This window comes from Kitasatospora sp. NA04385 (assembly GCF_013364235.1).
Taxonomy (GTDB): Bacteria; Actinomycetota; Actinomycetes; order Streptomycetales; family Streptomycetaceae; genus Kitasatospora.
Genome location: NZ_CP054919.1, coordinates 3,503,954 through 3,561,624, shown reverse-complemented (window position 1 = coordinate 3,561,624; position 57,671 = coordinate 3,503,954). Strand labels below are relative to the sequence as shown.

General features: G+C 72.4%; 35 protein-coding genes, 1 tRNA gene and 3 pseudogenes (1 of these 39 cut by a window edge). 29 read left to right on the top strand and 10 right to left on the bottom strand.

The window, feature by feature from the left end; all coding sequences use genetic code 11:
• A protein-coding gene (gene acs, locus HUT16_RS15680; RefSeq protein ID WP_176188791.1) for an acetate--CoA ligase crosses the window boundary here: on the bottom strand, nucleotides 1–1,259 show its 5' portion. The gene continues 697 nt to the left of window position 1, outside the view; 1,259 of the gene's 1,956 nt are visible here — the first part of the coding sequence; its start codon is at nucleotides 1,257–1,259; its stop codon lies off the left edge, out of view.
• 310 nt (nucleotides 1,260–1,569) lie between these two features.
• Here acs and HUT16_RS15675 point away from each other — a divergent pair, with 310 nt between their 5' ends.
• Entirely contained in the window at nucleotides 1,570–2,112 is a 543-nt protein-coding gene (locus HUT16_RS15675; protein ID WP_176188790.1) for a hypothetical protein, read from the top strand.
• A gap of 13 nt (nucleotides 2,113–2,125) precedes the next feature.
• Here the strand turns inward: HUT16_RS15675 and HUT16_RS15670 are convergent, their stop codons facing one another.
• Together HUT16_RS15670 and HUT16_RS15665 are read right to left on the bottom strand one after the other, a co-directional pair.
• Nucleotides 2,126–4,462, bottom strand: a complete 2,337-nt coding sequence (locus HUT16_RS15670) for a SulP family inorganic anion transporter (RefSeq protein WP_176188789.1) — start codon at nucleotides 4,460–4,462, stop codon at nucleotides 2,126–2,128.
• A gap of 329 nt (nucleotides 4,463–4,791) precedes the next feature.
• The gene (locus tag HUT16_RS15665; protein WP_176188788.1) at nucleotides 4,792–5,778 is read right to left on the bottom strand and encodes an ATP-binding protein; all 987 of its coding nucleotides are present in this window, start codon (nucleotides 5,776–5,778) and stop codon (nucleotides 4,792–4,794) included.
• Between the two features lie 202 nt (nucleotides 5,779–5,980).
• On the opposite strand from HUT16_RS15665, the pseudogene HUT16_RS15660 reads away from it, so the two are divergent.
• Nucleotides 5,981–6,861, top strand: a pseudogene (locus tag HUT16_RS15660) (oxidoreductase).
• 492 nt (nucleotides 6,862–7,353) lie between these two features.
• On the opposite strand, the gene HUT16_RS15655 reads toward HUT16_RS15660, so the two are convergent.
• On the bottom strand, nucleotides 7,354–8,157 hold the full coding sequence (locus HUT16_RS15655; protein ID WP_176192693.1) for an HAD family phosphatase: 804 nt from the start codon (nucleotides 8,155–8,157) through the stop codon (nucleotides 7,354–7,356).
• Nucleotides 8,158–8,796: 639 nt separating this feature from the next.
• Between HUT16_RS15655 and ssd the strand changes: the two genes are divergently transcribed.
• The 7 genes and pseudogenes from ssd to HUT16_RS15620 all read left to right on the top strand — a co-directional run.
• Nucleotides 8,797–9,894 (top strand): septum site-determining protein Ssd, encoded by a 1,098-nt coding sequence (gene ssd / locus HUT16_RS15650; protein WP_176188787.1) that lies wholly within the window; start codon nucleotides 8,797–8,799, stop codon nucleotides 9,892–9,894.
• 309 nt (nucleotides 9,895–10,203) lie between these two features.
• Nucleotides 10,204–11,549 (top strand): annotated as a pseudogene (locus HUT16_RS15645) (TadA family conjugal transfer-associated ATPase).
• A 94-nt stretch (nucleotides 11,550–11,643) separates the two neighbouring features.
• Nucleotides 11,644–12,729: a type II secretion system F family protein gene (locus HUT16_RS15640; RefSeq protein ID WP_176188786.1), complete on the top strand. Its 1,086-nt coding sequence runs from the start codon at nucleotides 11,644–11,646 to the stop codon at nucleotides 12,727–12,729.
• A gap of 219 nt (nucleotides 12,730–12,948) precedes the next feature.
• A complete protein-coding gene (locus HUT16_RS15635; protein ID WP_217712068.1) occupies nucleotides 12,949–13,746 on the top strand; it encodes a type II secretion system F family protein in 798 nt (265 codons plus the stop codon).
• A gap of 103 nt (nucleotides 13,747–13,849) precedes the next feature.
• Entirely contained in the window at nucleotides 13,850–14,137 is a 288-nt protein-coding gene (locus HUT16_RS39755; RefSeq protein WP_176188784.1) for a DUF4244 domain-containing protein, read from the top strand.
• Nucleotides 14,138–14,159: 22 nt separating this feature from the next.
• Complete coding sequence (locus HUT16_RS15625; protein WP_254897826.1) at nucleotides 14,160–14,498, top strand: TadE family type IV pilus minor pilin; 339 nt, start codon at nucleotides 14,160–14,162, stop codon at nucleotides 14,496–14,498.
• Nucleotides 14,495–14,890, top strand: a pseudogene (locus HUT16_RS15620) (Rv3654c family TadE-like protein); the annotation flags it as partial. The gene HUT16_RS15625 and the pseudogene HUT16_RS15620, both read left to right, overlap by 4 nt.
• A gap of 129 nt (nucleotides 14,891–15,019) precedes the next feature.
• Here the strand turns inward: HUT16_RS15620 and HUT16_RS15615 are convergent.
• The gene (locus HUT16_RS15615; protein ID WP_254897825.1) at nucleotides 15,020–17,425 is read right to left on the bottom strand and encodes a DEAD/DEAH box helicase; all 2,406 of its coding nucleotides are present in this window, start codon (nucleotides 17,423–17,425) and stop codon (nucleotides 15,020–15,022) included.
• 221 nt (nucleotides 17,426–17,646) lie between these two features.
• Here HUT16_RS15615 and bldG point away from each other — a divergent pair, with 221 nt between their 5' ends.
• The 14 genes from bldG (at nucleotide 17,647) to HUT16_RS15550 (ending at nucleotide 37,277) form a co-directional block, all read left to right on the top strand.
• Nucleotides 17,647–17,988 (top strand): anti-sigma factor antagonist BldG, encoded by a 342-nt coding sequence (gene bldG, locus HUT16_RS15610; protein ID WP_014136695.1) that lies wholly within the window; start codon nucleotides 17,647–17,649, stop codon nucleotides 17,986–17,988.
• A gap of 158 nt (nucleotides 17,989–18,146) precedes the next feature.
• Nucleotides 18,147–18,560: an ATP-binding protein gene (locus tag HUT16_RS15605; RefSeq protein WP_176188782.1), complete on the top strand. Its 414-nt coding sequence runs from the start codon at nucleotides 18,147–18,149 to the stop codon at nucleotides 18,558–18,560.
• Between the two features lie 271 nt (nucleotides 18,561–18,831).
• Entirely contained in the window at nucleotides 18,832–19,560 is a 729-nt protein-coding gene (locus HUT16_RS15600; protein WP_217712067.1) for a small secreted protein, read from the top strand.
• 195 nt (nucleotides 19,561–19,755) lie between these two features.
• Nucleotides 19,756–21,261: a methyltransferase gene (locus HUT16_RS15595; protein ID WP_176188780.1), complete on the top strand. Its 1,506-nt coding sequence runs from the start codon at nucleotides 19,756–19,758 to the stop codon at nucleotides 21,259–21,261.
• A gap of 533 nt (nucleotides 21,262–21,794) precedes the next feature.
• Complete coding sequence (locus tag HUT16_RS15590; protein WP_176188779.1) at nucleotides 21,795–22,310, top strand: DUF3592 domain-containing protein; 516 nt, start codon at nucleotides 21,795–21,797, stop codon at nucleotides 22,308–22,310.
• A gap of 338 nt (nucleotides 22,311–22,648) precedes the next feature.
• Nucleotides 22,649–25,546, top strand: a complete 2,898-nt coding sequence (gene topA / locus HUT16_RS15585) for a type I DNA topoisomerase (protein WP_176188778.1) — start codon at nucleotides 22,649–22,651, stop codon at nucleotides 25,544–25,546.
• Between the two features lie 78 nt (nucleotides 25,547–25,624).
• Complete coding sequence (gene tmk, locus HUT16_RS15580) at nucleotides 25,625–28,666, top strand: dTMP kinase (RefSeq protein ID WP_368662684.1); 3,042 nt, start codon at nucleotides 25,625–25,627, stop codon at nucleotides 28,664–28,666.
• Nucleotides 28,558–28,797, top strand: coding sequence for a hypothetical protein (locus HUT16_RS39750; protein ID WP_368662683.1), 240 nt, complete (start codon nucleotides 28,558–28,560; stop codon nucleotides 28,795–28,797). Before tmk ends, HUT16_RS39750 begins: the two co-directional genes overlap by 109 nt.
• Before the next feature lie 262 nt (nucleotides 28,798–29,059).
• A complete protein-coding gene (locus HUT16_RS15575; RefSeq protein ID WP_176188777.1) occupies nucleotides 29,060–30,265 on the top strand; it encodes a DNA polymerase III subunit delta' in 1,206 nt (401 codons plus the stop codon).
• 1,115 nt (nucleotides 30,266–31,380) lie between these two features.
• A complete protein-coding gene (locus tag HUT16_RS15570; protein ID WP_176188776.1) occupies nucleotides 31,381–31,587 on the top strand; it encodes a hypothetical protein in 207 nt (68 codons plus the stop codon).
• Between the two features lie 318 nt (nucleotides 31,588–31,905).
• Nucleotides 31,906–33,513 (top strand): alpha/beta hydrolase, encoded by a 1,608-nt coding sequence (locus HUT16_RS15565; RefSeq protein WP_176188775.1) that lies wholly within the window; start codon nucleotides 31,906–31,908, stop codon nucleotides 33,511–33,513.
• A 118-nt stretch (nucleotides 33,514–33,631) separates the two neighbouring features.
• The gene (leuE, locus tag HUT16_RS15560; protein ID WP_176188774.1) at nucleotides 33,632–34,282 is read left to right on the top strand and encodes a leucine efflux protein LeuE; all 651 of its coding nucleotides are present in this window, start codon (nucleotides 33,632–33,634) and stop codon (nucleotides 34,280–34,282) included.
• A gap of 108 nt (nucleotides 34,283–34,390) precedes the next feature.
• Nucleotides 34,391–34,467: transfer RNA gene (locus HUT16_RS15555), tRNA-Thr, on the top strand.
• Between the two features lie 794 nt (nucleotides 34,468–35,261).
• Complete coding sequence (locus HUT16_RS15550) at nucleotides 35,262–37,277, top strand: N-6 DNA methylase (RefSeq protein WP_176188773.1); 2,016 nt, start codon at nucleotides 35,262–35,264, stop codon at nucleotides 37,275–37,277.
• A 24-nt stretch (nucleotides 37,278–37,301) separates the two neighbouring features.
• Here HUT16_RS15550 and HUT16_RS15545 read toward each other — a convergent pair whose 3' ends face one another.
• The gene (locus HUT16_RS15545) at nucleotides 37,302–38,726 is read right to left on the bottom strand and encodes a serine/threonine-protein kinase (RefSeq protein WP_303392140.1); all 1,425 of its coding nucleotides are present in this window, start codon (nucleotides 38,724–38,726) and stop codon (nucleotides 37,302–37,304) included.
• Nucleotides 38,727–39,174: 448 nt separating this feature from the next.
• Here HUT16_RS15545 and HUT16_RS15540 point away from each other — a divergent pair, with 448 nt between their 5' ends.
• The 5 genes from HUT16_RS15540 (at nucleotide 39,175) to HUT16_RS15520 (ending at nucleotide 50,051) form a co-directional block, all read left to right on the top strand.
• Nucleotides 39,175–40,698, top strand: coding sequence for a PD-(D/E)XK nuclease family protein (locus HUT16_RS15540; protein ID WP_176188771.1), 1,524 nt, complete (start codon nucleotides 39,175–39,177; stop codon nucleotides 40,696–40,698).
• On the top strand, nucleotides 40,698–41,861 hold the full coding sequence (locus tag HUT16_RS15535; RefSeq protein WP_176188770.1) for a hypothetical protein: 1,164 nt from the start codon (nucleotides 40,698–40,700) through the stop codon (nucleotides 41,859–41,861). Before HUT16_RS15540 ends, HUT16_RS15535 begins: the two co-directional genes overlap by 1 nt.
• A complete protein-coding gene (locus HUT16_RS15530) occupies nucleotides 41,854–45,492 on the top strand; it encodes a hypothetical protein (RefSeq protein ID WP_176188769.1) in 3,639 nt (1,212 codons plus the stop codon). The genes HUT16_RS15535 and HUT16_RS15530 overlap by 8 nt, the downstream gene beginning before the upstream one ends.
• Before the next feature lie 47 nt (nucleotides 45,493–45,539).
• Nucleotides 45,540–48,554, top strand: coding sequence for a DUF3962 domain-containing protein (locus HUT16_RS15525; protein ID WP_176188768.1), 3,015 nt, complete (start codon nucleotides 45,540–45,542; stop codon nucleotides 48,552–48,554).
• 120 nt (nucleotides 48,555–48,674) lie between these two features.
• Nucleotides 48,675–50,051, top strand: a complete 1,377-nt coding sequence (locus HUT16_RS15520) for an IS1380 family transposase (protein WP_176188767.1) — start codon at nucleotides 48,675–48,677, stop codon at nucleotides 50,049–50,051.
• Between the two features lie 363 nt (nucleotides 50,052–50,414).
• On the opposite strand, the gene HUT16_RS15515 is transcribed toward HUT16_RS15520, so the two are convergent.
• Genes HUT16_RS15515 through HUT16_RS15500 form a run of 4 tightly spaced genes read right to left on the bottom strand, consistent with a single transcriptional unit; the run spans nucleotide 50,415 to nucleotide 57,042 of the window.
• The gene (locus tag HUT16_RS15515) at nucleotides 50,415–53,189 is read right to left on the bottom strand and encodes a class I SAM-dependent DNA methyltransferase (protein ID WP_176188766.1); all 2,775 of its coding nucleotides are present in this window, start codon (nucleotides 53,187–53,189) and stop codon (nucleotides 50,415–50,417) included.
• Nucleotides 53,186–56,494 (bottom strand): helicase-related protein, encoded by a 3,309-nt coding sequence (locus tag HUT16_RS15510; RefSeq protein WP_176188765.1) that lies wholly within the window; start codon nucleotides 56,492–56,494, stop codon nucleotides 53,186–53,188. Before HUT16_RS15510 ends, HUT16_RS15515 begins: the two co-directional genes overlap by 4 nt.
• A 51-nt stretch (nucleotides 56,495–56,545) precedes the next feature.
• A complete protein-coding gene (locus HUT16_RS15505) occupies nucleotides 56,546–56,722 on the bottom strand; it encodes a hypothetical protein (RefSeq protein ID WP_176188764.1) in 177 nt (58 codons plus the stop codon).
• The gene (locus HUT16_RS15500) at nucleotides 56,722–57,042 is read right to left on the bottom strand and encodes a hypothetical protein (protein ID WP_176188763.1); all 321 of its coding nucleotides are present in this window, start codon (nucleotides 57,040–57,042) and stop codon (nucleotides 56,722–56,724) included. The genes HUT16_RS15505 and HUT16_RS15500 overlap by 1 nt, the downstream gene beginning before the upstream one ends.
• Nucleotides 57,043–57,297: 255 nt before the next feature.
• Here HUT16_RS15500 and HUT16_RS15495 point away from each other — a divergent pair, with 255 nt between their 5' ends.
• Nucleotides 57,298–57,663 (top strand): hypothetical protein, encoded by a 366-nt coding sequence (locus HUT16_RS15495; protein WP_176188762.1) that lies wholly within the window; start codon nucleotides 57,298–57,300, stop codon nucleotides 57,661–57,663.
• The last annotated feature ends 8 nt before the right edge of the window (nucleotides 57,664–57,671 follow it).

The following is a 57,671-nucleotide window of genomic DNA, read 5'->3' as shown; positions in this document are numbered from 1 at the left end:
CCGGTCTCGGTCTGCCACCAGGTGTCGACGATCGGGGTCTTCCCCGCGCCGATGTGCTCCCGGTACCAGACCCACGCCTCGGGGTTGATCGGCTCGCCGACCGAGCCCAGCACCCGCAGGCTCGACAGGTCGAACTGCGCGGGGATGCCGTCGCCCCACTTCATCCAGGTGCGGATCAGGGTGGGCGCGGTGTAGAGGATGGTCACGCCGTACTTCTGCACGATCTCGAACATCCGGCCCTGGTGCGGGGTGTCCGGGGTGCCCTCGTAGATCACCTGGGTGGCGCCGTTGGAGAGCGGGCCGTAGACGATGTACGAGTGGCCGGTGACCCAGCCGATGTCGGCGGTGCACCAGTAGACGTCGGTCTCCGGCTTGAGGTCGAAGACCGCGTTGTGGGTGAAGCTGGCCTGGGTGAGGTAGCCGCCCGAGGTGTGCAGGATGCCCTTGGGCTTCCCGGTGGTGCCCGAGGTGTACAGGATGAACAGCGGCTGCTCGGCGTCGTGCGCCTCGGGGGTGTGCTCGGCGGACTGGCCGTCGACCAGCTCGTGCCACCAGACGTCGCGGCCCTCGGTCCAGGCCACCTCCTCGCCGGTGCGGCGCACGACCAGGACGTTCTCCACGCCGTCGACCTTGGTCAGCGCCTCGTCGATGGCCGGCTTGAGCGCGGACGGCTTGCCGCGGCGGTAGCCGCCGTCGGCGGTGATGACGAGCTTGGCGTCGGCGTCCTTGATCCGGGAGGCCACCGCGTCGGCCGAGAAGCCGCCGAAGACCACCGAGTGCGCCGCGCCGATCCGGGCGCAGGCCAGCATGGCGACGACCGCCTCGGGGATCATCGGCAGGTAGACGGCGACCCGGTCGCCCTTGGCCACGCCGAGCTCCTGCAGGGCGTTGGCGGCCTTGGAGACCTCGTCCTTGAGCTGCGCGTAGGTGATGGCACGGCTGTCGCCGGGCTCGCCCTCGAAGTGGATGGCCACCCGGTCGCCGTTGCCGGCCTCGACGTGGCGGTCCACGCAGTTGTACGCCACGTTCAGCTTGCCGTCGGCGAACCACTTGGCGAACGGCGGGTTCGACCAGTCCAGGGTCTCGGTGGGCTCGACCGCCCAGCTCAGCCGACGGGCCTGCTCGGCCCAGAAGGCCAGCCGGTCCTCGGAGGCCTGCGCGTAGGCGTCGGCGGTGACGTTGGCGGAGGCGGCGAGCTCCGCGGGCGGGGCGAAACGCCGCTCCTCCTTGAGCAGATTGGCCAGGCTCTCGTTGCTCAACGCGCACTCCTCATCGAGTCTCAAATACCGGGGAACCCCGTGCGGAGGGATTGTCCCGTGTGTCCCAGCGCACAGCTCACCAGGCCAACGGCTCCGTTGACAAGAGCTGCCGGGAAATTGGTGTAGACCTTTGATCGGTTGGGGGCTGCTGCCCAGGTGGGCGCCGCCCCGGCTCCGCCGCCGGCCCTCCCGACGTCTTCCCGTCCCCCGGGCCGGTCAATCCCGCGCGACACCTTGACGACCCCGTCGACCGGTACTCCACTGAGGGTGCACGACCCGTTACGCAAGGTGATTGAAACGGGGTACCGCCATGACCGTCACCCCTCCCCGCACCGACTCCCTCCCCGCGCTCCTTCCCGCCCCCCTCCCCGGCGACTTCGCGGTGGTCCGGATGGGCGGCCGCATCGGCCGGCTGATCCGGATCGGCCAGTTCCTCAACGGCGACGGGTTCGCCGACTACGAGCACGCCTTCGTGTGCGTCGGCGACGGCGAACTCGTCGAAGCCCAGCCCGGCGGCGCGCGGCTCCGCCCGCTCTCCGACTACGCGGACGGCCCCGCCCTGTGGTCCACCGGCCGCGTCCCGCTCACCGGCGAACAGCGCGCCGCGATCACCGCGGCCGCCCGCTCCTACGTCGGCACCCCCTACAGCTTCGCCGACTACCTCGCCCTCGCCGCCGCCCGCCTGCACCTGCCGGCGGGGCCCCCGCTGCGGCGCTTCGTCGCCAGCACCGCGCACATGATCTGCTCCCAACTCGTCGACCAGTGCTACCAGGACGCCGGGGTCCACCTCTTCACCGACCACCGCTGGCCCGGCTACGTGACCCCGGCCGACCTGGCCCGGCTCCTGCTGTGACGACGGCCCCGCGCTAGGCCGCCAGGCCCTGCTCCGGCTCGACGCGGGCGTGCACGGGGGCGAAGCGGCCGGTCCGCGCGTCCATCACGTACGCCTGCGCGGTCGCGAAGTCGAAGTACATCCCGACCAGCCGCAGCGAGCCCTCCGCGACCCGGCGTTCCACCGCCGGGTTGGCCAGCAGCTGGTCGAGCTGCTGCACCACGTTGGTGATGCACAGCTGCTCCACCACGTCCGCCGCGGGGCGGCCCTCGAACTCGGCGGGGGCGCGCCGCAGCCGGTCGAGCGAACTGCGCCCGTTGCGTAGCCAGCGGGCCAGTGCGCTGGGCGGGCCGGGCGCCTCGGTGACGCCGTCCAGCAGGGCCTTCATCGCGCCGCAGCCGGAGTGCCCGCAGACCGTGATCGAGGCGACCTCCAGCACCTCCACCGCGTACTGGACGGCGGCGGCCACCGAGTCGTCCGCGGCGCCCGGCTCGTACGGCGCGGGCACCAGGTTGCCGACGTTGCGGACGGTGAAGAGGTCTCCCGGGCCGGAACTGGTGATCATGCTGGTGACCATCCGGGAGTCCGCGCAGGCCAGGAAGAGCTGCGAGGGCGTCTGGCCGTCCCGGGCGAGGCGGGCGAGCTCCTGGCGGACCAGCGGGGCGGTGTGCTGCTGGAAGCCGCGGACGCCGTCGAGCAGCCGCACGTGCGGGTCGTCCTCGCGCTGCTCGATGCAGTGGTGGCCGACCCAGGGCGTCCAGGCGCGGCAGCGGTGCGGCCCGGGGGAGCTGCCCGCCCGGACGGTGCCGTCCGGGTCCAGCACGTCCTGCGGGCGGCGCTCGGTCAGCATCGCGACCTGGGCGCCCGTCCCCTGGTGCCCGGTCCGCCAGGCGTGCAGCGCCTCGTAGGCGGCGTGGTCCAGGAACGAGCCGTCGTGGCAGATCGACACCCGCGCCCCGGCCGGGATCCGGCCCAGCGCCCGGCTCAGCTTGGGCACCGCGGCGAACGTCAGCGGGCCGTGGGTGCGGACGGTGTACGAGCCGTCGTCCTCGGCCAGCACGTCGACGTGGGCGCGGGTCAGCCGGTAGAGGGCGAGCAGCACGGCGACCGAGCCGCCGAGCACCACCCCGAGCGGGACGCCGAGCAGCACCACCCCGAGCACGGTGGCCAGGTACACCGGGAACTCGCGGTGCCGGTGCACCCGGCGGATGTGCGCGAAACTCACCATCTGCACGCCGACCACCAGCACCAGCGCGGCCAGCGCGGCCAGCGGGATCCGCCGCAGCCCGGCGGTCAGCACCAGCGCCGCCACCAGCACCCAGCAGCCGTGCAGCACCGCGGACGCCCGGGTGGCCGCGCCCGCCTGCACGTTGGCGGTGGAGCGGACGGCGCCGCCGGCCACCGGGAGGCCGCCGAGCAGCCCCGAGACCAGGTTGGACGCGCCCTGGGCGCGCAGCTCGCGGTCCAGGTCGCCGTTGCGGCGGGTCATCCGGTCGATCGCGACGGAGGACAGCAGCGACTCCACGCCGGCCACCGCGGTGACGGTCAGCACCAGGCCGAGCAGCGCCGCCCAGTGGCCGGACAGCAGGCCGGACGGGGGCACCGAGAAGAACTGGTGGTGCTCCCAGACCGGCAGCTCGACCCGGGCCAGCCGCAGTTCGGCGACCAGCGACAGCGTGGTGGCGGCGGCCACCGCGACCAGCGCGGCGGGCAGCCGGGCCAGCCGGGCCCCGGCTCGGCCGGCCGCGCCCGGCAGCCGGCCGAGCCGGGGCCAGCCGTACAGCACCGCCAGCGCCAGCAGGCCGACCACCAGCGCGGGCAGGTGCGGACCGGCCAGCTCGCCGGGCAGCGAAACCAGGTCGGCCAGGGCCGAACTGTGCGGCGTGCCACCGAGGATGACGTGCAGCTGGGCGATGGCGATGGTCACGCCGACGCCGGCCAGCATGCCGTGCACCACGGCCGGCGAGACGGCCAGTGCGGCGCGGGCCACCCGCAGCGAGCCGAGCAGCAGTTGCAGCAGGCCGGCGGCGACGGTGATCAGACAGGCGGTCTGCCAGCCGTACTGGGCGATCACTCCGGCGGTGACCACCGTCAGCGCCGCGGAGGGGCCGCTGACCTGGAGGTGGGTGCCGCCGAGCAGGCCGGCCACCAGGCCGCCCGCGGCGGCGGCGACCAGACCGGCCGTCAGCGGGGCGCCGGTGGCGAGGGCGATGCCGAGCGAGAACGGCACCGCGATGAGGAACACCGCCAGGGAGGCGGGCAGGTCGTGCGCCAGCAGGGCGCGGCCCCGGCCGGGGGGCGGCCCGGCCGGCGGCGGGGCGTGGTCGGTGGTGTCGGAGGCGATGGGTGCGCTGGAGACGTCGAGTGTCATGGGGGTCTTCCCGTCTTCTTCCGGGGGAACGAACGCAGTCAGGTCCGGCGGGTGCGCCTGGTCGGATCGGCTGTCGTGGGTCACAGCGGGTGTGGCGGGGTGGCGCGCGGCGACGACGGCCTGCGGCGACCTGTGGTTCAAGAGCTGGTAAACCGAGAGTAATGGAACCTTTGCACAGCGTGTGCTTCGAGTGCCAGTGCGCATAGGGGCGTTCACCACATCGTGTGGCACCCCGTCCGGGCGGGAATTTCCTGGTGGGAACGGTCGAGGGGCCGGTCCGGCCGTGGCGGTCGGACCGGCCCCTCGGGGGTCGGCGGGGCGGTGCGGGCTCAGACCCCGGCGGTCCGGGGCTGCGCGGCCCCCAGCACGTAGTCCGGGTCGACCTGGCCGGCCAGGTCGGTGCCGACCTTGGCGTTCCCCCAGCTCTCCGCGTTGCGCAGGTGGAAGCGGACGGCCTGGGCGCTGTACCGGTGCGGGTCGCGCAGCCCGTGGGCGGTGTCGGCGGCGGTCTGCAGCCGGGCCAGCACCTCCCGGTTCGGGGGCTCCAGCTCGCGCAGCGGCGGCTCGTCCCCGCGCTCCAGCCGGCGCACCCAGCCGGACTGCCCGAAGCAGGCGTACAGGTCCTCGCCGACCTCGCGGCGCAGGAAGTCCAGGTCGTCCGGCCCCTGCACCTTGTTGCCGACCACCCGCAGGTGGACGTCGAAGTCCTGGGCGTACTCCTTGTACTGGCGGTACACCGAGACGCCCTTGCGGGTCGGCTCGGCGACCAGGAAGGTCAGGTCGAAGCGGGTGAACAGGCCGGAGGCGAAGGAGTCGGAACCGGCCGTCATGTCGGTGACCAGGTACTCGTCCGGGCCGTCCAGCAGGTGGTTCAGCAGCAGCTCCACCGCGCCGACCTTGGAGTGGTAGCAGGCCACCCCGAGGTCCTCCTCGGTGAACGCGCCGGTCGCCATCAGCCGGACCGAGCCCTCGTCCAGGGCGACCGGGCGGGCGCAGGCCGCGTACACCGGGTTCTCCTCGACGATCCGCAGCAGCCGGGACCCGGGGCCGGGCGGGGTGGTTTTGATCATCTCCTCGGCGGAGCGGATCAGCGGGTTGTCGCCGCGCAGGTACTCCTTGATGCCCGGCAGGTGCGCGCCGAGCGAGGGGAGCGCGGCGGCCTGGCCGTCCGTCAGGCCGAGCGCCGGGCCGAGGTGTTGGTTGATGTCGGCGTCGACGGCGAGCACCGGCAGGCCGGCCGCGGCCAGGTGGCGGATGAACAGCGCGGACAGGGTGGTCTTGCCGCTGCCGCCCTTGCCGACGAAGGCGATCTTCATCTCTGAGTCTCCGGCTCTCTGGCTCTGGCGCCCGCCGGTCCCTGCCGGGCCGGACGCTTGTTGGAAACCGTTATCGTCACCGATTAGTGGCCATGCTAGCGGTGGTTTGGGGTCCCGCACGCGAGGGAACGGCGGATTGCCACGAAAGGGTGACCCGGGGGTTGCCTCCCGGTCGCCCCGCGGATTCATTACTCTCGGGTAGGTGACCACAGGAACTGACCCGCTCGCCCCGCTGGCCCGGCTCGACGGGGTCCCCGAGGCCGTCGCCGAGGTGCGTAGGAACGTCGACCGCCTCTACGGGCACCGCGTGATGCGGCGCCGGGCGGGCGAGGTGACCTCCGAATCGGCCCTGCGCGGCGCCCGCGCCTCCGCCGCCCTGGACGGCGCCGACTGGCCGCTGGAGGAGGTCCGCCGCCGCACCGACTTCGGCGCCGACCCGGAGGCCCGCACGGTCGGCGCCGCGCTGCGCCTCTCGGCCGAGGCCGGCCAGCTGCTCAGCGTCTGGCGCACCTCCCCGCTCCAGGTGCTGGCCCGGCTGCACCTGCTCGCCGCCGGCGACGCCGACCCCGCGGCCGGCCGCCCGCGCCGGGACGGGGAACCGGCCGCGCCGCTGTTCCCGCTGGAGCTCGCCGCCACCGAGGGCGCCGCTCCGGACGGCCCGGTCGGCGAACTCCCGCCGCCGCCCCGCCCGCCGAGGCGGCCGCCCGACTCGACCAGCTCGCCGGACTGCTCGCCGCCCGCGCCGAACGCCCCACCGGCGGCGCGCCCGCCCTGGTGGTGGCCGCCGTGGTGCACGGCGAACTGCTCGCGCTGCGCCCGTTCGGCACCCACAACGGCCTGGTCGCCCGCGCCGCCCAGCGGATCGTGCTGACCGCAGAGGGCCTCGACCCGAAGGCGATCTGCCCCGCCGAGGTCGGTCTCGCCGAACTCGGCACCGCCGCCTACCGCCGGGCCCTGCTCGGCTACCTGGAGGGCACCCCCGAGGGCGTCTCCCGCTGGCTGGTGCACTGCGCCGCCGGGCTCGGGCTGGGCGTGCGCGAGAGCACCGCGGTGTGCGAGGCGATGCAGCGCGGCATGGTCTGAGGCGTCGGCCCCGGCCGGGGCCGGTGTCGGATCCGGTGGCGGCCCCGGTGTCGGATCCGGTGGCGGGGAACGCAGTTGCGGCGACGCCCGAGACTTCCGGGCGTCGCCGCTGGCACGGATGCCGGGTTACCAGTGCATGCACCGTTTTCATGCCCATCAGGCGGGGTCCTGTGCCCGTTCACCTGGTGCGGCGGCCCGTCAGCGGGTCGGCTGCATGTGGGTGCCCGACTGTCCGTACATCGGTCCGTGGGGCCTTAACTGCGTTGTCGGTTCGACCTCTTGGGGTCCTTACCGGGTCTCGCGGGCCGTAACCCATTTCTACCGCAGATCGCCCGAAAGAGGAACCCGAAAACGGCGCTTTTGATGGTTCGCGTCGAGGTTTGTCCGATTTGGCGAACCCGCCGGGTGCCCGCGGGGCCGCCGGAATGGCTCGGGAAGGCCGGCGGGGCGGGGGCTGCGGGAGGGGCTGCGGGGTGCCTGGTCGGACGCCGTTCAGGCCGCCGCCGGGCGCCGCCGCCGCGCGCTGTACCAGAGCACCCCGGCCGTCAGCACCGCCGCGCCGATCGCCACCGCGGCCACCACCGAGCGGCTCGGCGCGTGGAACTCGGGCAGCCTGCGGGTCAGTTCGACCGGCCGGCTGAACACCAGCACCGGCCACTCGCGGGCCGTCGCCTCCTTGCGCAGCGCCCGGTCCGGGTTCACCGCGGCCGGGTGGCCGACCGCCTCCAGCATCGGCAGGTCGGTCGACGAGTCGCTGTACGCGTAGCAGTTGGCCAGGTCGTAGCCCTCCCGCTCGGCCAGCTCGCGGATCGCCGCGGCCTTGTTCTCGGCGTACGCGTAGTACTCGATCTCGCCGGTGTAGCGGCCCTCCTCGACGTGCAGCCGGGTGGCGATCACGTGGTCCGCGCCCAGCAGTTGGCCGATCGGCTCGACCACCTCGGAGCCCGAGCTGCTGACGATCACCACGTCGCGGCCGGCCGCGTGGTGCTGCTCGATCAGCGACGCCGCCTCGTCGTAGATGATCGGGTCGATCATGCCGTGCAGGGTCTCCGCGACGATCTCCCGGACCTGCTGGACGTTCCAGCCGCGGGTCAGTGCGGACAGGTAGGCCCGCATCTTCTCCATCTGGTCGTGGTCCGCGCCGCCGACCAGGAAGACGAACTGGGCGTACGCGCTCTTCACCACCGAGCGGCGGTTGATCAGACCGCCCTGGTAGAACGGCCGGCTGAACGCGAGCGCGCTGGACTTGGCGATGATCGTCTTGTCGAGGTCGAAGAAGGCGGCGGTGCGGGGCACGCCGTAGCCGGTCCGGTCCGGGCGGTCTTCGGTGAAGTCGGCGTTCTCGTCGGCGTTCTCGGTGGTGTCCACGGGAACCGAGGATAGAGGGGCGGGCAAAAGGGAGGGCCATTCGGTGGACCTGTGGGCGTGCGGGTTTGTGTTTCTGGCCGGTCGGGTACACCATGGAAGTCACGGATCGTTCGCGCGACCGTGCTAACCCGGTCCGGCTCCTCCCCCCCGAGCCGGGCCGTGGATAGACGACCCCCGCTCTCCCCCCCGGCGGGGGTCGTCGCATGTCCGGGCCCATTTCCCTTGGCAGTTGAGCCTCCAGGGAGTGGTGGTGCCAGTGGTTGCGGGGGGTGCTCCAGCGGTTCGAGAGCCGTTGTCGAGGTTCCTTCGCACCCCAAGTTTCTGTCACTCTGCGTAGTTGTGCGAGTGTCATATCGGTATACCCGATGCGTCAATTCCGAGGCGCTTTAGCCCCCGTCCGAGTGACCCCGGTTATCCACAGGGGCGGGTTATCCACAGGCAATCGGAAGTCGGCTGACGCATTCCGCTCCGTCCTTCACCGTGGTGTTCGCGCCGCCCCGCCGGGCCCTTCCGGGCCACCGCGGCCGACGCGCCGTCAGACCGTCCCCGCACCACGGGAGGACCGCCTTGTCCGCCTCCGTCACCGACCCGCACGCCACCGCCCCCGAACCTCCGCCCGGGCCGCTGGTCCTCACCGCCGACGACGCGCTCGCCGAACAGCTCACCCGCCTGTGCGCCGCCGCCGGGGCCGAACCACGGCTGCTCGCCGGCGTCCCGCCCGCCCGGCTGTGGGAGGACGCCCCGCTGGTGCTGGTCGGCGACGACCTCGCCGAGCGGTGCGCGGGGCTGGCCCGAAGGCCCGGCGTCCTGCTGCTCGGCCTCGACCTCGACGACGGCGAGATCTGGGTCCGCGCCGTCCGGCTCGGCGCCGAGCACGTGCTCTTCCTGCCCGACGCGCAGCCCTGGCTGCTCGACCGGATCGCCGACGCCACCGAGGGCGTCGGGCCACCGGCGCTCACCGTCGCCGTGCTCGGCGGGCGCGGCGGTGCCGGCGCCTCCACGCTGGCCTGCGCCCTGGCGGTCCGCGCCGCCCGGGCCGGGCACCGCACCATGCTGATCGACGGAGACCCGCTCGGCGGCGGGCTGGACGTGCTGCTCGGCGCCGAACAGGACGACGGGCTGCGCTGGCCGGACCTGGCGGCCTCCCGCGGCCGGATCAGCGGCGCCGAGCTGGCCCGGGCGCTGCCCGAGCCGCACCGGCTCAGCGCCCTGTCCTGGGACAGGTCCGACACCCTGACCATCCCCGCCGAGGCGATGCGCAGCGTCCTGGCGGCCGCCCGCAGACGCGGTGGGCTGGTCGTCCTCGACCTGCCCAGACAGCTCGACGCGGCCGCCGCCCAGGCCCTCGAACAGGCCGACACCGGGCTGCTCGTGGTGCCCGCCGAACTGCGCGCCCTGGCGGCCGCCGACCGGGTCGCCGCGGCCGTCCGGATGCGGCTCACCGACCTGCGGGCCGTCGTCCGCACCCCCGGCCCGTCCGGGCTCACCGCGGCCGACGTCGCCCGCGGCCTGCGCCTGCGGCTCGCCGGGGAGCTCGCCCCCGAGCCGGGCCTCGCCCTGGACGTCGAACGCGGCACCCCGCCCGGCCTACGGGAGCACGGGCCGCTGGCCCGGTTCTGCGGGCGGTTCCTGACCGAAGCGATGCCGCCCGTCGTGGCGGCCTGAGGAGCGACCATGACCAACCACCTGCACGCCGTTGACGCCGCCGCCGACGCCCCGGTCGCCGGGGCCCGCCCCGCCGACGCCACGGACGGTCACCGGGGCGACCGGCGGGCCGCCCGGAGGCCGATCGTCCGCACCCACCGCCGGATCGCGGTGCCGCGCCCCCGGAGCCTCTCCAGTGCCCCCTCAGGGCCCGCGGAGGCCGCCCTCCCGGTCGGGGACGGCCCGCCCGCCCCCGACCGCCGCCAGGCCCCGCCGGTGCGCTACCTGGTGCGCCGACAGCCGCCCGCCGTCCCGCCGGACGACGGACCGGTGGCCGCCCCGGCCGCCCGGCCGGTCCCGGACGGCGCCGCCGAACTGGTGGACGCCGTCCGGATCCGGCTCGCCGAGGCCGGTGCGCAGCCCACCGCCGGGTCGGTCGCCGCCGCCCTGCGGGCCGCCGGGCCCCGCTCGGCGGGGCCGACGTGCTGACCGCGGTGCGCACCCTGCGCGCCGAGATCGTCGGCGCCGGCCCGCTCGACCCGCTGCTGGCCGAGGACGGCGTCACCGACGTCCTGGTCAACGGCCCCGACCAGGTCTGGGTCGACCGCGGCCACGGGCTGGAACGCGCCTCCCGGGTGCGCTTCCCGAACGCCGACGCCGTCCGTCGGCTCGCCCACCGGCTGGCCACCGCCGCCGGTCGCCGCCTCGACGACGCCCGCCCCTGGGTGGACGCCCGGCTGCCCGACGGCACCAGGCTGCACGCCGTCCTGCCGCCGATCGCCGCCGACTGCACCCACATCTCGCTGCGCACCAGCCGCAACCGGCCCTTCACCCTCCCCGAACTGGTCGCCGCCGGGGCCCTGCCCCCGTCCGGGGCCGACCTGCTCGCCGCCGTCCTGCGGGCCCGGCTCTCGCTGCTGGTCTCCGGCGGTACCGGCACCGGCAAGACCACCCTGCTGGCCGCCCTGCTCGGCCTCGTCCCCGGCGACGAGCGCATCGTGCTCGCCGAGGACTCCGCCGAACTGCGTCCGGACCACCCGCACGTGGTCCGGCTCCAGTCCCGCCCGCCCAACCAGGAGTCGCTGGGCGAACTGACCCTGCGCGACCTGGTCCGGCAGGCGCTGCGGATGCGGCCCGACCGGCTGGTGGTCGGCGAGGTCCGGGGCGCCGAGGTGGTCGACCTGCTGGCGGCCCTGAACACCGGCCACGAGGGCGGCTGCGGCACCGTCCACGCCAACACCGCGGCCGACGTGCCCGCCCGGCTGGAGGCCCTCGGCTCGCTCGCCGGCCTCGACCGGCACTCCCTGCACAGCCAGCTCCGGGCCGGCCTCGACGCGGTCGTCCACCTCGGCCGGGACCGCACCGACGGCCGCCGCCGGGTCACCGGGCTCCACCTGCTGACCGGAGGGCCCGACGGCCTGACCGCCACCACCGCCGCCGTCCACTTCGACCGCGACGGCCGGGCCCGCCCCGGCCCCGGCTGGGCCAGGCTGCGGGAGCTGTGCGCCGAACGCGGCGTCGACCTGCCGCCACGACCGGACGCTTCCGGGGCGGCCGGGACGACGGCCGGGGATACAGCCGGGACAGCGACCGGGACAGCGACCAGGGAGGCGGTCGGAGAGGCCGGTCAGGCCGGGGGAGCGGACGCCACGCGGACCGCCGGGGAGGCGACATGACGGTGGGTCGGCTGGAGCTGGCCTGGGTGCTCGGGCTGTGCGTGATCGGGGCGGTGGCGTGGCACCTGTTGCGCTCCGCGGTCAGGAGGCTCTGATGACGGTGACGGCGGCGGTGTCGGCGGCGGCGGTGTCGGTGGCGGCCGGGGCGTTCCCGGTGGCCAGGACGTACGGCGCGGCCTGCGCGGCGACGCTGCTCGGCGCGGCCGCCGGGCTGGTCGGCGGACTGCTCGGGACGGCCTGGCTGATCGAGGCGCGCCGCCGGGCGCGGCGGCGGCCGGGCGCACCGGGTCCTGCACGGGCGGCGGGGCCGGGGCGGGGCGGCCGGTTCGGCCGGTTCGGCCGGGCACGGGCGCTGTGGCGGCGTCGGCGGCCGCGCTGGCTGGTGCCCGAACTGCTGCTGCTCCCGCTCGGCGCGGCGGTCGGGCACGGCACCTCCTCGGTGCTCCCGCTGGTCGGGGCGGCCTGCGGAGTGGTCCCGCTCCGGCGCTGGCGGGCGGAGCGGAACACGGCCCGGGCGGCGCGGCGGCGGGCCGCGGCGGTGATCGACCTGTGCACCGGCCTGGCCGCCGAACTGCGCAGCGGTGCCACCCCCGAACAGGCCATGCACGCCGTCCTCACCCGCGCCGCCCCCGACTGGAGCCGCCGCCTCGGCGCCGAGCCCGCCGCCCGGCTGGCGGCGGGCCGCTACGGGGCGGACCTGCCGGCGGCGCTCCGCCTGGTCGCCGAACTGCCGGGCGGGGAGGGTGCGGCAGCCATGGCGGCCTGCTGGCGGGTCAGCACCGAGAGCGGCACCGGCCTGGCGACCGGACTGGAACAGGTCGCGGACGCGCTACGGGCCGAACGGGCCCTCACCGAGGAGATCTCGGGCGAACTCGCGGGCCCGCGCACCACCATGGCGCTCCTCGCGGCCCTCCCCGCCGTCGGCCTGGGCCTGGGCACCGCGCTCGGGGCGCACCCCGTCCACGTCCTGCTGCACACACCGGTCGGCCTGCTCGGCCTGCTGGCCGGAGCCGCCCTGGAGACGGCCGGCATCCTCTGGACGGCCCGGATCGTCCGGGCCGCCGAAGACGCCCCGGCCGGGCCCGCTACCGGGGGCTGCGGGATCTCCCGGACTCGCGGCGAGCTCCGGGCCGGAGCCCCGCCCCGGCTGACGGAGGGCCGGGCGGGCGGATGGGGGTGAACACGCCCGCGGGCCGGATTCGACGGCGCCGACGGCGCCGCCGACGCCGGACGCTGCGGGTGCGCGGCGACCCGGAGGCTCGGCCCGGATCTACCCGTGCGGGCGGCGCGTTCCGGGCTGGTGTCCCGCCTGTGGGCGGGCGGCGGGGTGGCTGTCGTGGGGTGCGGGGGCGGTGGTTCGGGCGGGTCGGTGTCGGTTGAGCGCGGGAGGTGGGACGGGGTGAAGGCGGTGGTGGTCCTGGTGCTGGTGGCGGTCGTCGGGCTGGCGGGGGAGGCACTGTCGGCGGCGCGGTGGCGGGTGCTTCGGCGGCGGGTGGAACGGTGCGTCCCCCGGGTGTCGGCTGCCACGGCGGGCGGCGGGCGCCGTGACTCGGCGGCGGCGACCGTACGGCGGTGGCTCGGGCGGTCGACGGGAGACCGGCCGCTGGCGGTGCTGCTGGGCCTGGCGGTCTGGGCGCTGGTCGGCGGCTGGGCGGGGCCGCCGGTCGGCCTGCTGGCCGGCGGGGCGGCCTGGCGGCTGCTGCCCCGGGTACGCGCACCGGACCAGCGTCGGCGGGCGGCGGAGCACGAGTGGCTGGTCCGCCAGCTCCCGTTGGCTGCCGAGCTGTTGGCGGCCTGCTTCGGATCGAACGGCTCTCCGGCCGAGGCGGTGGCCGCCGTCGCGGACAGCGTGCCGCCACCGATGCGGGACCGCCTCTCCCAAGTCGCCGCCAGACTCGCCCTCGGTGCGGGGCCGGAGCGCTGCTGGGGGCAACTGGCCGACGAGTGCCAGCCGTTGGCCCCGCTCGCCCGCTGCCTGGCCCGCACCAGCCTCAGCGGCGCCCCGCCGGCCGCCGCGCTGACCGGCCTGGCCCAGTCCCAACGGGCCGCCGCCGCCCGGGCGGCGCACGCCCGGGTGCGGCGGGCGGGCGTGTTGGCCACGGCACCGCTCGGGCTCTGCTTCCTGCCCGCGTTCGTGCTGATCGGAGTGGTGCCGGTGGTCACGGGGCTGACCGCGGCCTTCTCCCAGCGGCTGTGAGGCGGTGCCGCCCAGGTGCCCGATGGCCGCCTGACTCCGTTCATTTCCGACCCGGTTCATTTCCGACCCGGTTCATTTCCGTCATCGACGAAGGGATCCCACCATGACGAAGTCCGTCCGGACGGCTCGGCCGACCGTCGTGCTGCTCGCGCTGTTGCTCGCCGTGCTGCTCGCGGTGCCTCGGGTCGGGCGCAGGCTCGGCGGCTGGTTCCGGCACCGTTGCCGAAGGCTGGCGGCCGGTCCGCCGGATGCCGGGATGAGCACGGCCGAGTACGCGATCGGCACCGTCGCGGCCTGCGCCTTCGCCGCCGTGCTCTACAAGGTGGTGACCAGCGGCACGGTCTCCGGGGCGCTGGCGGAGATCCTCGAGCGGGCCCTGCATGCGGTCTGACCGGAGACCGGCGGACCGCGGGATGGTCACGGCCGAGACCGCGGTCGGGCTGCCCGCCCTGGTGCTGCTGGCGGCGATGCTGACCTGGGGCGTGGTGGCGGCGGGTGCCCAGATCCGGTGCGTGGACGCGGCCCGGGTCGGGGCCCGGGCCGCCGCCCGGGGCGATGCCGACGCGCTGGCCCTGGCCACCGCCGCGGCCCCGCGCGGGGCGAAGGTCGCCATCGAGTTGGACGCCACCACCGCCCGGGCCACCGTCGAAGCCCCCTGCCCGGGCCCGGGCCGCCTGGCCACCCTGATGTCGGTCCGGCTCACGGCCACGGCGGTGGGCGCCCGGGAGGACGTGCTGGCCGGTGACGAATGAGGACGGACGCGAACGGGCTGAGGACCGACCGGAGGAGCGGAGGTGATGCCGTGCGGATGCGGCGGTTGCGGTGGATACGGGTTGGTGAGGTGGCGCCCGGTGCGGTGGACGACCGGGGCTCGGTGACGGTGTGGCTGGTGGCCCTGGGGTCGCTCGGGGTGGTGGTGTTCTCGGCCTGCCTGACGCTGGGTTCGGCGGTGGCCGCCCGTCACCGCGCCGAGTCGGCGGCCGACCTCGCGGCCCTGGCCGCCGCCGGCCGGCTGCTGCTCGACGAGGACGGCGGTTGCGGGCGGGCCGCGGAGCTGACGCGGGCCCAGGAGGGAGTCGAACTGGTCTCCTGTCAGGTGCTGCCGGGGCAGGACGCGGTGGAGGTGGTGGTCCGCGCTCCGATCCGCGGCGCCGCACTGCCGCTGCCACTGGCCCCGGCCCGAGCCCGGGCCCGGGCGGGCCCGCTCCGGGCCTGGAGCGACGGGGACGGCGAGGCCGCGCCCGCGAGCGCGGGCGGCGGGTGGGGCGTCGGCTCAGCCGGGCCCGCCCGGGCCCTCCTCGGAGGCCGGCCCCTCCTCGGGAACCAGGTCCGGGCCCGGGTCCGAATCCGGGTTCGTGGCGGTGGCCGGAGCTCCGGCGAGGAGGGTGGTGAGGAGGCGGATCGCGGCGGCCTTGTCGAGCGGTTCGTTGCCGTTGCCGCACTTCGGGGACTGGACGCAGGACGGGCAGCCCCGTTCGCACTCGCAGGCGGCGATGGCGTCCCGGGTGGCGGTCAGCCACTCGACGGCGCGCCGGAAGCCGCGTTCGGCGAAGCCCGCGCCGCCGGAGTGGCCGTCGTACACGAAGACGGTGGGCAGCCCGGTGTCGGGATGCAGCGGGACGGAGACGCCGCCGATGTCCCAGCGGTCGCAGGTGGCGAACAGCGGGAGGAGGCCGATGGAGGCGTGCTCGGCGGCGTGGGCCGCGCCCGGGAGCTGGTCGAACGGGACGAGCGCGTCGAGGAGCTGGTCCTCGGTGACGGACCACCAGACGGCCCGGGTGCGCAGCGTGCGCGGCGGCAGGTCGAGCTTGCTCTCGCCGAGGATCTCGCCGGTGGAGATCCGTTTGCGGAGGTACCCGACCACCTGGTTGGTGACCTCCACCGAGCCGAAGCTGAGCCGGGCCTCGCCCCACTCCTCGGTGGTGTCGGTGGACAGGACCGCGATGGAGGTGACGTCCCGGGCGGAGGTGGTGTACGGCGGGTTCGCGGGGGAGACCAGGGCGACCGAGGACTCCAGGTCGAACTCCCGGACCAGGTAGGTGCGTCCCTGGTGCAGGTGGACGGCGCCGGTGTGCACGGTGGTGTGCGCGGCCTCGGCGTCCACGGTGCCGAGCAGCCGCCCGGTGTCGGCCTCGACGATCTGCACGGGGCTGCCGCCGCTGCCGCGCAGGTCGACGCCGTCGGCGGCGCGTTCGCGGCGGGTCCAGTACCAGGAGCCGTCCGAGCGCCGCCGCAGCAGGCCGCGCCGCTCCAGCACCGGCAGCAGCGGCGCGGCGGACGGACCGAACAGTTCCAGGTCGGCGTCGGTGAGCGGGAGTTCGGCGGCGGCGGCGCACAGGTGCGGGGCGAGCACGTGCGGGTTGTCCGGGTCGAGGACGGTGGCCTCCACCGGGGTGGCGAACAGCGCCTCGGGGTGGTGGACGAGGTAGGTGTCCAGCGGGTCGTCCCGGGCGATCAGCACCGCCAGCGCGCCCTGGCCCTCCCGCCCGGCGCGCCCGGCCTGCTGCCACAGCGAGGCCCGGGTGCCGGGGTAGCCGGCCAGCAGGACGGCGTCCAGGCCGGAGACGTCCACGCCGAGTTCGAGGGCGGAGGTGGAGGCGAGGCCGAGCAGTCGGCCGGTGTGCAGGTCGCGCTCCAGGGCGCGGCGCTCCTCGGCCAGGTAGCCGCCGCGGTAGGCGGCGACCCGGGCGGCGAGCGGCTGGCCGAGCTGCTCCTGGGCCTGCAGCGCGACCAGTTCGGCGGCCCGCCGGGAGCGGACGAAGGCCACCGTTCGGGTGCCGCCGTGCACCAGGTCGGTGAGCAGGTATCCGGCCTCGGCGGTGGCGCTGCGGCGGACGGGCGCGCCGTGCTCGCCGACGTTCTCGGTCAGCGGCGGTTCCCAGAGCGCGAACACCAGCGGGCCGCGCGGCGAGCAGTCCTCGGTCACGGCGGTGGCGGGCAGGCCGGTGAGCCGCTCGGCGGTGACGGCCGGTTCGGCGGTGGTGGCGGAGGCCAGCAGGAAGGTCGGTTCGGAGCCGTAGCGGGCGCACAGCCGCCGCAGTCGCCGCAGCACCTGGGCGACGTGCGAGCCGAACACGCCGCGGTAGGTGTGGCACTCGTCGACCACGACGTACCGCAGCGCCTTCAGGAAGGAGGACCAGCGCGGGTGGGCCGGGAGTATGCCGCGGTGCAGCATGTCCGGGTTGGTCAGCACGTAGGACGCGTACTGGCGGACCCACTCGCGCTCCTGCGGCGGGGTGTCGCCGTCGTACAGCGCGACCCGGACCCGGTCGGGGACGAGTTCGGCGGCGCGTCGGCGCTGGTCGGCGGCCAGCGCCTTGGTCGGGGCCAGGTACAGCGCGGTCGCGCCGCGGCCGTTGCGGGCCTCGGTGCCGGTCAGCAGGTCGCTCAACAACGGGGCCAGATAGCCCAGCGACTTGCCCGAGGCGGTGCCGGTGGCGATCACCGTGGTCCGCCCGGCGGCGGCCAGGTCCATCGCCTCTGCCTGGTGGGCCCAGGGCAGCACCACGCCGAGCCCGGAGGCGGCGGCGACCACCTCCTGACGGATTCCTTCCGGCCAAGGCGCATACCGGGCGGCACGGGCGGGCAGGTGCTCCGTATGGGTGAGGCGGTCCGACCTGCCGCGCTCGGTGGAAAGGGTTGCGAGCAGGGCCTCGGGCTGGTGGTGACGGGGCGGCATGAAGACCCAGTGTGTCACCGGCGTGACGGAGAATCGCTGTTAACCATCGTGCGCCCGTGGTCGCAGGTGGTTGAATGAGGCCCGTGACGGCCGCACGGCCGAGAGCCGCAACGCCGAGGCTCCGACCTGCCGGTTCGCCGCGCCCTGGCCCTGCGACCCTGCGGTGGCAGCCGCTGGGTGAAGATCGCAATGACGTAGCAAGGCAAGGTGCTGGAGGCTCCGTGGACCTGTCCCTGTCGACCCGTACTGTCGGCGATCGTACGGTCGTCGAGGTTGGCGGCGAGATCGATGTGTACACCGCGCCCAAGTTGCGCGAGCAGCTTGTCGAGCTCGTCAACGACGGCAACTACCACTTGGTCGTGGACATGGAGGGCGTCGACTTCCTCGACTCCACCGGTCTCGGCGTGCTGGTCGGTGGCCTGAAGCGAGTGCGTGCGCACGAGGGCTCGCTGCGCCTGGTCTGCAACCAGGAGCGCATCCTCAAGATCTTTCGGATCACCGGTCTGACCAAGGTGTTCCCGATCCACAACTCCGTGGACGAGGCCGTCGCCGCGACCGACTGACGACCCTTCGTCGATCGGCCGTTCCAACCGCATCACTTCGATCGACCGCCGCCGGTCGGCCGGGCCCCGTGCCCGGCCCGGCCGGCGTGGTCGGTGTCCCCGCCCCCGCCGTGCGGGCCGGTGTGCCCGGCGGTGGGGAGCAACCCCGGAGGGGAGACATGGCAACCGTCGAACTTCGATTCAGCGCGCTTCCCGAGCACGTGCGCACCGCCCGGCTGGTGGCCGCCGCGGTGGCCAGACGGGCCGGGGTGGACGAGTCGGTGCTCGACGAGTTGCGCCTCGCCGTCGGTGAGGCCTGCTCCCGCGCGGTCGCGCTGCACCAGCGCAACGGCGTGGACGGCGCGGTCCGGGTGGCGCTGACCGAGCAGGAGAAGCGGTTCCTCATCGAGGTCGCCGACGAGGCCGGGCCCACGCACGCCGCCGAGGCCGCGGACGGGGAGCCGGAGGACGAGGAGACCCTCGGCCTCGCGGTGATCACCGGCCTGGTCGAGGACGTCGAGGTCGGCAACGGCTCCGACGGCGGTGTGATCCGGATGAGCTGGCCGCTCTCCCCGGTCTCCGTCGCGGTCTGAGCCGCCCGGACGCGGCCTGAGCCGCTCGGGCCCGCCCGCGATCCGTCCGGGCCCGCCGAGGTCTGCCCGGCTCCGCCCTGCTGCGGGCTCGGGCCGAAGCGTTTCGTCCCCCCTCGTGAGCACCTCCCGCCATCCGCCCGGCCGTTGAGCTGCGCGGATGCTGCGGGCTGCGGCCTTCCCGGCGGGGCGGTGCGGGCGGGCGTGTAGGTTCGCTGGCGATGCCCGGAGCCGGGCGTCAGTGACCGAAAGGGCCCCGGTGAAGAAGCGACTGGTGACCGTCTCCGCGCTCGGCGCGCTGCTCGCGCTCGCTGCGGTCGGCTGCTCCGCCGACGATTCGGCGGAGAAACTCGACGGCTGGGCGAAGGGCGTCTGCGACGCGGCGAAGGACCCGATCGCGCAGTCCAGGAACGCCCTCGCGGACACCGCGAATGTCAAGGAGGGCGAGTCCCCCGCCGACCTGCAGAAGCGGCTCTCCGCCGACTTCGCCTCGCTCGCCACCACCAACCAGCAGCTGGCCGACGCGGTCCAGAAGGCCGGCGCGCCGAAGATCGACGACGGGGCGAAGGTCCAGCAGGACGCCGTCAACGAGCTGAAGCAGGTCGCGCAGGGTTACCTGGACGCGCAGAAGAAGCTCGACGCGCTGGCCAGCGCGGACCAGGCCAAGTTCGCGGACGGCCTGCGCAGCGTCGGCGACCAGGTGCAGCAGCTCTCCCAGGTCTCCACCTCCGCGCTGGCCACCCTGCAGAGCGGTGACCTGGGCGACGCGATGAAGAAGCAGCCCGGCTGCAAGGCCGGTGGCAGCGGCGCCGGAACGGGCGCCGCCTCCGCCGCGCCGTCGTCCGGTGCGACCGGCGCGACCGGCGGCACCGACGGCACCGGGACGGGCGCTCCCAGCGGGGGCGCCTCCCCGGCGGCCTCCGGCGGCTCCTCCGGCAGCCCTTCCGGTGCCCCCGCCGGGGACGCCGCGAAGTCCGGTTCCCCCTCGCCCAGCGCGAGCTGAGCCGACCGGGCCGGCCCCTCGTCCCGATCCGCTCCACCCCACGCCCCGCCCTGCCCCACTCCGCCGCCCCGCCCCGCTGCCCGACCGGGCGGCGGGGCGACCGGGCGGCGGGGCGACCGGGCGGCGGGGCGGCCGGGGTGCCGGACGGGGGAGAATGGCGGGGTGACGAACAGCCCCGTTCTTGATTCCGGCCGGATGGCGGAGTTCCGCGAGGCGCTGCTGAGCGCCTCCTTCACCGCCGACGGACTGCTGGACCTGCTCGGCCCGACCGCGTACGCGGCGCTGGCCCGCAGCGAGGCCGTCCCCGCGCTGCGGGCGACCCGCGGCGGCTCGCCGCTGGAGACCCTGGTGCGGCTGTTCCTGCTGCAGCGCCCCGTGCCTCGGGCCGCGGCCGCCGCCGCGCTGCCGGCCGACGGGCTGCTGGACGGGCTGCTGGCCGACGGCTGGCTGGCCGCGGAGGGGGACGAACTGCGCGCCACCGTGGACGTGCGGCCGTACGCCGACGAGGTGGCCGGGCTGCCCAGCGCCGACGCCTGGGTGGTGTCCGACCTGGGCTGCGCCGTCGGCGGCGCGGGCGGGATCGGCTCGGGCCGGACGGCCGCCGGGGTCGAGCGGCGCGACCTGGTGCTCGGGGTCGGCGGGGCGTCCACCACGCTGGCCAACCTGACGGTGCGCCGGCCGGTGCGCGAAGTGCTGGACCTGGGCTCCGGCTCCGGCGTGCAGGCCCTGCACGCGGCCCGGCACGCCCAGCGGGTCACCGCCACCGACCTCAACCCGCGCGCCCTGCACTTCACCCGGCTGACCGCCGCGCTCTCCGGCTTCGACCAGGTGGAGACCGCCGAGGGCAGCCTGTACGAGCCGGTCGGCGACCGGCGCTTCGACCTGATCGTCTCCAACCCGCCGTTCGTGATCTCCCCGGCCGGACGGTTCACCTACCGGGACGGCGGGATGGCCGGCGACGAGCTGTGCCGCAGCGTGGTCCGCGGCGCGGCCGCCCACCTGGCGCCCGGCGGCTACTGCCAACTGCTGGCGAACTGGCAGCACGTCAAGGGCGAGGACTGGCACGACCGGTTGGCCGGCTGGGTGGCCGGCACCGGCCTGGACGCCTGGGTGGTCCAGCGCGAGGTGCAGGACGTCGCCCAGTACGCCGAGCTGTGGCTGCGCGACGGCGGCGACCACCGCGGCGAGGAGTACGCCGACCGGTACGAGGAGTGGCTGGACGCCTTCGAGACGGCCGGTGTCGAGGGCATCGGCTTCGGCTGGATCACCCTGCGGGCCTCCGGCGCGGCCGAGCCCGTGGTGCGGATCGAGGAGTGGCCGCACCCCGTCGAGCAGCCGCTCGGCCCGCACATCGAGGAGTGGTTCGCCCGGCAGGACTTCCTGCGCGCCCACGACGATGCCGGGCTGCTGGCCGCCCGCTACCTGCTGGCCGACGAGGTCGTCCAGGAGCAGATCGGCGACCCCGGCTCGGAGGACCCGGAGCACGTGGTCCTCCGGCACAACCGGGGCATGCGCCGGGCCACCAAGGTCGACACGGTCGGCGCGGGCTTCGTCGGCGTCTGCGACGGCACCCTCGCCGCCGGGGAGATCGTCGACGCGATCGCCCAACTGCTCGGCGAGGACGCGGCGCAGCTGCGCGAGCGGGTGCCGGAGTCGCTCCGGCTGCTCACCGAGCAGGGCTTCGTCGAGCCGGTGCGCTGACCTCCGCCGCTCGTCCACCGGCCCCACGCCCCACGGGAGCGCGCAGCCGTCCACCGGCGCCCGTGGGCGTCCCCGAACGTCCCCGGGCGTCTCCAAGCGGTCCTGAACGGCCCTGAACGGCCCCGAACGACCACGAACGGCCCCGAGCAGTCATGAACGGTCATGAACGGTCGCGGAGCTTCACCCGCGGTCGTGCGCGGCACGACCCGGCCGCCGGGCGGCGGTGACGTTGGTCACCAAGCCCGCGCGGTGACTGGCGGGCCCCGGCCTCGTTGAACACGGGTGAACACGGAGGCCGCTTCCGCCGCGCCAGCCGCGCCAGCCACGTCCGCCGCGCGCCCCGCGCCGGCCACGTCCGCCGCGCCGGTCGCGCCCGCCACCTCGGCCCCGTCCGCCGGGCGGGATCCGGACGGGGCGTGTTCACCCGTCCGTTCCCCGTGCGTGGCCGGGCGTACTCCGGGTGTCCGCCGCCGGTTGTCCACCGGGTGCCATCGTGCTGTCCACAGGCTGTGGAAACGCGGGGGAGGACCGGGGTGGAGACGCCGACGACGCTGGTGGGCGGGGCGGTCCTGACGGTCTTCGGGAGCGCGCTGCTGCTGTGGTGCGCCGTGGAACTGCGCCTTCGCCACCACCTGCGCCGTCGCGGCGTGCCCGCCACCGCGCAGGTGGTGGCCGATCCGGACCGGGCCGGCGCGCTGGACAGCAGCCCGCTGCTGTCCTACCCGGTGGAGCTGCCCGGGGCCCGGACCGCCGCCGCGGTGGACGCCGCCGGAGCGGGGATCGTCCACGAACTGCACCCGGCCGCCGACCCGGGCGAACCGTACCGCCTGGTGCTGGCCCGGCCGCGGGGCAGCACGCCGCTGCGGCGGCCGGTCCGGCTGGCCCCCGGCGCGGCCGTCCAGGTCGCCTACGACCCGCGCCGACCGGACCGGGTGGTGCTGGCCGCGCACGAGGACCTGCCCTCGCTGCCGGCCGACCTGTTCTGGGCCGTGCTCGCCACGTCCGCGCTGGCCGGAGGCCTGACGCTGCTGGCCGCGGCCCTGCGCTGAGGCGCCCGGGCCGGGGCGGCGGAGGGCGCCGTCCGGTCACGGAGCGCGTTCCTCCGGATCCCGGTGCGGGGGCGCCGGTCGGCCGCGGGGGACGGGTTCCGGCCGTTCGCCGAGCGGCCCGGCGAGACCCGGTGGCGGGCGTGGTTGCCGGGGAAAGACATGCCCCGGGCCCGGTCATCGGGTTACCGTTCGAGTGGCGTCGGTCGGCCTTGCCGGTGAAAAAGCAGGATCCGTCCGTTTGACAAGGGTGGCCAGGGTACGGTCACACTCCGCTGGTGGGGCCGTCGCGCTGCGGCAGCCCAGGAGTTCTGGTAAACGACCGGGAGAGAAGAGCGAAGGTGTCCCCGAGCAGCGAGACCGCGCACGGCAAGCGACTCGTCATCGTCGAGTCGCCGGCCAAGGCCAAGACGATCAAGGGCTACCTCGGGCCCGGCTACATCGTCGAGGCCAGTGTCGGTCACATCCGCGACCTGCCCGGCACGGCCGCCGAGGTCCCGGACGAGTACACCGGCGAGGTGCGCCGCCTCGGCGTCGACGTGGACCACGACTTCGCCCCGATCTACGTGGTGAACCCGGACAAGAAGTCCCAGGTCACCAAGTTGAAGTCGTTGCTGAAGGAGTCCGACGAGCTCTTCCTCGCCACCGATGAGGACCGCGAGGGCGAGGCCATCGCGTGGCACCTGCAGGAAGTGCTCAAGCCCAAGGTGCCGGTGCACCGGATGGTCTTCCACGAGATCACCAAGGACGCCATCCAGGAGGCCGTGCGCAACCCGCGCCACCTGAACAAGCGCCTGGTCGACGCCCAGGAGACCCGCCGCATCCTGGACCGCCTCTACGGCTACGAGGTCTCCCCCGTGCTGTGGAAGAAGGTCATGCCGAAGCTCTCGGCGGGCCGCGTCCAGTCGGTGGCCACCCGACTGGTGGTCGAGCGGGAGCGCGAGCGGATCGCCTTCACCTCGGCCTCCTACTGGGACCTGGTCGGCACCTTCGGCACCGGCCGCACCGCCGCCGACGCGGCCAACCCGGAGTCCTTCGGGGCCCGGCTGGTCTCGGTCGACGGCAAGCGGATCGCCACCGGCCGCGACTTCGGCCCGGACGGCCGCCTGAAGAGCGCCGCGACCACCCTGCACCTGGACGAGCAGGCCGCCCGCACGCTGGCCGCCGCGCTGCAGCAGACCGCGTTCAGCGTCCGCAGCGTCGAGTCCAAGCCGTACCGCCGCTCCCCGTACGCGCCGTTCCGCACCACCACGCTGCAGCAGGAGGCCAGCCGCAAGCTGGGCTTCGGCGCGAAGCGGACCATGCAGGTGGCGCAGAAGCTGTACGAGAACGGCTTCATCACCTACATGCGCACCGACTCGACCACGCTGTCGGAGACCGCGGTGACCGCGGCCCGCGTCCAGGTCACCCAGCTGTACGGGGCCGACTACCTGCCGTCCGCGCCGCGCACCTACGCCTCCAAGGTGAAGAACGCGCAGGAGGCGCACGAGGCGATCCGCCCCTCCGGGGACCGCTTCCGCACGCCCGCCGAGACCGGTCTGGGCGGCGACGACTTCCGGCTGTACGAGCTGATCTGGATGCGCACCGTCGCCTCCCAGATGAAGGACGCGGTCGGCCAGTCGGTCACCGTGAAGGTCGGCGGCCGCTCCGCCGACGGGCGGGACGCCGAGTTCTCCGCCTCCGGCAAGATCATCACCTTCCACGGCTTCCTGAAGGCCTACGTCGAGGGCGCCGACGACCCGAACGCCGAGCTGGACGACCGCGAGCGCCGGCTGCCGCAGGTCACCGAGGGCGACCCGCTGGCCGCCGAGAAGCTCACCCCCGAGGGCCACGCCACCAAGCCCCCGGCCCGCTACACCGAGGCCTCGCTGGTCAAGGAGCTGGAGGACCGGGAGATCGGCCGCCCCTCCACCTACGCCTCGATCATCGACACGATCATCAACCGCAAGTACGTGTTCAAGAAGGGCACCGCCCTGGTGCCGTCCTTCCTGTCCTTCGCGGTGGTCAACCTGCTGGAGAAGCACTTCGGCCGACTGGTCGACTACGACTTCACCGCCAAGATGGAGGACGACCTCGACCGGATCGCGGCCGGCCAGGCCGAGTCCGTGCCGTGGCTCAAGCGCTTCTACTTCGGCGCGGGCGAGTCGAACGGCGCGGCGGTCGGCGGGGCCGCGGACGCCGGGAACGGCGACGGCGACCACCTCGGCGGCCTGAAGGAGCTCGTCACCGACCTCGGCGCGATCGACGCCCGCGAGATCAGCTCCTTCCCGATCGGAGCCGGCATCGTGCTCCGGGTCGGCCGTTTCGGTTCGTACGTGGTGCGGCCCGCCGCCGTCGAGGGCGAGCCCGACCAGCGGGCCGACGTCCCCGACGACCTGCCGCCGGACGAGCTGACCGTCGAACTCGCCGAGGAGCTGTTCAACAAGCCCAGCGGCGAGCGCGAGCTCGGCACCGACCCGGTCAGCGGCAACCCGCTGGTGGCCAAGGCCGGCCGGTACGGCCCGTACGTCACCGAGGTGCTGCCCGAGGGCACCCCGAAGACCGGCAAGAACGCCGTCAAGCCGCGCACCGCCTCGCTGTTCAAGTCGATGGACCTGGACACCGTCACGCTGGAGGACGCGCTGAAGCTCCTCTCGCTGCCGCGGGTCGTCGGCACCGACGCCGAGGGCGCCGAGATCACCGCGCAGAACGGCCGCTACGGCCCGTACCTCAAGCGCGGCACCGACTCGCGCTCGCTCACCAGCGAGGACCAGCTGCTGTCCATCACCCTGGACGAGGCGCTGGCCATCTACGCCCAGCCCAAGGCGCGCGGGCGGGCCGCCGCCGCGCCGCCGCTCAAGGAGCTCGGCAACGACCCGGTCAGCGAGAAGCCGGTGGTGGTCAAGGACGGCCGGTTCGGCCCGTACGTGACCGACGGGGAGACCAACGCGACGCTCCGCAAGGACGACGAGGTCGAGACCATCACCCCCGAGCGGGCCTACGAGCTGCTGGCCGAGAAGCGGGCCCGCGGGCCGGTGAAGAAGACCGCCAAGAAGGCCCCGGCGAAGAAGGCCGCAACCACCAAGACGGCGGCCACCAAGACGGCGGCCAAGAAGACCGCCACGGCCAAGAAGACCGCCGCGAAGAAGACCACCGCGGTCAAGAAGACGGCGACCAAGACGACGGCGAAGAAGACCGCCGCCAAGGCCGCGTCGGCCGACGGGGGCGCCGCCGCCGGTGGCCGTTCCGAGGAGAGCTGACGGACACTCCGTAACGGGCCTGTTCGAATCCGGGCAGGCCCGTTAAGAACGGGCGCGCGCACTCGCTACGCTGACCGTATGACGAGCGAGGAGCTGCCCCCCACCGCACGCACCGCCGCCCCCGGCCTCCCCGAGGTCGCCCCCGCCGGGACGCCCGGCGAACGGGCCCGTGCGCTGCTGAGGCTGCGGCCCTACCGGAAACTGTGGACCACCCAGCTGCTCGGCGGGGCCGCGGACCGGCTGACCGTCCTGGTGCTGGTGCCGCTCACCGTGGTGGCCGCCGTGCTCGGCGGCCAGTTCGGGCACGGCTACCGGGCCCTCGCGCTCGCCGTCGCCGCGCTGTTCGCGGCCCGGCTGCTCGCCACCGGACTGGTCGGCGCGGCCCTGCTCGGCCCCGTGCACGCCCTGGTCGGCGGCAAGCTCGACCGGCGCTGGAGCCTGCTCGGCGCCGACCTGGCCCGCGCCCTGCTGATCGGACTCGCCCCCTGGTGGGCGGTCTGGGCACCCGGCTCGGCGACCTGGCTGCTGCTCGGCACCGCCTTCCTGGCCGGCACCGCCGAACGGATCTGGACCATCGGCAAGGCCGCCGCCGTCCCCGGACTGCTGGCCGTCCCCGAACAGCCCGGGCCGCCGGGCGCCGCCGCGCTGGACGCCGTCCGCACCCTGGACGCGCGCACCGGCTGGGCCGCGCTGCCGCTGGCCGCCGGCGGGCTGATCGGCCTCACCCTGGTCAACAACGTGCTCGCCGCGGTCGGCCTGGAGTGGCTGCGCACGCACCAGCTCACCATCGCCGCGCTCGGCGCCGCCGCGCTGTTCGTCACCAACGCCGCGCTGCTGTACTTCCAGGAGCTGCCGGCCGGGGCCACCGCCGAGCCGCGCTCCCCGCTGCAGGGCCTGCGCGCCCCGACCGACGCCCTCCCGTCGTCCACCACCACCCCTGCCGGAGACGCTCCGCGCCGCCCCTCCTTCGGCTCGTCCCTGAAGAAGGGCCGCACCGGCTCCGCCCCGTACTTCACCTTCTCGATCGCCGCCGCGTACGCCTCGATGGCCGGGGTCGCCGCGCTCGGCCTGCTCACCGCGGCCGAGCACCTGGCCGGGCCGATCGGCTACGGCCTGCTGGTGCTGGCCGCGGCTGGCGCCCCCGCGGTCGGCGTCCGGCTCAGCCGAGCCACCCTGCCGGGCCTGTCCCGCCGCCGACTGCTTGGCCTTGGCCTGATCACCTCCGGCGTGTCGCTGATCCTGGCCGGCCTGGTCCTCGACTTCGTGCTGGTGCTGCTGTTCACCGTGCTGGCCGGCCTGGCCGCCGGGGTGGTCATCGCCACCGGCCGCGGGCTGCTCGCCCAGGAGATCGAGGAGATCCGGCTCGGCAAGGTCACCGAGCACCTGTACGCCGTGCTGCGGGCCGTGGTCGGCGCCGCGCTGGTCGGCATGCCGCTGCTGGCCGCCGCGTACGGGCAGGTCACCCTCGGCGAGATCGGCCGCGGCCACTTCACCTTCATCCACGACGGCGCCGCGCTCGCCGTCTCCACCGCCGGGCTGCTGACCCTGGTGCTGGCCGCCGTGGTGCTGCTCAAGACCGACGACCAGCGCGGCGTCGTCCCGTTCGGCCGCGAGCTGGCCCAGGCCGTCCGGGGCCAGGCCGAGACCGCCCCGCACCGGGTCGCCGGGAAGGGCTACTTCATCGCCCTGGAGGGCGGCGACGGCGCCGGCAAGTCCACCCAGGCGCAGGCGCTGGCCGAGTGGATCCGGGCCAAGGGCCACGAGGTCGTCCTCACCCGCGAGCCCGGCGGCTCCCCGATCGGGCAGCGGCTGCGCGCCCTCGTCCTGGACGTCGGCAACACCGGCCTGTCGCACCGGGCCGAGGCGCTGATCTACGCCGCCGACCGGGCCGAGCACGTCGAGAACGTGATCCGCCCGGCGCTGGAGCGCGGCGCGGTCGTCATCACCGACCGGTACATGGACTCCTCCATCGCCTACCAGGGCGCCGGCCGCGACCTGGCCGCCACCGAGGTCGCCCGGATCTCCCGCTGGGCCACCGGCGGGCTGGTCCCCGACCTGACGGTCGTCCTGGACGTCGACCCGACCGCCGCCCGGGACCGCTTCACCGAGGCGCTCGACCGGCTGGAGTCCGAGCCCACCGAGTTCCACCAGCGGGTCCGCTCCGGCTTCCTGGCGCTGGCCGCCGCCGACCCGGCCCGCTACCTGGTCGTCGACGGCGCCCAGGCGCCCGCCGTCGTCACCACCTCGATCCGGCACCGGCTCGACCGCGAGCTGCCGCTCTCCGACCAGGAGAAGGCCGCCAAGGCCGAGCAGGAGCGCAAGGCCCGCGAGGAGGCCGCCCGGCGCGCCGCCGAGGCCGAGGCCGCCCGCAAGGCCGCCGAGGAGGCCGAGCGCAAGCGCCTCGAACTGCTGGAGCAGCTGCGCGCCGAGCAGGCCGAGAAGGACCGGCTCGCCGCGGAGGAGGCCGCCCGGGCCGAGGCCGAGGCCGCCCGCAAGGCCGCCGAGACCGCCCGGATCGCCGCCGAGGCGGAGGCCGCGCGGCGCGCGGAGGAGGACGCGAAGCGGCGGGCCGCGGAGGCCGCCCGGGCCGAGGCGGCGGCGGAGGCCGCGCGCAAGGCCGCCGCGGAGGAGGCCGCCCGGCCGAGTTCGCCCGGCAGCGCGAGCTGCAGCGGGAGGAGCAGCGCCGCCGCGCCGAGGAGGCGTTGCAGCGGGCCGAGGCCGCGCGGCGGGCCGCGGAGGCCGAGCAGGCGGCGGCGCTGGCCGCGGAAGCTCCGGCGGCCCCGGCGGCCCCCGCTCCGGCTGACGAGACCGCGGTGCTGCCGAAGGTCGAGGACGGCCGGACGGACGCGGAGACCACCCGGGAGCTGCCCAGGCCCGGCCGGGGCGGGGCGGCGGCCGACGAGACCGCGGTGCTGCCGGTGGTCGACGAGACCGCGGTGCTGCCGGTGGTCGGGGACGGGAACGTCGAGGAGACGGCGGCGCTGCCCAAGGCGGGCGAGCCGACCGGCCGGGTGCCCCAGGGGCTGTTCCGGGACGAGGACGACTCCGCGCGGACCCGCGAGCTGCGGCCCCGGCCGGAGTGGGCGGAGGAGACGCCGCTCGACGACCTGCCCAGCCTGACGGACAGCCTGCTCGGCTCCCGCGAGGAGTGGGCCCGCTGGGAGGCGGACGAGCCCGAGGACGAGGCGGACGGGCAGCCGCATGCGGACGGGCAGCAGAAGAAGGGCGGCTGGCGCCGCCGCAAGGACTAGCCGTCCGGGAACGGAACGGTCGGCGGACGGAACGGTCGGCGTACGGTACGGCAGGCGCGTGCACGGTACGGCAGGCGCGTGCGGCGAGGCCGCGACGGGACGGCAGGTCACTGCCCGCGTCGCGGCCTCGCCGCACGTGGGACCTCGCCGCGCCGGGGCTGTCCCCGGGCGGGGTTAGGCTCGGCGGGGCGGTGGGAGCAGCGGGAGCCGCGGGAGCGGTGGCAGCGCTGACATCGGTGGCATCGGTGACGAGGAGCGCGGCGTGAGTGTGTGGGACGACCTGGTGGGGCAGGACCGGGTGGTCGAGCAGCTGCAGGCGGCGGCGCGGGCGGCCCGGGCGAGCGTGCTGGCGGGCCGGGGCGGGGCCCCGGCGGGGAACGCCTCGCTGATGACCCACGCCTGGCTGTTCACCGGCCCGCCGGGGGCCGGGCAGGTGACGGCGGCGCGGGCGTTCGCGGCGGCGCTGCAGTGCACCAGCCCGGACCTGGAGCTGGGCGGGGTGCCGGGCTGCGGGTTCTGCGACGGGTGCCACACCGTGCTGTCGGGCAGCCACGCGGACGTCAAGCAGGTGCGCACGGACGGCCTGTCGATCGGCGTCGGCGACATGCGCGACCTGGTGCTGCGGGCGGCGAGCTACCCGACCGGCGGCCGCTGGTCGGTGATCCTGGTGGACGCCGCGCACCGGCTGACCGAGGCGGCGGCGAACGCGCTGCTCAAGGGCGTCGAGGAGCCCTCGCCGCGGACGGTGTGGCTGCTGTGCGCGCCGTCCGTGCAGGACGTGCTGCCGACGATCCGCTCGCGCTGCCGGCTGCTGGTGCTGCGCACGCCCGCCGCGGAGGCGGTCGCCGACATGCTGGTGCGGCGGGACGGGGTGGAGCCGGAGTCGGCCCGGCTGGCGGCGCTGGCCGGGCAGGGCGACATCGACCGCTCGCGGCGGCTCGCCGTGGACGAGCAGGCCCGCTCGCGGCGGGCCGAGGTGCTGCGCATCCCGCTGGAGGTGGCCGACCTGGGCGGCTGCCTGGCGGCCGCCCAGCGGCTGGTGGACACCGCGAAGGCGGACGCCGAGGCGCTGGCCGAGACCCAGGACGCCCGGGAGACCGAGGACCTGCGGGCCGCGTACGGCGCGGCCGAGGGCAGCCGGGCGCCGCGCGGCATGGCCGGTGCGGTGAAGGAGCTGGAGAAGCGGCAGAAGAGCCGGGCCACCCGGACCCGGCGCGAGACGCTGAACGTGGCGCTGGGCGACCTGCTGGGCTTCTACCGGGACGTGCTGGCCCTGCAGCTCGGCGCGGGCGGCGCGCTGGCCAACGACGACCAGCGGCCGGCGCTGCAGCGGATCGCGGGGGAGGGCGCGGCGGAGAACACGCTGCGCCGGATCGAGGCGGTGCTGGCCTGCCGCCGGGCGCTGGACCGGAACGTGGACCCGCTGCTGGCGGTCGAGGCGATGACGGTGGCGCTGCGGGCGGGCTGAGCCCGGGGCTCCTCCGCCGCCTCCGCCGCTTCCGCCTCCGCCGCGTCCGGCCGTCGCTCGTTCGAGTGAACGTGCGGAGACGCCCGTACCGCTCCGGGGCGAGCGGGCACCCGGTCTTGCACCCTGTGCACTGACCACGCGCCCGCGTCCGGCGGCCGGTCCTTCCCCGAGGTGGTGCGTCCCCATGCCCCGTTCGCTCCTCGTCCTGTCGTTGCTGGTGGCCGTGGTGGCGGGCAGTTGGCTGGCCCGTTCGGCGATGGTGCGCTGGCGGGACCTGCGGGCCGCCCAGACGTACGAGCTGGTGGCGGAGGCGCGGCCGGTGCTGGTGCGGGCCGGGGCGGCGGCGCTCTGCCTGATGTGCGTGAGTGCGCTGGGGGTGGCGGTGCTGCTCGGGGCGCGGGGCGGGCACGGGGAGGCGCGGGCGGTCGCGGCGGAGGCGGCGGGCGGCGCGGAGCGGGTGGCGGCGGCTCCACCGCCGGCGTCGTCGTCCGCTTCGCCCGAGCCGTCGTCCGGGCCCTCGTCCGTGCCGTCGTCCGGGCCGTCGCGGTCTGCGGCGCCCTCGGCGTCGGCGGTGGCGTCGGCGGTGGCGTTCGCGAGCGTGGGCCGGGCGGCGGGCGGGGAGCTGATGCAGGGCGCGGTGCCGGGACCGGACGGGCGGGCGCGGACGGTGCGGGTGTGGCTGCCCGCCGAGTACGGGAAGAACGCGGCGGACCGCTTCCCGGTGATCGTGCTGCACGCCGGGACGCCCGGGCACACCGCCGACGCCGACCTGCCGGACGTGTTCGACGGCGTGGCGTCGGCGGTGCAGCAGGGCAAGGCCCGCCCGTTCGTGGTGGTCGCCCCCGAGGCGCCCGGCGGCACCGGCCACCCCTGCGACCTGGTCGCGGCCGCCCCGCAGGCGGTCGCGGACGACGCGGCGCTGCGCTCGGCCGTCGGCGCGGCCTTCCGCACCCTCCCGGCCGGCCCCGGCGGCTGGAGCGTGCTCGGCGTGGACGCCGGCGCGCCCTGCGCGGCCGCGGCCGGACTGGCCCGGCCCGACCTGTACGGGGCCGCGGCGGTCTCCGGCCGGTACGACGCCAAGGCGCTGGCCGGGCGGCGGCGGAGGCCCCGGTGCGGTGGCCCCGCGGCTGCTGCTGGCCGCGGCGAAGCGGGACGCGGCCGCGCTGGCGTCCGGGCGGTCGGTGCAGGCGGCCCTGCGGGACGCCGGGGCGCGGGCCGAGGTGCGCACGTCGGAGGTGGTGCAGGACTACACGCCGGAGCGGGAGCGGCTGCGGCTGGTGCGGGTCGCGGTGCAGTACCTGGCGGAGCAACTGGCCAAGTAGCGGCGCGCCCGGCCGGGGCGGGTCGGCCGGCGCGCGAGTGCGAGTGCGGGTTGTTCGGCGCGAGGAACGGGCTGTCCGGTGCGGGAGGAGCGGGCCGCGTCGGCCGAACGGTGTGGGGGTGCGGGCCGTTCGGTGTGGGGCGTCGACCGTCTGGTGCGCGGGTGTGGGCCGTTCGGTGCGGGGTGTGGTGCGATCGGCGGTGTGATGATCGTCCGGCCGGGGTGGCGGCCGGTGCGGGGCGCCGGGGGCGTCGGCCGCGCCCGCTAGGCTCGGGCTCCCGGCCGCCGCGCCGTTCCCCAGGGGAGAGGACCCGTCGTCATGACAGTCGCCCGGAGCCGTCGGACGGCGCCCGCCGCCGTGCTGGCCGCCGCCGTTTCGCTGCTGCTGGCGGGCTGCAGCTCCGGGCACCCGAGTTCCTCCGGCACCCCGTCCGGCGCCCCGGGCCGGTCGACGGACAGCGTGACCGGCCGCCCCGCGCCGTCCGGGGCCACCCCGCTGGAGCCGCTGCCGACCGAGCAGCCGGCCGGCCTCGCCCCGTACTACGCGCAGAAGTTGGCCTGGAAGGCGTGCGACTCCGGGTTCGAGTGCGCGACCTTCAAGGTGCCGCTGGACTACGCGCACCCGGGGGACGGGCACGACGTGGAGCTGTCGGTGGTCCGCAAGCCGGCCGGCGACGCCTCGCGCCGGATCGGCTCGCTGCTGCTCAACCCGGGCGGCCCGGGCGGTTCGGCGACCGACTACGCGGAGCGGGTCGCGGCGCGCTACGACGCGAGCGTGCGGGCCGGCTACGACCTGGTGGGCTTCGACCCGCGCGGGGTCGGGCGCTCGGCGCCGATCACCTGCCTGACCGGCCCGCGGATGGACACCTACACCGGCACCGACCTCACCCCCGACGACCAGGGCGAGATCGACGCCGTGGTGGCCGCCGACAAGGAGTTCGCGGCCGGCTGCCGGGCCGGGGCGGGCGAACTGCTGGGCCACGTCTCCACCGTGGAGGCGGCCCGCGACATGGACGTGCTGCGGGAGCTGGTCGGCGACCGGAAGCTCAACTACGTCGGCAAGTCGTACGGCACCTTCCTCGGCGCGACGTACGCGGGCCTGTTCCCGGGCCGGGTCGGCAAGGTCGTCCTGGACGGCGCGATGGACCCCTCGCTGGACGCCGTCACCGGGAACCTCACCCAGGCCGGCGGCTTCGAGACCGCCTGGAAGGCGTTCGCCGAGGACTGCACCAAGCGGGACGACTGCCCCGTCGGGCACAGCGTGCAGGAGGCCGGGGAGAAGCTCACCGCGCTGTTCGCCGGGCTCGACGCCAAACCGCTGCCGACCGAGCAGAACCGCTCGCTGACCGAGTCCCAGGCGCTCACCGCCGTCGCCGAGGCGATGTACGCCGAATCGCTGTGGCCCTACCTGCGCGAGGCGCTGAACACCGCCCGGGCGGGCGACGGCAGCGGGCTGCTCAAGCTCTCCGACAGCTACTACGGGCGCGACAGCGACGGCAGCTACGACAACCTGATGTACGCCAACATGGCGGTCAACTGCCTCGACCTGCCGGCCCCGTTCACCGACCCGGCCGCGGTCGCCGCCGCCGTCCCCGCCTTCGAGAAGGCGGCCCCGCACTTCGGCCGCGACATGGCCTGGATGGCGCTGGGCTGCGCGTACTGGCCGGACGCGGCCACCGGCGCCCCGCACACCGTCCGCGCCGCCGGGTCCGACCCGATCGTGGTCGTCGGCACCACCCGGGACCCGGCCACCCCCTACGCCTGGGCGAAGTCGCTGGCCGGGCAGCTGGAGGGCGGGCGGCTGCTCACCTACGAGGGCGACGGGCACACCGCGTACCAGCGGCAGAACGCCTGCATCGACAACGCGATCAACGACTACCTGCTCGGCGGCGAGGCGCCCGAGAACGGGAAGACCTGCAAGGACTGACCGGACGGCGCGCCTCCGGGCGGGCGGGGCGTCAGGAGTGTTCCTGGGTGAAGGGGCTGGCAGCTACCATGGCGCAGCCCCTTCGGGGTTCCCGCCCGCCCGCTTCCTGGAGACCGCAGTGCTCGGAGTCCACGACCTGGCCACCTACGTCCTCGGCGCACTGGTCATCGTCCTGCTGCCCGGACCCAACTCCCTCTACGTGCTCTCCGTCGCCGCCCGCAAGGGCGTCCGCACCGGCTACCGCGCGGCCTGCGGCGTCTTCCTCGGCGACCTCACCCTGATCAGCCTCACCTCCCTCGGCGCGGCCTCCCTGCTCCGGGCCAACCCCGCGGTCTTCGCGGTGGTCAAGTTCGGCGGGGCCGCCTACCTGCTGTGGATCGGCTACGGCATGCTGCGCGCCGCCCGCGCCATGTGGCGCGACCGCGCCCTGGCGGCGGCCCCCGTCGAGGACGGCCCGGTCGAGGACGGCGAACGGCCCTTCCGCCGCGCCCTGGTGATCAGCCTGTTCAACCCCAAGGCGATCCTCTTCCTGCTCTCCTTCTTCACCCAGTTCGTCGAGCCCTCCTACGGCGCCCCCGTCCTCTCCTTCGCCCTCCTCGGCACCGTCCTGCAGACCTTCTCCTTCCTCTACCTCTCCCTGCTGATCTTCACCGGCACCACCCTCGCCAACGCCTTCCGCCGCCGCCGACGCCTCTCCGCCGGCCTCACCTCCTCCGTCGCCGTCCTCTTCGCCGGCTTCGCCGCCAAACTCGCCGTCTCCTCCACCTGACCCCCGCCCACCTCGCAGCCGCGTACGGATCACCCCTGGAAACTGTGTAGACTGGCGCGCGTTGCCGATGCGACCCTTGCCCCCACGGGCCGGGTCACCGGCAGCGGTGCCGCCTTAGCTCAGTTGGCCAGAGCAACGCACTCGTAATGCGTAGGTCATGGGTTCGAATCCCATAGGCGGCTCCATGGTGAAGCCCAACTCCTGTCGTTGATGCAGGAGTTGGGCTTCTTTGTGACCATGGAATCATGTCTGCATCGTCTGCTGAACCAATGCATGCCAGATGCATCGGGATTTGATTGCAGTGCGTAGCTACGGAGCGGGCAGCATCCCAAGAGTGTGGATCTGACCTGCGCTTTCTTGTGCCTTGCGGACGATGATGGCCAGCGCTGCGTGTAACTGCGGCTCCCGAACTTGCCCGAAACTTGCCCGGACTGGCAATGATCATGAAATGGGTCGGGCACGTCTGCTGTGGTCGCAATCAATCCCTCGTCGCTTTGAGTGACCTCTTTCCGGGGATGTTGCTGAAAGGATCAAGCTCGATGACCTCGTGGATGGCGGGCTCGAAGGCGCCCACGGCCGAGCACATCAGTGGGCGCCTGTGGGCCGGCGGCCGCTCCCAGGCTATGGCCCGCGCCACGGTGCCCATAGGCCCCCTATCGACGGGCTACCACCCGAGCCAGCAGGCCCACGCGGAGTCTCCTGGGCGCGAGCCAGGTTCGCCAGCCGCGCACGGACGGTTGGGAGTGTGAAGACCTGACCGGGCGGCTCTGCCCGCCAAGCCGCCCAGTCGGACAGAGCCCTCTGCAGCCTGGAGTTCGTCACCGGCGAGCTCCGCTGACCAGGGGCGGAGGCCCTCGGACGCACGTTTGGCGGCTCCGCGCTGCCCAGCCGTGGCGACTGCCTGATCGGTGCCCAACCGGTCTACTGTGTCCCCTCGGCACGCACCTGTGCCTCGGGGACACAGCATCAGGAAGGCGCCATGGCAGAGCAGGACGTTCCGGTGACCTTGACGCTCGCGGGGATCGGGCGGCTCGCGAACGTCGGCCGCGCGGCGGTGAGCAATTGGCGCAGGCGTCACGACGACTTCCCTGCGCCGGTCGGCGGCACGGACTCCAGTCCGCAGTTCTCGCTTCCCGACATCGAGGACTGGTTGCGCCGACACGGTAAGGTCGACGACTCCGTCAGCGGCTGGAACTGGCTCTGGCCGAAGGTGGAGGACCTGGGCGACTGGGAGCGGATGGGGCTGGTGCTCGCTGCGGTCGGCTCCGAGTTGACCGGCGTGCGGCCGGAGGGTCGAGAGCAGGCCGGGCTTGCTGCCCTCACCGTCGACGAGCGAGCACTGGTGCGGGAGGCGCGCACGCTTGCGGCTGAGGACCAGGGAAGCAACGGGTTCGGCCTCCTGCGCCACCGGTGGCTCGCGGTCCAGAACCGGCAGGTCGCCGCGCTCCCGCAGCCCCTGGCGGACACGATGGCGGCGCTCGCGGCCGCACTGCGCGACGGCGAGCCGGTCGAGCGGGTGCTGGACCCCACCTGTGGCGTCGGCCTGCTCTTGGAGGCCGCTGCCCGGAAGTGGCGGGAGTGCGGCTCGCTGCAGTTGACCGGCGTCGAGGCTGATCCCGTGCTCGCGCTGCTCACCCGTGTCGGACTCGCAGTGGCAGCGCCGGCGGCACGCGCGACGGTGCTGTGCGCCGATGCCCTCCTGACGGCGCCGCCGCTTCCGGCCCCCGTCGACGTCGTGCTGTGCAACCCGCCCGCCGAGGCACCAGGCTGGAGCGCCACCGAACTCGCGGCCGATAGCCGCTGGCGGTACGGGCTTCCCGCCCAGGGCGATCCGGAACTCGCCTGGGTGCAGCACATTCTGTCCGCCCTGAATACCACTGGTGTGGCGGTCGTCCTGCTGACGCCCTCGGTGGCCTCTCGCCGTAGCGGACGCCGGATCCGCGCGTCGCTGCTACGCGCCGGGGCCATCCACGGGTTGATCGCCCTCCCGGCTGGTGCTGCCTCTCCCTACGGGGTGGGGTTGCACCTTTGGCTGCTCCGCGCGCCCGGAAGCCGCACACCCGAATCGCCGGTACTCTTCGTCGACGCGGCTGACTGTCGTCATACCTCCTCCGGCGGCCAGAGCGTCGTTGACTGGGACCGCCTGCGTGAGCGCGCGCTCGCGGCTGTTCGTGGCGATGCCGTGACCCGTGCCGCCCAGGTACCAAGGGCGCAATTGCTCGCCGAGGATGCCGATCTGACGCCGACCCGGCAGCTGGCCTGGGAGCCGCCAGCAACACAGGTCGATCTTGGCCGTTCGTGGGCCGTGCTGGACCAGGCCATGCTGCGCGTTCGGGACGGCATGCCGTCGCTCCGCTCGCTGCGCGCGCTCGACGACGTCGCCGCTGCGGAGTCGCCGCGTGTGACCGTGGCAGAGCTGGAGCGGCTCGGCGCACTCACTGTGACGCCCGGCGCGCCGCTGCCGCCGGGCGAGCTCAGACGCGGCTTTCGCCCGGCCGACGCCATCGAGGTCCTCCTGCTGCGCCACCCCCGCCACGGGCAGGAGGAGGTCCCTTGGCTGGACTCGGGCGAGGCGGCCCGGCTGGATAGTGCCGGGCTGGTCCCGCTGACCGCGTTCGGTGACATCATCGTCTCCTCCTACGCCGCAGAGCACGAAGTCTTGGTGGAGATGCACGCTCCCCGTGCGCTCGGCGCAGGGCTGTTCCGGCTCCGGACGGACCCGGAACAGCTCGACCCGTTCTATCTCGCGTCCTGCCTGCGACTCTCATCGAACGCCTGGCGGGCTGGCTCGCATGCCCGGGCCTCGGCGCGGCTCAACGTCCGCCGGATGCGGGTGGTTCAACGCTCCCTGATGGAGCAGCGGGAGCTCGGGCAGATGTACCGGCAGATCGCTGAGTTTAGGGAGGCAGCAGCAGCCTTTGGCGCAGCCGCCGCGCAGGTCGACGAAGTGCTCGGGGCGCTGCTTGGGGATGGGAGGCTCCAGCGCGGCTCGTGAGCTGGGCGAGCAGACCGGTCGAACCTATGCCGATCCGGCCAGCCGTTCGCAGAGCTCGGCCACCTCTGTGGAGCTGCCGCAAGCGAGCAGTTCCTCGCCGACCTCGCGGCAGAGCGCAACGAGGTCGGGACGCGCGTCCTGTCCGAGTTCCAGTACCTCGCAGGCGATGCCGCACCAGTCTGGGGGCGCTTCCTCCGGGATCCGGTCCTCGTTGAGCTGGCTCTCGACCGCCCCGAGGCGTGCCCGCACCTGCGAGCCGTACGAAGGCGAGCCGGGGCCTACTCCCCGGAGCTGTCGGGCGACGGCCCGGAACCTGGACCCCGCCGAGACCCAGTCCCCCTCGGCTCGCGCGGCTTCGGCGCAGAGCAGCAGCGCGCTCAGGACGTCGCCGTCCGCATCGGTCCACCGCCTCCGCACCACAGGCAGCACGTCTACCAGCCGGCGCGCGCAGTCGCCTGGCCCCGCGTCCCGGAGTTCCTCAGACGCGCCAAGGCACAGGGACCGCAGCGCATCTCGGCTCGGGCCGCTCGTCGGCGACCGTCGCACCACGGGCCGACGCGTAGGTCCGCCTCGTGCGGGGGCAGACGGCGCGCTTGCGGTGCCTTCGAGGAAGGGCCGCTTGGGGTCGTACTGCTCGCCCGGGTTTCCGCGTGAGCCGGGCCTGGGCAGCATGTCGAGGAACGGGCGTTCGGCCACCTCTGGTGTCGGGCGCTCGCTGGGGGACTTCGCGAGCAGGCCGGCGACGGTCTCGTCCATCGCCTCGGACACGTCCCCGATCACCGTGGAGAGCCTCGGTGCCGGTGTGAGCCGATGGTGGTACTCCACCTGGAATTCGTTCCCGCCGTACTCGAAGACCGGACGCGCGGCGAAGAGTAGGAAGATCGTGCAGCCTGCGCCGTAGAGATCGGCCGGCGGGCCGGGGCTGCGCTCACCCTGGAGGATCTCCGGGGCCATGAAGCCGAGGCTCCCGGGTGTCCTGCCGACCGTGTGTCGGGTGGCCTGCGGATCCATCGGCAGGGAGATGCCGAAGTCCACCAGGAAGAGGCGCCCATCCTTGGCGATCATGATATTACTCGGCTTGACGTCCCGGTGGATGACGCCGCGCGAGTGGACCCGGCCGAGGATGCGCAGCAGCTGCACGGTGATCGCGGCGGCGTCGGCCCGACCCGGGCGCCTCTGGGTGAGCAGAGCCCGCAGGTCGAGGCCGTCCACGTATTCGGTGACCAGATAGGGGCGGGCCCCGGTCAGCCGGCTGTGAACGTAGCCAGGAACGCCCTGACCGCTCAGCTCGCGCTGAATGTCGCACTCACGGTGGAAACGCTTCAGATCGGTTGAGGTCCACGGTCTGACGCGCGCGCCATCACCCGCGTGTGGATCCCACGGGGCCAGGAACTTGACTGCCACCGGCTTCCCTGACTCAAGGTCAATAGCCTTGCAGACGACGCCCATTCCTCCGCTGGATTCCCCTCCCATCAGCTCGAACCGGTTGTCAACCACCCGTCGCCTGGCCGATGAATCGGGCCACCGCGGCTCCACGCCTGATCTCCTCCACTCTACGTTCCGGTGCGGCCATGCCACCTGATGACACCTCAAGCGGAGAGGATAGTGCCTCACGCCCCGTCAGATGCGTATTGTTGCCCCCGTTCACAGCATGGCCCATTCTCGTGTCGTCAGTGAAACCGTCACCCAGGAGCCCGTCGTGCTTCGCTGGACCACCCCACCTGGGGTCATCGGGGATCCCGGTCTCGTTCGCCTAGGCATCCCGGCGCTACGGGACGATCCATTCGGCTGCCCCGCCCGAACAGCCCTGCGCGCTCGCCCGCTGCTGCGGGAGGAGTCCGGTCGGTCTCGGAAATCACCGGCCGAGACCTACGTGTTCCGCCCCTGGGAGCGGGTGGTGGACGCGGTCGAGTTCCGGGGGGTCACCCTTGCGGCCGCCTGTGAGGACCCCCGGCACTTCGCCTCATGCCTGCCCGGGCACGCCGCCTGGGCCCGGGAGGCAGCCGGAGCGTACCTCGACGCCGCCGGGCGCGAGCAGTGCCGTCGCGAGGCCGCAGGGCTGTACCGGATTCTCCCGGTCCGCGCCGAGTGGGTGGCGATTCGGCAGGTGAAGGACGACGCGGGCGAACGTCGAGTCGATACGCGGGGCGTCGACCAGTACGAGCGCCGTGCCTGGGGGCGCAGGTACGCGACCACGGACGGGTCGGAACGCGAGCTGTGGATCCCGTCCCTCACCCGCGCGCCCGCGACCCGGCCGCTGTCCGAGCTAGTTGCCGCTGCGGCTGTGCTCGTCTTCGGCGCGCCGACGGAGACGTACCCGTACGACGCCCGCTGGAAGCCCGATCCCCACGAGCCGGCTCCTCAGCGGGTCCGCGTACTGGGTATCGGACTTGGCGACGGCGCTCTAGCCGTGCTGCGCGACGAGGAGAGCGGCCTCATCGCCGCCGACTGGAGCGCGGCGGAGGTACGCCGGCTCTTCGCCGAGCACGTCGGCCCCCGGATAGCCGTCGCTCTCGACGGACGCGAGCGCCGGGCGAACCCTGGCTGTGCCGACTGCGTCCACATCGCTGGGTGCCCGATGCTCCCGCGGGCATCGGGGCTTCTCGGGGTCCCAGCGGCCCGCCCGGCGCGGAAGCGGCGCACGGTGTCCATGGCCGACCTGCGCGCCTTCCACGATTGCCCTGCCCGCTATCACCTGACGCGGGTCCTCAAGCTGCGGGAGACCGCGCCCGAGAACTCTGAGAACCTGGCCATCCGGCGCGGCCGCGCCGTCGACGCTTGGCTGAACGCGCGGCACGCAGATCCGGACCGGGTGCCGTGTCGGCGGGTGGCCCTGCCCGACCGGCTGCCCGGACTCGCCGCGGAGGAGACCGGGCTCGCACTCGACATGATCCGCCGTCATCGCGGAAACTGCCCTCTCGACCGGATCGGTACCGACGAGGACTGCACACCCCAGCGACAGGTCACAGTCCTGGATCCGGTGGCGGATGTGGTCGTGGTTGCCTCGTGCGACCTGGTCCACACCGAGCGGGGCGGCGTCGTCGTACGCGAGACCAAGACCTCGGTACGCGGACTGTACCGTGGTGCGGACCCGCTGGAGAGGTATCCCCAGTTGGCGTTGGCGGTGCTGCTTGTCCGATCCGGCGCGCTGGGCGGGGAGATCAGGCGCTCCCGGGTCGAGCTCGAATTGCTGCGTCCGGACGGCGTCGCCGAGGAGGAGTTCGCGCCGGACGACCCCGCGACGGTCGAGCGGGCCCGCACCGCACTCGCCGCGTACACCGAGCCCTGGGCCCGCGCCCGGGAATATCCGGAGGCCCCGCGGGAGGGCTATGACTGCGCCGAGTGCGAGGCGCGGCGTTGGTGCGCTACCGGTCTCGCGCGCAGCGCGGGCAACTCGGCTCCGCCCGAGGGGACTGGCTGATGAACCGACACGCCGACATTCCGCCCCCCGACTGGGCTGCCCTCGCGGCCTGGTCCGCGTACGACGGTGTGCCGCTTCTGCGCACGCTCGCCCAAGCGCTCTGCCTCCTGGAGCAGCAGAATGGCCTTCTCGAGTTCACCCTCCCTTACCCGGCTGCAGCCCAGCAGGCGCTCGACCGCACCGCCACCGCCTTTCTGCTGCACGGCGAACCGCCCCCCGTGTCCCTGGGTGAGCTCGTCACCCGATGTCGGACGATGTCACTGGAGGACTGGCCGCTTCGATTGCCGCCGGAGGTGGTCGGACCGGGCGACCGCCTGCTGGACGACCTCTGGGGTCGCCCCACCGAGCTGTGCCACGAGTGGGCCGAGCGGAGCGGAGACCCTGCCGCACGGCACCGGGACAACCTGGTGATCGGCATCGCCCTCGACCTGTGCCGGAGCGCCGGGGAGGAGGACTCCTACCGGAGCTTCCGCGGTCTGCTGGTCCGCAGGCCGGTACTGACCAATGCGCAGCTGTGGGGTGTTCTGGGAGACCAGGTGCTGGCGCCGGTCCACGAGCTCGTCAAGTTGATCTACCAGCCAGCGCCGCTCTCCTGGCGTCGGGACGGTCGCTACTGGACCTGCTCTCGCTGCCACACGCTGCTCGTGCCGGTGGGCCGCGACGAATGGTGGTGCGAACGCGACCAGTGCCGCCGACTGGGGGCTCCGACGCCGCGCCCGGTCCCAGACGTGGCCCCCACCGAGTCCGTCCGCCAGCTGGAGCGGCCGCTGCGGCAATTCGTGACCGGCCCCGGGCGCGCGGAGACGGAGCTGGAGACGGAGCTCCGGGCGATGGGGCTGGACGTCCTCATGTGGCCCGGCTACGACGCCTACGACTTGCTGGTCACCTTTCCCGACGGGTGGCGCTGGGCGCTGGACGTGAAGGACCGGGCCAACCCCTACTTCCTCGGCCAGTCCGCAAAACCGGTGCCGCGGACCCCGCCGTACGACGAGGCATTCTGGGTCGTCCCGAAGCACCGGGTCGCCGCACGCCGGAATTACCTGGCCGCGTTCGAGCGCGGGCGTCCCGCCGCGCACGAGGACGTCGTGCTGGTGCCTGACCGGGTACTGATCGACCGCGCGGCGCAGCGCCTGCGCGGGCTGAGGGGGGTGGGCCATGCGTGACGAGGTCAGCTGGTGCAAGGACGTGGTCAGGGAACTGACGCCCGGCTGGGCCGGGCTGGTCGGCGCGGCCGATGGCACGAAGCCCGTCCAGGTGTGCCAGACCGAGTTGGGCCTGCGGCTCCTGGAGCGGCTTGCGCCGCATGAGGCGGCCGAGGGCGCCTACACCCTGTTCGGCGGTTATCCGTTCGCCCGGGCCGCTGGCCTGGTGCTCACCGAGGCGGACGAGACCATGCTCGACGCCGCCCGGTACCTGCTGTGGAAGCTGCGACGCAGCCACGCCTGGCGGCAGCGCCTAGAGGCCTACCGGGAGCTGCCGGCGCACGTCCGGGCCTACGATGTCCCCGCGCCGGGGACCGGCCAGCCGCCGCGTCCTGTGCTCCCTGTCGTTGCCCCCGGCCGGCTCCGGGCGTACGACCGGGCGCTCTCGCAGCGGCCCGCCTTCGTGCGGCGACCGCTGCGACTGGCTCCGGCCGGCGTGAACAGCTTCCGAGAGAACCGCCGGACGGCGTCGGTCACCATTCCGCAGGAGCTGGTCTTCGACCGGCCCGCCGGACACGACCTGGCCGTGGGGCGGCGCGGCAGCGGCCGGCCGCTAGTCCTGCGCCGGAGCGAACTGCTGGCCACCGCACAGTGGATGGACCAGCAGGAGAAGGAGGCTGGTGTCGGCCGCGGGTACTGGGAGCAGCGGCTGGCCGAGGTGCGCTTCGCGCCGCGCGACCCCGACGGCCAGGGCTTCGGCATCCGCGACGAGCTCACCTTGTCCGGCATGCTGCACTTGGTTGGCATGGTCGGGGCCGGCAAGAGCACGCTGATGACCCTTGTCGCGGTCTGGGCGGCACAGCGGCGCCCGGTCCCGCTGCGGACCACGCTCGTCGTGGGAGACGTGGCCGAGCAACTGCGGCTGTGCGAGGTCTTCGCCGGGCTGGGCCTGGACGCCGTCCCACTGCTCGGCTCCAGCACGCGGGAGACCCATGTGCAGCGGTTGCACCGTCGTCTGGTCTCCCGCGGCCTGGACAACCTCCTCGACCACGACGACCGTGCCTTCGACGACCTGAGCACCGTGTGCGTGGTCAGCGGGCTGCGCGGCGCCGAGACCGAGACGCCGCTGCGCTACGCCGACGCCCCGTGTGTCGGGCTGGTCCCCCAGACGGACGAGGCGAACGATAGCGACCGGCCCGCCGATCCGCTGGCTGCGCTGCGCCGCGCCAGCGCCGACGCTGCCGCCCGTCCCGGCCGGGCAACCCCCAGAGGTGAGGACGAACCCCTCGGCCCGCCGCGTGGCTGCCCGATCTGGGCGCACTGTCCGCGCCACGGGACGGCTCGTCGGCAGGTGGAGACCTTGATCTGGGTCGCGAACCCGGCCAGCCTCGTCCAGAGCCCGGTGGCCGCGCACCTCAACGACGAACGGCTGCGCCAGGCCGAGCTGGCCTGCCTGCTCAGCGACATCGTCTTCGTCGACGAGGCCGACAGCGTGCAGATGCGTCTGGACCAGCTCTTCGCCCCGTCAGCAACGCTCGTCCAGCCGAACCTGGAGTCCTGGCTCGACCGGCTGCACACCCACAAGATCGAGGAGCTGTGCCGGCAGGCACGGCTGCCGCTGACGGACCGGCAGGTGCGCCAGTGGAACACCGCGCTCGGCGGGGTCACCGTCGCCGTCGACCCGCTGTGCCGTCAGCTGATCGCCGAGGCCGATGTCCAGGAGTGGGTAGAGACCGAGTACTTCAGCCCCTGGACGCTGCAGCAGAAGCTGCTCGACGAATGGTTCGCCACCGACGGACCGGACCCGCAGCTCCCTGAGACGTACCTCTTCGAGGGCTATGACGACGATGAGGACCCCAACGGTACGGACCCGACCGAGCCCCCGGTCGACCCGGTCCGCAAGGAGCTGACCGACGCCCTCGATGTCTTCCGCGACGACCCCTTCGGCGAGCAGGGCCCGTACGGAACCCTCACCGACGCCCTGGTCGACACCGCCGGCGACCTGCTGCACGGCCTGTCCGCGACCCGCACCCGGCAGCGGCTGGACGAGCTGGTCGGCCGGATGCTTTCGGCCGTCCACCAAGGCGCGGCTGTGCCGGACCGTCCCGCGGAGTGGTGGGACCTCACCTCCCGCAAGGTCGGCTTCGTGCTGCTGCTCAGCGCCCTGCACCAGCGACTGGACCGGCTCACTTTCCTGTGGCCGCAGGTCGAGGCGGCGCTGCGGCTGGACACCCAGGGCAAGGAGCTGTCCCGGCGCGCCCCGCTCGACTACGCACCCGTCGTCCCCGAGTCCCCCATGGGCAACGTCCTCGGCTACCAGTACCTCCCTGACGAGGAGGAACGCGATGCCGTCGGCCGATTCGGCGGCACACTGCGCTTCTTCCGCAGCGCCGGCGTCGGACGCGAACTGCTGCTGCGGCTCAGTGAGTTCGGTGCCGACCGGGCCGCGGACCGGCCTGGGCCGCACGTGGTACTGATGTCTGGCACCAGCTGGGCCGGCGAGTCCACCCGCGCCCACGTGCTCACCCCGGTCGGCGCCGTCCTCGTGCCGTCCGACGAGGCGACCTCGGCAGTCGCGCGCACCCGTTTCGCAACGCGCTTCCTCTACGACCAAGCCGGACGCCCTATGAGCCTGTCCGGCACCAAGCCGAAGGACCGGCTTGCGCAGGCGCGCGCCATGGCCATGAAGCTGGCTCGGCCAGCCCTGCCGGGCACCGCGTCCCCGCTCGACCAGGAGCTCGCCCAGATCGGCGACGACAACCGCCGACGCGCGCTGCTGCTCGTCGGCAGCTATCGGGAGGCCTTCGCGGTCGCCGACGCGATGGACGCTGAGGACCGCTGGCATGGCCGGGTCCGCGTGCTCGTCTCCGACGACGCTGACCTGGCCCAGGCCCTGCACGGCACCGGCTTCGCCGAGGACGGCGGCGCGGCGGCAGCCCTCCGACGAGGCGACCTCGCTCGCTTCGCCGAGGACCCGAGCGCCGAGGTCCTGGTCGCCCCCCTGCTCGCCGTCGAGCGCGGTCACAACATCCTCAATTCCGAACATCAGGCCGCGTTCGGCACCGCCCTGTTCTTGGCTCGGCCGCACCCGCGCCCTGACGACCTCGCCCTCGCCATCTTCGCGATCAATGACTGGACGAGCCGCTTCGTCAGGGACATCCAACGCGACGACAAGCGCGAGGGCCCGGCCACCTTCTCCGAGCTCGTGGCACGAGCCACCTCGCTCGACCAGGCTGGCCAAGCGATGCGCCACGAAGGCCGTCAAGAGTGGCGTCGGCTACTGCGACGCCGGTATGTGTACACCTATCTGCCACCGTGGGAGAAGCGCGCATTTGCCTGGGACCAGCTGGTGACGATGTGGCAGGTCATCGGCCGGCTCGTGCGCGGGGGCGTACCTGCGCGGGTGGTCTTCGTTGACGCCGCATTCGCGCCGCGCCTGGCCCGCTCGCTCGCGACCGCCCCGACGGACCCCAGAGCACCTCGCGTACCCGGCCGGCCCGACGGGCTGCTGCAGGCCCTCGGCTCCGTCCTCCAGCCCTACTTCAGCGGCGCCGGACCGGAAGGCAGTGCGGCCGATCCCGCCGACGCTCAGCTTGTGCGGCTGCTCTACCAGCCGTTCTACCAGGCGCTGTGCCGACTCGATCACCACTGACCCGATCACTGCTGATCGGATCGCCCCCGGAGAGGAACCGAACCGTCATGCCAGCGAACTACCGAAGCGTGCGGACCGCCGCCTGGACCCCGCTCGACGTCACCACCTCGCGCACGGCCGTCTACCGCGCCATCTCCTTCCCTGAGTCCTGGCGGGCCGCTGTCTTGGACCTGTGCAACGCCGGCCGCGCGGCGGACGCCGAGCCCTGGCGGCAGGTGCCGACGCGCCCGCTCGAAGCCGTGCTCCAGGCGTACGCGCCCGACATCCTGGTGCTGCCCCGCCCGTACGACCGTCCGTCGGAGGAACGCGCGTTGGTCAGCCCCGCGCCCTGGCTGCTGCTGCCCGACGACGCGCCCGATCCGCTGCCGACGCCTGTGCTCACCCCGCTGCTGGACCGGTGGCTCGGCGAGCTGCGCCCCGAACCAGAGCACCGCGACCTGCTCCGCGACACCCGGGCCGAGCTGCGCGCCCACCCGCCAGCCTGGGCGGTGGCGGATTGGGAGCTGCTCCGCACCATGCCAACACCCGGCGGTACTGCCGCGCCGCAGCCGCATCAGTTCACCCTCGCCACCGACTGGCTGGCCCGCCGGGTGCTGGCGCTCGGGCCCTACCCCTACGAGGGGGGCCACTTGCGTTTCCGGGCCATGCCGCGCGGCCAGCGGGACCGCGGTGCCGAGCTCGTCTCGCAGCCGCTGCCGTACGAACCCGAACCGGGCCAGGGCGTTTGGTGGTTCTCCGTGGTGCTGAACATCACTCTGCAGACCGTGCCCTTCCATCCGCTCCCTCGGTTCCACCTGCACTGGTCCATCCGGCGCTGGGCGACTCGGGTGGCGCCGGGGACCGGTCGGCTCCGGCTGCCCTGGGGCTCGGATACGACGGTCCTGCTGCGTCCTCCGGTCCCGGTCCTGCCGGGCGTGCCGTTGAGTGAGCGTTTCGCCGTCGCCCGGCTGGCACGCAGCTATGACCGGCAGAAGGAGCGATTCGCTGACGGCTGGTCCGCGGACGGACCGGCGCGGCTGCTGGACGGCCTCGCCATCAGCGAACCATTCCCCGACGCGGACGCGCTGCTCGCCGATCCTGAGAGCTGGCTCAGACGCGACGCACGCGCCGCGGTAGTCCACCGCAACGCCATGGGCCGCCATGAGGTCAAGGTCGGCTTCATGCCGCACCAGTGCTCTCAACTCACCGAGTGGGCTGAGCAAGCGCTGCCGCCCGAGCTCCGGACTACGGCTGCGCTCGTCCCGACCGGGCTCGCCGGCCCGCGTCCACTCAACGCCCCACCGGCCGCGGTGAAGAAGGAGGAGCGCGAGGAGGAGGAAGCTCGCCGCTGCACCGAACGACGGGTCGCGCTTGTCTACGCGATCTCGCAGCTCGCCCAGCCCACCGAGCCAGGCTCCCCCGGCGCCCCGGCGGACCGGCCGCTCTTCGAGGCCCGGCTGCTTTGGCAGACGGCGGACCTGCGTGAGGCCGCGCTGGCGGCCCTCTGCGCGCGACTCGGGCTTAAGGGCGATGGCGGGTCCTTCGGCGAGGACGCCTACGAGGCCGCCGAGCCCGGCGTGCCTGTTGTGCACGAGTGGGAGACGCCTGAGCTCACCGTCCGGATCCGGTGTCTTCGCCCGGTGGTGCGCACCGGCGAACGCCTTGGCGTCTCACTGGTCGCGGGTCTGGAACTACCGGAGAACGCAGCCCGCTCCCGGGAGGCGATCGACGCGGCGGTCCGTGTCCGACGTGACCTGACGGCCCGCTGGCTCCAGCGGGACCGCGATGGCGAGCAACCCGGGCTGGTGCTGGTCGAGCTGTCTCGCGCTGAGGACTTCGCCGCGGGTGCCGACCCCAAGTTCGCCCTGCGCCTCGGCTGCGCCAGGGCTGGCTTCGTCAGCCAGTTCGTCGCCACACCGCAGAAGCTCAAGGGCTACAACTCCGTGTCGAACATGCCTCATCGCACCTCAATGGCCTGGGATGACGGCCTGCGCCAGCTCGGCGCCCGGGTCCACCCGGAACACGGGCTGACCGAGGGCGTGCCAGCCGGCGCCCGCTTCGCCGCCGTCTGGATGGTTCGGAAGAACCAGACCACCCGGGCGCGTTGGGCCGCGCACGTGCCAGTCGCCGTGCTGATCACTCCGAGTTCGTCGGGTAGCGGGCTCGCTAGGGTGGAGGGCTGGGACGCGGACGCGGACGAGGGTGCAGGGGCCTGGGTGCCCTACCCGGTCCTGCTGACCCGGCTGACCCGCATGGCGGAGGTCGCCGCCCCGGTGCCCGCACTGCGCGACGGCGACGCGCGGACGGGGCGGCGTGCCGGTCGGCGTGCGGATCGGGAAAGGCAGCGACGTGAGGCCGAAGAGTGGCTGCAGCGGGTACGCGCCTCGCTGCGAAGCGCCCCCACCATCCTGATGGTCGACGCAGTGAACGCGCGCTCGCACTGGACTTGGCTCCAGGACGGTCGTACGGAGCCGGACCGCATCCGCGACGGCCTCGCGCCCGCCCGTCCACTCCATCCGGACCTCCGGCTGCTGCGCGTCCGCACAGGGCAGAGCCGGGAGACCCCGCAGTGGTGGGGCGTCAACACCGGGACAGGGCACAACGGCATCGCCTCGCACCTGTGGGTTCCCCAGGACGCTTCCGGTGGCCGAGTTTTTTACAGCACGACGCCGAAGCCTGTCCAGTTCCGCACCTCCGCCGTCCAGGCGGACAAGCTCGCTCCACGTCCGATCACTCTCGGAAAGCGGAAGGGGGAGCCCACACTCGACACCGGCATCCCCGGCTGGATGCCCGGCCTGATCGAGCTGGCGGTCCTGGGCTGCCACCCCGAGGATGGCGACGATCCGCAGAGCCTTGCTCTGGTCGCCCACCTGCATCGCCAGCCCCCGGACTACCCGGAGGCACTCGCCCATCCGCTCGCGCTCCATCTTGCAGGACTCGCACAGGAGTACGTACTGCCGACCCGCGCCGAAGAGGACCAGGCCACCGGCCTGGCGGCGCAGACTGCGCTCGACCCGCTCGACTCGCCTGATCCACCCGTGTTCTTCGACGCTGCCGCTGATTCGTCGGTACCGCTGCCCTAACCTCGGGCTTTCGCGAGGTGATGACCTGACTGCTCGCCAGAACGCAAGAGAGTGCCTCTGACCTGGGACGATAGGGCTTGTCTAGGGTCCTGTCGTCGCAGTGAAAGAAGCACTCTCCAGGTGAAGAAGCGTAGTCGGTCCTATCCGTGTGTCCGCGTCCGGGGCTCCGGCGGAGGTGTGGTGTCGCAGGCAGGCGGGGTGCTGCTGGTGGAGACCGTCCGTCGGATCGGCCTGGATACGGCGTTATCGGCAGCGCTGGAGCCGTGGCGCAAGCCTCGGGCTGTGCACGATCCGGGCAAGGTCCTACTCGACCTCGCCCTGGCGGTCGCGCTGGGCGGGGACTGCCTGGCCGACGTAGCGGTGCTGCGGGCCGAGCCCGCCCTGTTCGGTCGGGTCGCCTCGGACCCTACCGTCTCCCGGCTGGTCGACGCGCTCGCCGCAGCCGGCCCCCGGGCACTGGCGGCCGTGCGGCGAGCGCGAGCCGAAGTCCGCGAGCAGGTATGGAGGTTGGCTGGTGACGCGGCGCCGAACGCGGGCGGCGAGGTGGTCGTGGACATCGACGGCGTGCTGGTCCTGGCCCACTCCGAGAAGCAGGACGCGACCGCGACCTGGAAGAAAACCTTCGGCCACCCCCCGCTGGTCGCGTTCGTCGACCACGGCCGACCAGGCTCGGGCGAGCCGGTCGCAGGCCTGCTGCGGCCGGGCAACGCGGGCAGCAACACCGCCACCCACCACATCGAAACTGCCCGCCTGTCATTGGCCCAGCTGCCGAAGCAGCACCGGCGCGGGCGACGAACGCTGATCCGCACCGACTCAGGTGGCGGCACCCACGAGTTCCTCAACTGGCTGACCAAGCGGGGACGGTGGCTGTCCTACTCGGTCGGAATGGTCATTACCGAGGCGATCCACCGGGCCGTCCTCCTCATACCCACCTCCGCCTGGACACCCGCGATCGAGCCGGACGGCTCCGTGCGCGACGGCGCCTGGGTCGCAGAGCTCGCCGGAGACGTCCTCAAGGGCTGGCCGAAGGGCATGCGGCTGATCGTCCGCAAGGAACATCCGCACCCCGGAGCCCAGTTGCGCATCACCGACGCCGACGGCATGCGGATCACCTGTTTCGCCACAAGCACCATCGGCACAGCGATCGCGGCCCTTGAGCTGCGGCACCGCCAGCGGGCCAGGGCCGAGGACCGCATCCGCGCTGCCCGTGACACTGGCCTTCGCAACCTGCCCCTGCACGACTCGGCCCAGAACCAGATCTGGCTGGAGGTCGTCCAGCTTGCCCTGGACCTGCTGGCCTGGATGCCGATGCTCGCCCTGGACGGGCCCGCCCGGCGCTGGGAGCCCAAACGCCTGCGACTTCGCCTCTTCTCCACCGCGGGCCGGCTCGTCACCACGGGCCGGCGCCGCTGGCTCCGCCTTGCCCGTCACTGGCCGTGGACCCAGACGATCACCACCGCGTTCGAGCGACTGCAAGCACTGCCCCACCCCGGCTGACCAGCAACGACATCCCGTCCCGACGAGATTCCCCTTGCCGGAGCCGTGGAACCCGGCGCCCATCCGGCGCGACAGCCGGACCACAGGCATGCCTACCGCCGGCCCAGAGCCTCATAACGGCCCGCCAGCGAACTGACGGACCGTCATGAAAGATCGAGGCTAATGGAGCGAGCCGCTACGGGATGCGGCGCGGTCGTCAGGATGATCGGGGATCTGCTGCGCTGACGCTGGATCACGAAAAACTCAATGCAGCTGACGCTGCTGATCGTTGTCCCGGGGCAGCTCAATATGGTGACCTCGGTTCAGCAGCGGTCCCCCGCGAGGCAGGGGAGGGAGTGGCGTGCGGCACAGCTTCGACGGGCATTACCGCTTCTTCCTTGTGATGCCGGCGAAGAGTGGTGCTGTGAGGTCGCCGTACATTGCAAACAGGGCCTCCTGGCGACGCAGGAGGCTCGGCCTGTCATCGCGGATGCCGAAGGTTCGATCCACGATTGAGTCCAGTCGTTGATGCGCTTCGGATACTTCCGGCTGCATGACTCCGGGCCTGTAGTGCTCTTCGAGTGATAGATCAGCCCTGAGCGCTCGAGCTCCAATGATGGCTACTCCTGCCCGCGAGATCGAGTCGCGCGTGGGCGCGTCAAGCGGCGGCAGGGGGAAGTTATTCCACGTGATCGTGCTGGAGAACGATAGGTCAGACTTCATCCGTCCACCAACAGTCTTCATCCAAGCGATGAACATGGCAGAAGAGGCGATCGCGAAGACAAGTCCACTGGGGTCGACGGCTCCATAGACCTTGTTGCTGATGATCGTTCCACCCGAAAGGTGGGCGACAGGCAGATAATCACGGTTCTCGCTGGAAACTTCAGGGATGCAAACAATCGGTACGTCGGCGGTGATTCCAAACTGGCGAAACAGGTGATGATGTGGGTAGTTTCGGGTAGTTGTGGCCCTGCTTTCAAGGCGCGTCTGTTGTACGGCTTCGATTCGTCGCCTCAACTCTGAACTCGAATTGAGTTCGGCTGGCGTTGCGTTCACGAGCCACAGGCACCACCGCTCCTTTCCATTGATTAGTTCTTTCGAACCTACATACGGGCGAAGAAAGCGAGATGCAATTGGGTCCGCCGCGACCCTTGCATAATCTTCTGGCCCAACAACAAGATGCCCTCCGTCGGTGGCCATTGAGCCCTTGACGACTTCTGGCATATCCAGAGATAGGGGATTGGTCCGCTTTGCTGCCAGGATGTTTGGCCCGTCAACGAGGTAAGCATTGATGCTCTGGACAGCTGCTTCCTGCGGGGAGGCCTTAAGCCAGGCGTAATCGAATAGTCGGGGCTTAGATGTGATCCGTCTAGTAAAGCCGATGATGACGCAATGCACGGCTGCGGCCCCTGCCGCCTCCGAGGTCCACGCGAAGGTGCGGTGGGCGAATTTGATCTTCCATCCAGTAGCAAATACTTCCGAAAAGAGTCGGTGTACCTGGTCGCCCTGGGTAATTGAGTTAGTTGTTACGAAGGCCCAAAGCCCGTCGTGTTCTGCGAAGTAATGAAGTGCTTTGGCATGCCAGCCCGTCACGTAGTCCATCCGGCTGAGTACTTTGTCCCCACCCCAGACCGCCTGCAGCTCCGCTAGTTGCTCTCTCGTTCGAGTGTGGTCGCCAAGGAAGGGGGGATTGCCGGCAACTACAACATCGCCAGACGGGGGACAAACGGTGGCCCAGTCCATGCTCAGGGCACTGACGCCGCTGACGATTGTGGCCTGCTCTTGGATGGGGAGGCGATCAGGAGCCCAGCCGAGGCTGACAGTGAGTTTGAGGTCGCACTGACGGTCAATGAGAAACATGGCGGTTTCGGCAATGCGGGCGGGCCATTCGTCGATCTCAATGCCGAAGAAGTGGTCAAGAGTGACCTTTAGGCCGATATTTGCGAGGAGCATTGGCCCGTCGCCAGTAATCTCTTGGAGCCTTTCCATGATGGCAAGTTCGAGATCGCGTAGCTCCCGATAGGCAACGATGATGAAGTTTCCACACCCGCAGGCAGGATCCATATAGCGGATCTGGCCGAGCTTGTCGCGCAGCTTGCGAAGCCGGTCGGCTTCGTACTTGCCGAGGGTTTTGATGTGCTCGAACTCCGCGCGTAGCTCATCAAGGAAAAGCGGGTTGAGAGTTTTGAGGATGTTCGCTTCCGACGTGTAGTGCTCGCCGAGGTCGCGGCGAGTTTGGGCATCGCGCACGGACTGGAACATTGACCCGAAGATGGCGGGACTGATAGTGGCCCAGTCCCTGTCGCAGGCTTCGAGGATGACGTTGCGGAACTCAGGGTTGAGGATCGGCAGGGCGAGTCGTTCACGGAAGATTCCACCATTGACATACCGGAACCCATTGAAATCGCCATTTGGTCCGAACCTCTTGCTTGGTGGCGTGTCGAGGTACTCGAACAGGCCGGTCAGCTGCGCGCCTATATCCGATCCGTCCGAGCTGGTGTGCTCGTAGATGAAGTCCCGGAATAGGTTCTCACGCCACATGTCCGTGTCATCGCCGAACATCAGAAAGAGGATCCTGGCAAGGGTGACGGAGATTTGATGGTCCCGATCCCTGTGGTCATGGTCGCCCCCGTATGCCTGCTCCATCGAGGTGTAAAGGCGGGCCATGAGCTTGGATGCGTGCCGGGTTTCGTTCTCGGCCTCGACGTCGAATGCGGAACGGACCTTGGCCAAAACAGCGTTCGGGTCGAGAGATACGTCGAATGGGAGGCGGATGGCATCGAGCTTGGCCGAGAACCGAGGATCAGGGTCGCCGTTGCGGTGGAGATGGCGGCTGAGCCTCGTTGTGGTGGAGCCGCCAGTGGCGCGTCGGACAGGCCAGCGCCAGACCTGCTCGCTGCCGTCGTGGAAGATGACGAGGCGATCAGTGGAGGACTTGGCGATGAGTTGGTCGAGGGCGGCTTCGAGTTTTGATCCGGGCTTCTGGTTGACTACCCAGACGCGGAGCCCCTTGTACGAGGAGACGTTTGTAGCGGTCAGCGCGTGACCGTCTGCGCTATAGGTGACCGGGGCATGGTCGGGCCGGGACCAGTTGAGGTCTTCGATGAACAGCCGCTGGTAGTCGTGCTGCTCGGCGCGTGCAATCAGAGGGTCGGTCATGCTTCCTGGACTCCAAGCGAACAGACGATCTTGATCGTGTCGGTATCAGTGGATCTGATGACGAGCCGGTCCTCGGTGTGAAGCTGCGCAATCAGGTCAGCGAGATCGTCGAGGCTGTACTTGTTGCGACGAGCCTGGGTCAGGCGCATGGTGGCGTGCTCAGTCAGCGGTCGCTCATGCAGGGCACTCAGTGCGTCCGCGGCTTTCTCGCCGAAGATGGTTCCCCCGAGGCGCTGCCAGGCCCATTTGCGCACACCCTTGAGATTGCCGGCGGTGATGGTCTCGGTTTGGAGCGGACCTTGGACAAGCGCCTTCTCCCGGTCAAAGTGATCCTCGCGCAGGGGAGCGGTGGGAGTGTCCGGGATGGCGCGGAAGATGCGCAGTGCCTCGAGTGGGGTAAGTAGTTTCTCGGTGACACCTGTGGCTGTGGCTGTGGCCGTGGCGAAGGCGTCGACGCCGGAGGCAGTAGCCACATAACAGGTGACACTGCCGTGGTTCTCGTGCAGGTACTGTTCGCGGGTGCTGTGGACCATATCCTGCATGGCTAGGACCTTCGCAGCGGTCGCTGGATACTTGTCCTGGGCGTTTGACCAGACGAGCCAGGCTTCGCTGACGGCATCGGCCTCGCCCTCGGCGTCGTCAGTTTCGTCGGTTACCCGGCCGTTGTAGAAGTCGTCGAGGATTCTGACCTCTTGCTCGCCACCGAAGAACTGTTCGTCGGAGCCGAAGGCTTCGGCTGAGGCGCCGAGGCGAGCCTTGATCCGTTGCCGCAATTGGATCTGTTGCTCGATCTTTTCATGGGTGATCAGGTAGACGTGAACCGTGTCGGATTTCTGCCCGACACGGTCAACACGCCCGGCTCGTTGGATGATCCGAATGATGGCCCACGGAAGGTCGTAGTTGACGACGATGTGCGCATCCTGCAAGTTCTGGCCCTCGGAGAGTACGTCAGTGGCGACGAGCACATCGATGGGGCCGGCGGTGAGCGCAACTGCGTCGGAGTGCTCCTGCCCGGGGAGCTTGTTGGATTCCGGAGCGAACCGGCGTGCGATCACGGCCGGGTTTTCCGTGTCGCCGGACGCGAGGCCGACGTGCTCGATGCCAGCCTCAGTCAGCGCATTGGCGACGTAGTCTGCGGTGTCGACGTATTCGCTGAAGATGAGCACCTTCTCGCCCGGGTGCTGGTTGCGGAGCAGGTCCACGAGGGTGTTGATCTTGGAGTCGCGGGTCGAGTCCCAGTAGCCGAATCGATCGAGCAAGCCCGTGATGGCCTGATTGTCCTTAACCAGGTCGGCGCGCAGTGTGGATTTGAATACCGTGCTGTTTACCCACTTGGTCTTGGCAGGTAGGGATGCCATCAGGGCCTGGTATCGGGTGGAAATGCTGCCATGAAGGTCACTGTCGCCATCGACGTCCTCATCAATGATGCTGATCTGCCTGTCGCTGAAGGATCCCAAAGGGATCGGCAGATTATTGTCGATAGCGTGGATGAACAGCTCGTTGCGAGCCCGCTGGCGTTGCAAAGACAAGATGAACGCGTGCCCGGATGAGGAGAGCCGCTTGAACAGTCCGATTCGCACGAAGCCGCTGACGTTGCCACGGCCGGAGCGGATATCGTCGAGATTCTTCGTGTCGACCTGAGTATGTTTAGCCTTGGGATTGTCGTAGTCCGCCAGCCGGTATCGGGGCAGGATTAGATCGCGGATCGCATCGAGTGTGATGTCGTCTTCCATGAGTGCTGCTGGGTCATCAGCACTGAAGGAGTGGCTGAGCGGGGTAGCAATCCTGGTGGGAAAATGGAACTTCTTGCCACTGGCAAACTGCAGGTACTCCCGCTCGGTCTGGGTGCCGTCCGGGCCAGTGACCGGTTCCTTCTTCGCTGTGCGCTTAATGAAGGATCGGGTGCGGCGCACAAGGTGGTCGCTCATCAGCCGTTTCCAGTCCTCGGCTTCTTCGGAGCGGCGGAACGCAGTGAGCGTGTTGATTTTGCCATCGACCTTGGCGCTCAAGCTTGGGTCGGCCAGTATTGCTGCGGTCGGGACGATGCCTAGGTCCTCGTCCTCGTCGATGTAGAGGCCGATCTGATTGGCTACGTCGGTGAAGGCGAGGTTGTAGGGCGTGGCGGTAAGCAGGAGTACTTTTGAACCGTTGGCGCGGATGTACTGATGGATGGCGTCGTAGGCGACGGTGCCGTTATTGCGCAGGTTGTGCGACTCGTCGCAGATGACGAGGTTAAAGCGTTTGAGCTCGGGCAGGACCCTGTCGACCATCGAGTAGGGCACAACTCGGCCGTTGATGTCGTAGGCCTCGAGATGCTCTTTCCACATCGGCTCTAGGTTCTTCGGACACAGCACGAGTGTGGAGTAATCCTCGGCGGCCTGCAGCATCAAGGCGGTTGCGACCGCGGTTAGGGTCTTGCCGAGACCGACGACGTCGCCGAGCATAGTTCCGCCACGGCGCACGATGCGCCGGGCGAGCGTGCGGACGGCGCTCTCCTGGTAGTCCAACAGCAAGGTGCTCATCGATTTCGGCAGGACGTACCCCATCCCATCGCGGGCATCCTGGGCCAGAGAATGGCAGACCTTCAGGTATACCTCGAAGGGGCTGGGTTGGTCTTCGTCTGCCCAGGAGTCACTGATCAGGTCGATGATCTCCTCGGTAATACTCAAGGAGAATCGGTCGTCCCAACGCTGGTCGAACCAGGTCGCTAGCTTGGCGGTGGCGTCGGAGTCCTGCACGTCGATGTTCAGCTCGAGGTTGCGGTGCAGGCCGGCCCCGGTGAGGTTGGAGGATCCGACGTAGGCCCACCGGGATCCGTGCTTCTTCGCGGGGGCGTGGAAGATGTACGTCTTCCCGTGGAGGGGCCTCTCCGTGAAGATCTTCATCGCGACGACTCCGTCGCGCAACTGGCGCTTGAGCGTTTGCAGTGTCGCCTGGCCCGTGGGAGTGGCCAGGCCGCGCATCAGTTGGGTGCGCAGGTGCTTGACGAGTTGGTCGCGACGGGCCAGTGCCCGTTCCCGGTCGTGGATATCGGCCCCGTACTCGGGTGGCTGGACCTGGTCCTGCAAAATGTCCAGCAGCTGCTCTGAATCAGATGGTGCCACCATCCCGACGAGTACGCGTGCCATCGGCCGGGTACCCAGAACCGCTCGGTCCTTGGTGTTGAGGATGTCGGCAAAGCTGTCCCAGCCCCGCAGGTCGAGATACCCGGTGGCAATGTCGACCGTGTCGAAGTCTTTGAGGGACTCACGCAGTGCCTGCCCGAGGCGTGTGTCGACGGTGATGTTGTCGAAGATGTTCGGCACGGCTGACTCCCCTGCAGGTGGTCCGATTCGGCTGGGCGGGTGTGGGCTGGTCTACGGAATGGCCCGCGGGGAACGGGCTCCCTGATCGACACTCATCGGTTGGTCGAAGGCCATGAGAAGGTCGACGTCGTCGCTGAGCCGGTTGACGATCTGGTGGGCTTGGACGGCGTAGCCGCCCGCGAGGGCAGCGAGGCAGATCTGGATCAGGCGCGCGTGCAGCTCGTCCACTACGCCGCCGTCGCCTGCCGACGGAGCTGGGGGAAGCGCTGCTCCCACCTGGTCCGTGCGGGCACGGGGATGATCAGCTGTGGCCACAGGCGCTGGAGAGTGGCGCCGTCGAGGTGGTCCTGGAGGTCCGCAGTGGACTGCGCTTCGCGGACCACGCGTTCGTACATGACGGCGAGGTCTGCGTCGTCGTCGAGGTCGTAGGCGTAGTCCGGGCCCCAGTCGAGGTGGCGAGGCAGCCGGAAGGGGCCGTGGACCGGCCCTGTCAGCTCAGCCAGGGTGTCCGGGACGGCATAGGGCTTAGCCTCGGCGTACCTGTTCACGCCACCAGGATGCCCTATTCGGGCCCCGGGAAGCAGGCTCTCGATGAACTGTGGGGGGTGGGCGGGCCAGGAAGTCGGCGTCTGGGGCAACCCGCCTCCGCCCCCGCCGCAACCTGTTCGTCCCGGCCTCACTCCAACGAGTGAGGTGCGTGGGTGGAGAAGCGGCGGAGCCCCGCTGGGCAATGCAGAGTAGCGGCGGGCGGTGCAGTTTGCTCCAGTGAGCCTGCCCAGGCGAAGCCTTGAGGAGGTCCTTCGATGGAGAGCACGTCCGGCATAGCGGTGGATGTGGGTACCGGGTCAGCCTGTCCGGAGTGGTGCGACGGCGGGCACCGTGAGCCGTCCGATTGGCACTACGGTTCGGCCCTGCTGTTGACCGCTCCGGACGGTGAAGGGCCACCCGAGCAGCTGCTGCTCAAGGTCGCGCTCATGGGTGAAGCCGACCCGGAGACGCCTGGGCCGTTCCTGCCGTCCGTCGATGTGGAGGGCATGCAGGAGCAGGCGCTGGACGAGGCGGGGTTGGAAGCGCTGATAGTGCGAGTCGAGCGGTACGTGACAGAGCTGAGAGAGTTCCAGTGCCGCTACGGCGCGATCGCGCGTGCCGCCCAGCACCGCGCGGCGTGACGGATGGG

Excerpts from the sequence above, each read along its gene's own strand:
- HUT16_RS15525 (WP_176188768.1), top strand. The coding sequence starts at position 45,540 with ATGCCAGCGAACTACCGAAGCGTGCGGACCGCCGCCTGGACCCCGCTC.
- HUT16_RS15640 (WP_176188786.1), top strand. The coding sequence starts at position 11,644 with ATGACGGTGACGGCGGCGGTGTCGGCGGCGGCGGTGTCGGTGGCGGCC.
- HUT16_RS39755 (WP_176188784.1), top strand. The coding sequence starts at position 13,850 with ATGACGAAGTCCGTCCGGACGGCTCGGCCGACCGTCGTGCTGCTCGCG.
- HUT16_RS15530 (WP_176188769.1), top strand. The coding sequence starts at position 41,854 with ATGCGTGACGAGGTCAGCTGGTGCAAGGACGTGGTCAGGGAACTGACG.
- HUT16_RS15670 (WP_176188789.1), bottom strand. The coding sequence starts at position 4,462 with ATGACACTCGACGTCTCCAGCGCACCCATCGCCTCCGACACCACCGAC.
- tmk (WP_368662684.1), top strand. The coding sequence starts at position 25,625 with ATGACGAGCGAGGAGCTGCCCCCCACCGCACGCACCGCCGCCCCCGGC.
- HUT16_RS15535 (WP_176188770.1), top strand. The coding sequence starts at position 40,698 with ATGAACCGACACGCCGACATTCCGCCCCCCGACTGGGCTGCCCTCGCG.
- HUT16_RS15515 (WP_176188766.1), bottom strand. The coding sequence starts at position 53,189 with ATGACCGACCCTCTGATTGCACGCGCCGAGCAGCACGACTACCAGCGG.
- HUT16_RS15495 (WP_176188762.1), top strand. The coding sequence starts at position 57,298 with ATGGAGAGCACGTCCGGCATAGCGGTGGATGTGGGTACCGGGTCAGCC.
- HUT16_RS15665 (WP_176188788.1), bottom strand. The coding sequence starts at position 5,778 with ATGAAGATCGCCTTCGTCGGCAAGGGCGGCAGCGGCAAGACCACCCTG.
- HUT16_RS15545 (WP_303392140.1), bottom strand. The coding sequence starts at position 38,726 with ATGGGCGTCGTCTGCAAGGCTATTGACCTTGAGTCAGGGAAGCCGGTG.
- HUT16_RS15605 (WP_176188782.1), top strand. The coding sequence starts at position 18,147 with ATGGCAACCGTCGAACTTCGATTCAGCGCGCTTCCCGAGCACGTGCGC.
- HUT16_RS15675 (WP_176188790.1), top strand. The coding sequence starts at position 1,570 with ATGACCGTCACCCCTCCCCGCACCGACTCCCTCCCCGCGCTCCTTCCC.
- HUT16_RS15550 (WP_176188773.1), top strand. The coding sequence starts at position 35,262 with ATGGCAGAGCAGGACGTTCCGGTGACCTTGACGCTCGCGGGGATCGGG.
- HUT16_RS15615 (WP_254897825.1), bottom strand. The coding sequence starts at position 17,425 with ATGCCGCCCCGTCACCACCAGCCCGAGGCCCTGCTCGCAACCCTTTCC.
- HUT16_RS15625 (WP_254897826.1), top strand. The coding sequence starts at position 14,160 with ATGGTCACGGCCGAGACCGCGGTCGGGCTGCCCGCCCTGGTGCTGCTG.
- HUT16_RS15565 (WP_176188775.1), top strand. The coding sequence starts at position 31,906 with ATGACAGTCGCCCGGAGCCGTCGGACGGCGCCCGCCGCCGTGCTGGCC.
- HUT16_RS15595 (WP_176188780.1), top strand. The coding sequence starts at position 19,756 with ATGGCGGAGTTCCGCGAGGCGCTGCTGAGCGCCTCCTTCACCGCCGAC.